This window comes from Glycomyces sp. TRM65418 (genome assembly GCF_019710475.1).
Classification (GTDB): Bacteria; Actinomycetota; Actinomycetes; order Mycobacteriales; family Micromonosporaceae; genus Glycomyces.
Window position 1 is genome coordinate 56179 of sequence record NZ_JAJFAX010000002.1, and the last position, 57671, is coordinate 113849.

General features: G+C 70.5%; 47 protein-coding genes and 1 pseudogene (2 of these 48 only partly in view). 25 read left to right on the forward strand and 23 right to left on the reverse strand.

Annotated elements, in window-relative coordinates; genetic code table 11:
- The 6 genes in view from K3N28_RS05335 to K3N28_RS05360 are tightly spaced (at most 4 nt apart) and all read right to left on the reverse strand, a layout consistent with a single transcriptional unit that may run on beyond the window.
- Window positions 1-536: the 5' portion of an ABC transporter substrate-binding protein gene (locus K3N28_RS05335; RefSeq protein ID WP_228091449.1), read on the reverse strand. It extends 1252 nt beyond the left edge of the window; the window shows 536 of its 1788 coding nt (coding positions 1-536); it begins with the start codon at window positions 534-536; its stop codon lies beyond the left edge, outside the window.
- The gene (locus K3N28_RS05340) at window positions 533-721 is read right to left on the reverse strand and encodes a hypothetical protein (protein ID WP_228091450.1); all 189 of its coding nucleotides are present in this window, start codon (window positions 719-721) and stop codon (window positions 533-535) included. Before K3N28_RS05340 ends, K3N28_RS05335 begins: the two co-directional genes overlap by 4 nt.
- Window positions 709-1866 (reverse strand): ABC transporter ATP-binding protein, encoded by a 1158-nt coding sequence (locus K3N28_RS05345; RefSeq protein WP_228091451.1) that lies wholly within the window; start codon window positions 1864-1866, stop codon window positions 709-711. The genes K3N28_RS05340 and K3N28_RS05345 overlap by 13 nt, the downstream gene beginning before the upstream one ends.
- Window positions 1859-2899, reverse strand: a complete 1041-nt coding sequence (locus K3N28_RS05350; RefSeq protein WP_228091452.1) for an ABC transporter ATP-binding protein — start codon at window positions 2897-2899, stop codon at window positions 1859-1861. Before K3N28_RS05350 ends, K3N28_RS05345 begins: the two co-directional genes overlap by 8 nt.
- 4 nt (window positions 2900-2903) lie before the next feature.
- Entirely contained in the window at window positions 2904-3803 is a 900-nt protein-coding gene (locus tag K3N28_RS05355) for an ABC transporter permease (protein WP_228091453.1), read from the reverse strand.
- Window positions 3803-4945: an ABC transporter permease gene (locus tag K3N28_RS05360; RefSeq protein ID WP_228091454.1), complete on the reverse strand. Its 1143-nt coding sequence runs from the start codon at window positions 4943-4945 to the stop codon at window positions 3803-3805. The genes K3N28_RS05355 and K3N28_RS05360 overlap by 1 nt, the downstream gene beginning before the upstream one ends.
- 543 nt (window positions 4946-5488) lie before the next feature.
- Between K3N28_RS05360 and K3N28_RS05365 the strand changes: the two genes are divergently transcribed.
- The 5 genes from K3N28_RS05365 (at window position 5489) to K3N28_RS05385 (ending at window position 12933) form a co-directional block, all read left to right on the forward strand.
- Window positions 5489-6712: an NADP-dependent isocitrate dehydrogenase gene (locus K3N28_RS05365; RefSeq protein WP_228091455.1), complete on the forward strand. Its 1224-nt coding sequence runs from the start codon at window positions 5489-5491 to the stop codon at window positions 6710-6712.
- A 237-nt stretch (window positions 6713-6949) separates the two neighbouring features.
- Window positions 6950-7678, forward strand: a complete 729-nt coding sequence (locus K3N28_RS05370) for a sugar phosphate nucleotidyltransferase (protein WP_228091456.1) — start codon at window positions 6950-6952, stop codon at window positions 7676-7678.
- Window positions 7678-8733 (forward strand): iron-containing alcohol dehydrogenase family protein, encoded by a 1056-nt coding sequence (locus K3N28_RS05375; RefSeq protein ID WP_228091457.1) that lies wholly within the window; start codon window positions 7678-7680, stop codon window positions 8731-8733. The genes K3N28_RS05370 and K3N28_RS05375 overlap by 1 nt, the downstream gene beginning before the upstream one ends.
- Window positions 8720-10369, forward strand: coding sequence for an ABC transporter permease (locus tag K3N28_RS05380; RefSeq protein WP_228091458.1), 1650 nt, complete (start codon window positions 8720-8722; stop codon window positions 10367-10369). The genes K3N28_RS05375 and K3N28_RS05380 overlap by 14 nt, the downstream gene beginning before the upstream one ends.
- A 293-nt stretch (window positions 10370-10662) precedes the next feature.
- Window positions 10663-12933: an acyltransferase family protein gene (locus tag K3N28_RS05385; RefSeq protein WP_228091459.1), complete on the forward strand. Its 2271-nt coding sequence runs from the start codon at window positions 10663-10665 to the stop codon at window positions 12931-12933.
- 10 nt (window positions 12934-12943) lie between these two features.
- On the opposite strand, the gene K3N28_RS05390 is transcribed toward K3N28_RS05385, so the two are convergent.
- Complete coding sequence (locus K3N28_RS05390; RefSeq protein ID WP_228091460.1) at window positions 12944-13561, reverse strand: hypothetical protein; 618 nt, start codon at window positions 13559-13561, stop codon at window positions 12944-12946.
- 223 nt (window positions 13562-13784) lie between these two features.
- On the opposite strand from K3N28_RS05390, the gene K3N28_RS05395 reads away from it, so the two are divergent.
- The 4 genes from K3N28_RS05395 (at window position 13785) to K3N28_RS05410 (ending at window position 19449) form a co-directional block, all read left to right on the forward strand.
- A complete protein-coding gene (locus K3N28_RS05395; protein WP_228091461.1) occupies window positions 13785-16253 on the forward strand; it encodes a glycosyltransferase in 2469 nt (822 codons plus the stop codon).
- Window positions 16254-16303: 50 nt separating this feature from the next.
- Window positions 16304-17836 carry a hypothetical protein gene (locus K3N28_RS05400; protein ID WP_228091462.1) on the forward strand — a complete coding sequence of 511 codons (1533 nt, stop codon included), beginning with the start codon at window positions 16304-16306 and terminating at the stop codon, window positions 17834-17836.
- A 39-nt stretch (window positions 17837-17875) separates the two neighbouring features.
- Window positions 17876-18325: a hypothetical protein gene (locus K3N28_RS05405; protein ID WP_228091463.1), complete on the forward strand. Its 450-nt coding sequence runs from the start codon at window positions 17876-17878 to the stop codon at window positions 18323-18325.
- Between the two features lie 89 nt (window positions 18326-18414).
- Complete coding sequence (locus K3N28_RS05410) at window positions 18415-19449, forward strand: glycosyltransferase (protein ID WP_228091464.1); 1035 nt, start codon at window positions 18415-18417, stop codon at window positions 19447-19449.
- Between the two features lie 11 nt (window positions 19450-19460).
- On the opposite strand, the gene K3N28_RS05415 is transcribed toward K3N28_RS05410, so the two are convergent.
- Entirely contained in the window at window positions 19461-21014 is a 1554-nt protein-coding gene (locus tag K3N28_RS05415) for a glycosyltransferase family 2 protein (RefSeq protein WP_228091465.1), read from the reverse strand.
- Between the two features lie 222 nt (window positions 21015-21236).
- Between K3N28_RS05415 and K3N28_RS05420 the strand changes: the two genes are divergently transcribed.
- Window positions 21237-24392, forward strand: a complete 3156-nt coding sequence (locus K3N28_RS05420) for a glycosyltransferase (RefSeq protein ID WP_228091466.1) — start codon at window positions 21237-21239, stop codon at window positions 24390-24392.
- A complete protein-coding gene (locus K3N28_RS05425; RefSeq protein WP_228091467.1) occupies window positions 24389-25699 on the forward strand; it encodes a glycosyltransferase in 1311 nt (436 codons plus the stop codon). The genes K3N28_RS05420 and K3N28_RS05425 overlap by 4 nt, the downstream gene beginning before the upstream one ends.
- Before the next feature lie 55 nt (window positions 25700-25754).
- On the opposite strand, the gene glnII is transcribed toward K3N28_RS05425, so the two are convergent.
- On the reverse strand, window positions 25755-26768 hold the full coding sequence (gene glnII, locus K3N28_RS05430; RefSeq protein WP_228091468.1) for a glutamine synthetase: 1014 nt from the start codon (window positions 26766-26768) through the stop codon (window positions 25755-25757).
- Between the two features lie 352 nt (window positions 26769-27120).
- Here glnII and K3N28_RS05435 point away from each other — a divergent pair, with 352 nt between their 5' ends.
- From K3N28_RS05435 to K3N28_RS05455, 5 genes are all read left to right on the forward strand, one after another.
- Window positions 27121-28131 carry a hypothetical protein gene (locus K3N28_RS05435; RefSeq protein ID WP_228091469.1) on the forward strand — a complete coding sequence of 337 codons (1011 nt, stop codon included), beginning with the start codon at window positions 27121-27123 and terminating at the stop codon, window positions 28129-28131.
- A gap of 202 nt (window positions 28132-28333) precedes the next feature.
- The gene (locus K3N28_RS05440; protein WP_228091470.1) at window positions 28334-28711 is read left to right on the forward strand and encodes a hypothetical protein; all 378 of its coding nucleotides are present in this window, start codon (window positions 28334-28336) and stop codon (window positions 28709-28711) included.
- A 78-nt stretch (window positions 28712-28789) separates the two neighbouring features.
- On the forward strand, window positions 28790-29167 hold the full coding sequence (locus tag K3N28_RS05445) for a hypothetical protein (RefSeq protein WP_228091471.1): 378 nt from the start codon (window positions 28790-28792) through the stop codon (window positions 29165-29167).
- 56 nt (window positions 29168-29223) lie between these two features.
- Entirely contained in the window at window positions 29224-29640 is a 417-nt protein-coding gene (locus K3N28_RS05450; protein WP_228091472.1) for a hypothetical protein, read from the forward strand.
- 42 nt (window positions 29641-29682) lie between these two features.
- Window positions 29683-30189 (forward strand): hypothetical protein, encoded by a 507-nt coding sequence (locus tag K3N28_RS05455; protein WP_228091473.1) that lies wholly within the window; start codon window positions 29683-29685, stop codon window positions 30187-30189.
- A 73-nt stretch (window positions 30190-30262) separates the two neighbouring features.
- Here the strand turns inward: K3N28_RS05455 and K3N28_RS05460 are convergent, their stop codons facing one another.
- Window positions 30263-32518, reverse strand: a complete 2256-nt coding sequence (locus K3N28_RS05460; RefSeq protein WP_228091474.1) for a glycoside hydrolase N-terminal domain-containing protein — start codon at window positions 32516-32518, stop codon at window positions 30263-30265.
- A gap of 165 nt (window positions 32519-32683) precedes the next feature.
- On the opposite strand from K3N28_RS05460, the gene K3N28_RS05465 reads away from it, so the two are divergent.
- The 3 genes from K3N28_RS05465 (at window position 32684) to K3N28_RS05475 (ending at window position 36840) form a co-directional block, all read left to right on the forward strand.
- The gene (locus K3N28_RS05465; RefSeq protein ID WP_228091475.1) at window positions 32684-33496 is read left to right on the forward strand and encodes a hypothetical protein; all 813 of its coding nucleotides are present in this window, start codon (window positions 32684-32686) and stop codon (window positions 33494-33496) included.
- Between the two features lie 312 nt (window positions 33497-33808).
- Window positions 33809-34969, forward strand: coding sequence for an LPXTG cell wall anchor domain-containing protein (locus tag K3N28_RS05470; protein WP_228091476.1), 1161 nt, complete (start codon window positions 33809-33811; stop codon window positions 34967-34969).
- A 470-nt stretch (window positions 34970-35439) separates the two neighbouring features.
- Window positions 35440-36840, forward strand: coding sequence for an NCS2 family permease (locus K3N28_RS05475; protein ID WP_228091477.1), 1401 nt, complete (start codon window positions 35440-35442; stop codon window positions 36838-36840).
- Between the two features lie 51 nt (window positions 36841-36891).
- Here the strand turns inward: K3N28_RS05475 and K3N28_RS05480 are convergent, their stop codons facing one another.
- Together K3N28_RS05480 and K3N28_RS05485 are read right to left on the reverse strand one after the other, a co-directional pair.
- Window positions 36892-38079 carry an ABC transporter permease gene (locus tag K3N28_RS05480; RefSeq protein WP_228091478.1) on the reverse strand — a complete coding sequence of 396 codons (1188 nt, stop codon included), beginning with the start codon at window positions 38077-38079 and terminating at the stop codon, window positions 36892-36894.
- A complete protein-coding gene (locus K3N28_RS05485) occupies window positions 38076-38945 on the reverse strand; it encodes an ABC transporter ATP-binding protein (protein WP_228091479.1) in 870 nt (289 codons plus the stop codon). The genes K3N28_RS05480 and K3N28_RS05485 overlap by 4 nt, the downstream gene beginning before the upstream one ends.
- 259 nt (window positions 38946-39204) lie before the next feature.
- On the opposite strand from K3N28_RS05485, the gene K3N28_RS23480 reads away from it, so the two are divergent.
- Window positions 39205-40425 (forward strand): NAD(P)/FAD-dependent oxidoreductase, encoded by a 1221-nt coding sequence (locus tag K3N28_RS23480; RefSeq protein ID WP_374209709.1) that lies wholly within the window; start codon window positions 39205-39207, stop codon window positions 40423-40425.
- A gap of 1047 nt (window positions 40426-41472) precedes the next feature.
- On the opposite strand, the pseudogene K3N28_RS23485 reads toward K3N28_RS23480, so the two are convergent.
- The 8 genes and pseudogenes from K3N28_RS23485 to mshA all read right to left on the reverse strand — a co-directional run.
- A pseudogene (locus tag K3N28_RS23485) lies at window positions 41473-41940 on the reverse strand (PH domain-containing protein); the annotation flags it as partial.
- Window positions 41937-42434 carry a PH domain-containing protein gene (locus tag K3N28_RS05495; RefSeq protein WP_228091481.1) on the reverse strand — a complete coding sequence of 166 codons (498 nt, stop codon included), beginning with the start codon at window positions 42432-42434 and terminating at the stop codon, window positions 41937-41939. The gene K3N28_RS05495 and the pseudogene K3N28_RS23485, both read right to left, overlap by 4 nt.
- A gap of 120 nt (window positions 42435-42554) precedes the next feature.
- Window positions 42555-43547, reverse strand: a complete 993-nt coding sequence (gene mgrA / locus K3N28_RS05500) for an L-glyceraldehyde 3-phosphate reductase (RefSeq protein WP_228091482.1) — start codon at window positions 43545-43547, stop codon at window positions 42555-42557.
- A 58-nt stretch (window positions 43548-43605) separates the two neighbouring features.
- A complete protein-coding gene (locus tag K3N28_RS05505; protein ID WP_228091483.1) occupies window positions 43606-44292 on the reverse strand; it encodes a response regulator transcription factor in 687 nt (228 codons plus the stop codon).
- A gap of 11 nt (window positions 44293-44303) precedes the next feature.
- Window positions 44304-45440, reverse strand: coding sequence for a cell wall metabolism sensor histidine kinase WalK (locus K3N28_RS05510; RefSeq protein ID WP_228091484.1), 1137 nt, complete (start codon window positions 45438-45440; stop codon window positions 44304-44306).
- A 199-nt stretch (window positions 45441-45639) separates the two neighbouring features.
- On the reverse strand, window positions 45640-46443 hold the full coding sequence (locus K3N28_RS05515) for a phosphoglyceromutase (RefSeq protein ID WP_228091485.1): 804 nt from the start codon (window positions 46441-46443) through the stop codon (window positions 45640-45642).
- A gap of 114 nt (window positions 46444-46557) precedes the next feature.
- The gene (locus tag K3N28_RS05520) at window positions 46558-47040 is read right to left on the reverse strand and encodes a YbjN domain-containing protein (protein WP_228091486.1); all 483 of its coding nucleotides are present in this window, start codon (window positions 47038-47040) and stop codon (window positions 46558-46560) included.
- The gene (gene mshA / locus K3N28_RS05525; RefSeq protein WP_228091948.1) at window positions 47037-48272 is read right to left on the reverse strand and encodes a D-inositol-3-phosphate glycosyltransferase; all 1236 of its coding nucleotides are present in this window, start codon (window positions 48270-48272) and stop codon (window positions 47037-47039) included. Before mshA ends, K3N28_RS05520 begins: the two co-directional genes overlap by 4 nt.
- Window positions 48273-48711: 439 nt before the next feature.
- Here mshA and K3N28_RS05530 point away from each other — a divergent pair, with 439 nt between their 5' ends.
- The 3 genes from K3N28_RS05530 (at window position 48712) to K3N28_RS05540 (ending at window position 52783) form a co-directional block, all read left to right on the forward strand.
- Complete coding sequence (locus tag K3N28_RS05530; protein ID WP_228091487.1) at window positions 48712-49383, forward strand: TetR/AcrR family transcriptional regulator; 672 nt, start codon at window positions 48712-48714, stop codon at window positions 49381-49383.
- Between the two features lie 116 nt (window positions 49384-49499).
- A complete protein-coding gene (gene tmk / locus K3N28_RS05535; protein ID WP_228091488.1) occupies window positions 49500-51629 on the forward strand; it encodes a dTMP kinase in 2130 nt (709 codons plus the stop codon).
- Complete coding sequence (locus K3N28_RS05540) at window positions 51626-52783, forward strand: DNA polymerase III subunit delta' (RefSeq protein ID WP_228091489.1); 1158 nt, start codon at window positions 51626-51628, stop codon at window positions 52781-52783. The genes tmk and K3N28_RS05540 overlap by 4 nt, the downstream gene beginning before the upstream one ends.
- A gap of 73 nt (window positions 52784-52856) precedes the next feature.
- Here the strand turns inward: K3N28_RS05540 and K3N28_RS05545 are convergent, their stop codons facing one another.
- The gene (locus K3N28_RS05545; protein WP_228091490.1) at window positions 52857-53429 is read right to left on the reverse strand and encodes a hypothetical protein; all 573 of its coding nucleotides are present in this window, start codon (window positions 53427-53429) and stop codon (window positions 52857-52859) included.
- 159 nt (window positions 53430-53588) lie between these two features.
- On the opposite strand from K3N28_RS05545, the gene K3N28_RS05550 reads away from it, so the two are divergent.
- Entirely contained in the window at window positions 53589-54203 is a 615-nt protein-coding gene (locus tag K3N28_RS05550; RefSeq protein WP_228091491.1) for a hypothetical protein, read from the forward strand.
- Window positions 54204-54315: 112 nt separating this feature from the next.
- On the opposite strand, the gene folE is transcribed toward K3N28_RS05550, so the two are convergent.
- Entirely contained in the window at window positions 54316-54957 is a 642-nt protein-coding gene (gene folE / locus K3N28_RS05555) for a GTP cyclohydrolase I FolE (RefSeq protein WP_228091492.1), read from the reverse strand.
- A 108-nt stretch (window positions 54958-55065) separates the two neighbouring features.
- Window positions 55066-56976, reverse strand: coding sequence for an ATP-dependent zinc metalloprotease FtsH (gene ftsH / locus K3N28_RS05560; RefSeq protein ID WP_374209710.1), 1911 nt, complete (start codon window positions 56974-56976; stop codon window positions 55066-55068).
- A gap of 364 nt (window positions 56977-57340) precedes the next feature.
- Here ftsH and hpt point away from each other — a divergent pair, with 364 nt between their 5' ends.
- Window positions 57341-57671 carry the 5' portion of a hypoxanthine phosphoribosyltransferase gene (hpt, locus tag K3N28_RS05565; protein ID WP_228091494.1) on the forward strand. The gene runs 305 nt beyond the window's last position, so the window shows 331 of its 636 coding nt (coding positions 1-331); it begins with the start codon at window positions 57341-57343; its stop codon lies beyond the right edge, outside the window.

Below are 57671 nucleotides of genomic sequence, written 5' to 3' on the forward strand. Positions count from 1 at the left end.
GTCTTGACCACGCCGTGCTCGACGCCCGGGAACGCCTCCGAGTAGGTCACCGTCACGGTGGCGTCGTCGTCGGCGGTCGCCGACACGAACTGGTCCCAGCCCACGGTGCCCTGCGCGGCGTTGAGCCGCTGCAGGTACAGCGAGGACACGACGTCCTTCGCGGTGAAGTCGGTCCCGTCGGTCCACTTGACGCCCGTGCGGAGCTTCAGCGTCAGCACGGTGCCGTCCAGGGTGATCGACTCGGCCAGCTGCGGGATCCACTCCAGGCTGTCCCAGTCCAGGATGCCCAGGCGGGGGATGAACAGCTCCGCGTTGGGCGCCGCCGTCAGCAGCGCCGCGTTGTTGATCGCGGCGTTGTAGTGCTGCGTGGTCGTGTCGAACGGGTAGGCGAACACGAACGTGCCGTTCGCGTCGTCGCCTTCCGCGCCTTCGGCCTGGCAGGCCCCGAGCACGCTCGTGGTCGCAACGGCGCCGGCGCCGAGGCCGACCGCCTGCATGAGGTTGCGTCGGCTGAGCTCGAATCGCTGAGAGGTCATCGCCGTTTCCTTTCAATGTAGAGGGCTGAAATCGAGATGAGGATGAGGAGCAGCCCGAGGCCGACGGTCAGCGCGCTGACCGCGGACTCCGCGGTTCCCGAAGGGGTGAAGAGCAGGAGGAGCGCCGCGCTCAGGGCCAGGAAGACCCCGAACCCGAGTCCCAGTCGGGCGATCAGGCCGACCATGCCGCGCCTCGCAAGGTCTGTGGATCTTCGGCGGTCTCACCGGAGGCGGGGCGCCGCGAGCCGGGGACGGCCTCGAACGTGACGGTCCGGTCCTCGGCCCGCTCGCGGTCGCGGTCGACCACGTGGCAGGACACCCGCCGCCGCGAAGCGACCTGCAGCGACGGCTCGGCGCCGTCGCACAGGCCCGGTTCGAAGGCCGGGCACCGCGGGTGGAACGCGCACCCGGCGGGCAGGTCGTGGAGGCTCGGGATCTCGGCGGAGCGGAGCTGCTCCGCCGAGCGGTTCGCCCGCGCCAGGTCCGGGTCCGGCTCGCACACCGCGCCGATGAGGGCCTTGGTGTACGGGTGCTGGGGATTCCCGATGACCTCCGGGGTGGGGCCGTGCTCGACGACCTTCCCCAGGTACATGACCGCGATCTCGCCGTCCCACGCGAAGTACTTCGCGACGGCGAGGTCGTGGGTGATGAACAGGAAGCCGACGTCGAGCTCGTCGCGCAGCCGCCCGAGGGTGTTGAGCAGACTCACCCGGATCGACACGTCCAGCATGGAGGTCGACTCGTCGCAGATGAGCAGCTCGGGGTCCATCGCCAGCGACCGCGCGACGTTGACGCGCTGGCGCTGGCCGCCGGAGAGCTGGTGCGGGTAGGCGTCCAGGTAGGACTCGGGCGGGGTGAGGTCGACGAGCCGCAGCAGCTCGGCGGCCTTGGCCCGCGCCTCGGCCTTGCCCTTGACGAGGCCGTGCCGCTTGAGCCCGGCGGTGAGCGTCGAGTAGACCGTCCGCGTCGGGTTGAGGGCCGCGTACGGGTCCTGGTGTATGTACTGCACCGCGCGCCGGAAGCGGGCGCGCTCGGCCGCGTTCATCGCGTCGAGGGCCCGCCCGCGGAACTCGACGGACCCGCCGGTGGGCCGGGTGATCCCGGCGGCCGCGCGGGCGGTCGTGGTCTTGCCGCAGCCGGACTCGCCGACGAGGCACAGGACCTTGCCCGGCTTGACCTCGAGGTCGACGCCGCCGACGGCGGCGACGGGGCCCTTCTTGGTGTCGAATACCTGTTCCAGGCCCGACAGCTTCAGCAGCGGGGCCGGCGGGCGCGAAGCGCCCTCCGGTTCGGGGCCGTGGGCGGGGCGACGGGTGGGAACCTCAGACATTCGCAGCCTCCTTCCGCGCGAAGCGGACCTGGTCGTGGTGCAGGCACGCGGCCGCGTGCGTCATGCCGAGCGGGCGCTCGGTGAGCAGGTCGAGTTCGATCCTGTCCCTGCGGCACTCGTCGGTGGCGAAGGCGCACCGCGGGTTGAACGCGCACCCGTCCGGCATCGCCTTGAGGCTCGGCGGATAGCCCGGGATGGACTCCAGCGCGGGCCGGTCGCCCTTGACGGGCATGACCGCGTTGATCAGGCCCGCCGTGTAGGGGTGCTTGGGCCCGTGGAAGATGTCGCGGGCCGAGCCGGTCTCGATGATGCGCCCGGCGTACATGGTGGCGACCCGGTCGGCGAGTTCGGCGGCGAGGCCGAGGTCGTGGGTGATGAACACCATCGTGAACCCGAAGCGCTTCCGCAGCTCATGGAGCTGCTGCACGATCGAGCGCTGCGTCAGGAGGTCCAGGGCCGTGGTCGGCTCGTCGAGGACGAGCACCTGCGGATCGAGGGCGATCGCGAGGGCGATGAGCGCGCGCTGCTTCATGCCGCCCGACAGCTCGTGCGGATAGGACTGGAGCACCCGGTCCGGGTCGAGCCGGACGGTCTCCAGCAGCTCCCCGGCGCGGGCCTCGACGGCGGCCTTCGTCCACTTCTTGCCGTCCGCGTGGTCGCGGAGGGTGTCGGCGAAGTGCTCCCAGATCTTGATGACGGGGTTGAAGGCGTTCATCGCGCCCTGGAAGACCATGGCGGCCTCGTTCCAGCGGAAGCGGCGCAGCTGCTCCTTCCTCATCTGCAGCAGGTCGGCGGTGGAGCCGTCCTTGAGCCGGTACGCGAGCGAGCCGGAGGTGATCTCGCCCAGGCCCGGCAGCAGGCGCAGCAGTCCCAGCCCGAGGGTGGTCTTGCCGCAGCCGGACTCGCCGACGAGCGCCAGGGACTGTCCTTCGTAGAGGTCGAGGTCGACGCCGCTGACGGCGGTCACCGACTCCTTCCGGCCGGTGCGGTACGCGATCGAGAGGTCGCGGACGCGGAGAATCGGGTCGGTCATGGTCTCACCTTTCCCTCAGGCGCGGGTTGAGGGCCTGGTCGAGGCCGCGGCCCATGGTCACCAGCCCGATCGTGAAGAGCACGATCATGATCAGCGGGGCGAGGACGTACGGCAGCGTGTTCGGGTTGAGATGGAAGTTGTTGCTCCAGGACATGTGGATCATCAGGCCCCAGTTCGGCGTGCCGGAGGGCATGAGGCCGAGGACGTAGAGGCCGACGATCGCGTAGATCGCCTGGTTCACCGAGATGACGAAGTTGACGAAGATGAACCCGGCCATGTTCGGCAGGATCTCCCGGAAGACGATCCGGGCGGGTCCGAGGTTCTGGAGCCGGGCGGCTTCGACGAACTCGCGCTCCTTGAGGGACATGACCTGCGCGCGGATGGACCGGAACAGGAACGCCCACATGGTGGAGCCGACGACGACCGCGATGCCCCACGGCGGGATGTCGTCGAAGAACGCGACGACCGCGAGCATGAGCAGGAACTGCGGGATCGTGACGGTGACGTCGGTGAGCTGGAGCAGGACCGCGTCGATCTTCCCGCGGAAGTACCCGGCGACGGACCCGAAGGCGACGGCCACGCACACGGCCATGAGCGCCGCGAGCGTGCCGACCCAGATCGGCTCGGCCCCGGAGTTGACCAGGATCGTGAAGGTGTCCTTGCCTTCGTACTGCGTGCCCAGCCAGTGCTCGGCCGACGGCGCGGTCCAGATCTTCGACGTGTCCGTCGGGTTGTGCTGGTCGACCAGGAGCGGCCCGACGAAGGAGAACAGGACGATCCCGAGCACGAGGACCGTGCCGGCGAACCCGGCGGGGGAGCGGGTGACCCCGGTCCACACCTGCCCGAAGAAGGTCTCTCGGAACTGCTTCCGGGGCTTGGCGATGACGTCGTCCACAGTGCTCATCACGCCTCCTGGTCCTGGTTCTTGATGCGGGGGTCGATCTTGACCAGGACGAGGTCCACGATCAGGCTGGCGATGACCACGGAGGTCGCCAGGACGATCACGGCGGCCTGCACGACCGGGTAGTCCCGGTTGCCGATGGCCTGCATGAGCATCTGGCCCGCGCCGGGGTAGTCGAGGATCTGCTCGATGACGATCGAGCCGCCGACGAGCGTGCCCATCTGGAGCGCGACCTGCGGGATGATCGGCAGCATCGCGTTGCGGCCCACGTAGCCGCGGCTGATGCGGCCGGGCTTGAGGCCGCGGGCCTGCGCCACCGTCACGTAGTCCTCGGTGAGGACCTCGGTGGTCGCGGCCTTCATGTTGAGCATGAACGAGCCGGTCGCGGTGAACGCGAACGCGATGATCGGCAGGAAGGCGTGGAAGAGCGCGTCGCCGAAGAACACGAGGTTGAAGCCCGGTTCGACGCCGGCGCTGACCCGGCCGCGCATGTCGAGGAACGGCAGGACCCCGAGCACCGTGAAGCCGATGACGACGACCGCGGCGATGAGGATGTAGTTCGGCACGCCCGTGAGGAACGACCCGATGGAGGTCATGACGTGGTCGAAGGCCGAGCCGCGCCGATAGGCCATGGCCATGCCGATCGACAGGCCCACCACCGTGGCCAGGACGACGCCCGCGCCGACCGCGAACAGCGTCCACGGCAGGTACTCCATGACGTGGTCGAGGACGGACTTGCTCGGGTTGGTGAGCGAGTTGCCCAGGTCGAGCGTGACCAGTCCCTTGAGGAAGCCCAGGTACTGCGTCCAGACGCCGGCGTCGGGGTCGTAGTTGACGATGTTCGACGCCGTGGCCATGGCCTGCTCGTGCGACATGCCGGCGCTGTTGAGGCGTCCGGCCATGATCTCGATCGGGTCGCCCGGCATGAAGTGCATGAGCAGGAAGGTGATCGTCGAGACCAGCCAGACCACGAACACGGACTGGAGGATGCGGCGGAAGGCGTAGGAGGCCCAGACGCGTCGCAGGACGCGGGCGGCGATGCGGGGCGGACCGTCCGCAACGCTCGGTTGCGGCTCGACCGACTTGCGGCTCGCGGGCTTCGCCGAGCCCGCCTCCGGCGGTGGTGCAGCGGCAGGTGCGGTCACCTCGTGGCACTCCTTCGTGCGCTAGTCGGAACTGCGGCTCGCGAGCGTCGACCGGCTTCGCCGTCCATGGCTCGCGGGCGTCGACTCGCATCAGTGGTGCAGGGAGTCCGAAACAAATTGGAAAGATTGTTTCTAGTTAACGAACTTACCTGCCGTGACCCGGCGCACGCCAGCCTTGAGACGGAATCGTTACGTTGAACTTCAGGGGGCGTTTTCCCTGCTCTCATCGCGCGGGCGCCGACCGACGGTAGCCGGTTCGCCCCGCCCCCATCCAGGCGTCCGGGCCGCCTCGCGCCATACCGGGCCGCCACGGGGACCGATCCGCCCGTTCGGCCGAGCCGCCGTCCTCCGCGCGGCGGCCGCGAGGCCGATGTGACGATCGCCTCCCGGGCCCGGAGTCCGGACCCCGGAACGAAGCCAGTACGCTCGTACTGTTACGAGCAGTCCGCTCCGCGTCGGTGAAGGCGCTGCCGCTGAAGGCGCAGTGCCTGCAACAGGCGCAGTCGAACCAGGCGCGGCGAGCGCAAGGAGAGGTCCAAACCCATGGCGAAGATCAAGGTCGCGAACCCGGTCGTCGAACTCGACGGCGACGAGATGACCCGCATCATCTGGAGCAAGATCAAGGACGAGCTGATCCACCCCTACCTGGACGTGGACCTGAAGTACTACGACCTCTCCATCGAGCACCGCGACGCCACCGACGACCAGGTCACCGTGGACGCCGCCAACGCCATCAACGAGCACAACGTCGGCGTCAAGTGCGCGACCATCACCCCCGACGAGGCCCGCGTCGAGGAGTTCGGCCTCAAGAAGATGTGGCGCTCCCCGAACGGCACCATCCGCAACATCCTCGGCGGCGTGGTCTTCCGCGAGCCGATCATCATGAGCAACGTCCCCCGCCTCGTCCCGGGCTGGACCAAGCCGATCATCATCGGCCGCCACGCGCACGGCGACCAGTACAAGGCCACCGACTTCAAGGTCGACCGCCCCGGCACGCTCACCGTCACCTTCACCCCCGACGACGGCTCCGCGCCGATGGAGTTCGAGGTCGCCCGCTACCCGGAGGGCGGCGGCGTGGCCATGAGCATGTACAACTACAAGAAGTCCATCGAGGACTTCGCCCGCGCCTCGTTCCGCTACGGCCTGGCCCGGAACTACCCGGTGTACATGTCCACCAAGAACACCATCCTCAAGGCCTACGACGGCATGTTCAAGGACGTGTTCCAGGAGGTCTTCGACAACGAGTTCAAGGCCGAGTTCGACGCCAAGGGACTCACCTACGAGCACCGCCTCATCGACGACATGGTCGCCGCGGCCATGAAGTGGGAGGGCGGCTACGTCTGGGCCTGCAAGAACTACGACGGCGACGTCCAGTCCGACACCGTCGCCCAGGGCTTCGGCTCGCTCGGCCTCATGACCTCCGTGCTCATGACCCCCGACGGCAAGACCGTCGAGGCCGAGGCCGCCCACGGCACCGTGACCCGCCACTACCGCGCCCACCAGCGCGGCGAGAAGACCTCGACCAACCCGATCGCCTCGATCTTCGCGTGGTCGCGCGGCCTCGCCCACCGCGGCAAGCTCGACGGCACCCCCGAGGTCACCGGCTTCGCGAACGATTTGGAGAAGGTCGTCGTCGACACCGTCGAGAGCGGCAAGATGACCAAGGACCTGGCGCTGCTCATCGGCCGCGACCAGGAGTGGCAGACCACCGACGAGTTCCTCGACACCCTGTCGGAGAACCTCGCCAAGGCCGTCTCCGCCAAGTGAGGACCCGCGGGCCCCGCCGAGGGGTCCGCGATCCGGCGGCGAACTCGTGCGAGCCGGCGCGTAACCGAGCCGCCGGAGGTTCGTTGTAGAAGGTGCGGTGACTCGCTGTAGCCACCGTCCCTTCCCAGTTGGAGGCCCCGGCCGACGTGTGCAGGCGCACACTCGGCAGGGGCCTCCCCCCTTTCGGGACTTGTAAACTAGGCGGGTTGCAAGCCGTCGACCGAAAGGCAGCCATTCGTGAGAGGCGTCATCCTCGCCGCCGGCCAAGGGCAGCGCCTGCGCCCCGACACCGACGAGCTGCCCAAGACGCTCCTGCCGGTCACCGGGACGGAGACGATCCTCGACACCATCGTGCGGGGCCTGGCCGAGGTCGACATCCGCGACATCGCGATCACCGTGGGGCACGCGGCCGACCGGATCCGCGACCACGCGTCCGAGCTGGAGACCCGCTACGGCGTCCAGATCACGATCGTCGACAACGACAAGCCGCACTGGAACAACGCCTACTCGCTGTGGACCGCCCGCGAGCACTACTCGACCGGCGCGCTCCTGGTCAACGGCGACACCGTCCACCCCACGAGCATCGAGCGGAGCCTCCTGGCCGCCGCAGAGACCGATCCGCGGCTGCTCCTGGCCCTGGACGACCACAAGACCCTCACCGACGAGGCCATGAAGGTCCGCGTCGGCCCCGGCGGCGTGGAGCTCATCCACAAGCGGCAGCCGGTCGCGACCGCCGCGGGCGAGTACATCGGCGTCAGCCTCATCCCCGCCGGCGTCGCCGAGGACCTCACCAAGGCCCTCGAAGCCACCTTCACCCGCGACTCGACCCTCTACTACGAGGACGCCTACCAGCTCCTCGCCGAGGCCGGGCAGATCGGCACCGTCTCCACGGGGCCCGTCGCCTGGACCGAGGTCGACGACCACGCCGACTGGGCGCTCGCGAAGACGATCGCCGAGGGCCTGTAGTGCCGACCTTCGCCCGCACGGTCCTCGCGCCGATCACGGTCGAGATCGCGGCCGGGGCGCTCGCGCGGCTTCCCGAACTGCTCGTCGACTCCCGGATCTCCTCGGGCGGCCGCGTCGCCGTCGCGCTCGGGCCGGGCCTCGGCGAGACCATCGCCGCCGAGCTCGACCACCTGCCGGACGCGACCGTGCACACCGTCAAGCCCGGCACCCTCGCCAGCGCGCGCGACCTCGCCGGGCGGCTGCGCGACGACCACCGCGTCGACGCGCTCGTCGGCATCGGCGGCGGCAAGCTCCTGGACACCGCGAAGTTCGCGGCCACCGAGCTCGGCCTGCCCATGGTGGCGGTCGCCACGAGCCTCGCCCACGACGGTCTCGCGTCCCCCACCGCGTCCCTCGAACGCGACGGCGTCTCGGTCTCCTACGGCGTGCACCCGCCGCTCGCGGTCCTCGCCGACCTCGACTTCATCCGCCGCGCCCCCGCCTCGCAGCTGCGCTCGGGCGTGGGCGACGCGCTCACGAACCTCTCGGCCGTCGCCGACTGGCAGCTCTCGCACGAGGTGAACGGCGAGGCCATCGACGGGCTCGCCGTCGCGATCGCGCGCAGCGGCGCCGAGGCGGTGCTGCGCCACCCGGGCACCATCGCCGACGACGGGTTCCTCGTGTCCCTCGCGAACGGCCTCGTCCAAGGCGGCCTCGCCATGGGCATGGCCGGCTCCTCGCGGCCGTGCTCGGGCGGCTGCCATGAGATCTCGCACGCACTCGACGTGCTCCATCCCGGCATCGCCTCCCACGGGGAGCAGGGCGCGCTCGGCGCGCTCGTGTGCACGTGGCTGCGCGGGGACGAACCGCTGTTCAGGGAGCTGTCGGCCGCGATGCGGCGGCACGGCCTGCCGCGCACCGCGAGTGAACTCGGACTGAGCACGGCGGAGCTGGCCACAGCCGTCGACTACGCTCCGAGGACCCGGCCAGGCCGTTATACGATTCTCGAACATCGTGAACTGGACTCGGTGGCGCTTGAGCGACACCTGACGGAGATGATGCATGAGCTCGATTAGCCCGCACCCCGACGGAGTCTCCGGCCCGGCCGGCGGCGGCGACGGGAGCCCGGACCGCGCCGATGCGGAGGCGCCCCAAGGCGTCCCCGGTCCCGGGCCTTCGGCCTCCCCCGCGGGATACCCCCGAGGGGCCATGAGCTCCGGTTCGGCGGCGTTCGCGAGCCCGCCGCCGTCGGCCGCTCCGGGCCTCACCCCGGGCCAGGCGGGCCCCGGCGGTCCGCCTCCCGCCGCGACGCCGCCGGGCGGCCCGCAGGGCTACGGCCCGGCCTCCTACAGCGCCCCTTCGGCGCCGCAGCCGGCCGCGTACGGCGCTCCGTCCCACCACCCGAGCCCGGCCGGTCAGCCCGCCTACGGCGCCCCGCAGGGCCAGCCGTACGGCGCGCCCCCTCCGCCGCACGGCCCCGGTGGCCAGCAGCCGTACGGCGCGCCGCAGCCGCAGCAGGGCGGGCAGCCGAACCCGTACGGCCAGCCCGCGCCGGGCCAGTACGGCCGGCCGCCGCAGCCTCCGCCTCCCGCCTCCTCCCCGCCGCCGGGCGGCCAGGGGGGCCAAGGGAACCAGCCGCAGTACGGCCAGAACCCGCCGCCGCCCGCGACCGCGCCCCAGCCTCCGGGACAGGTCCCGCAGGCCCCGTACGCGATCCGGCCCGAACCGGGCCGCGACATGCCGATGGCCGGGGCCTCTCCGATCCGCCGGAACCTCGACGACACCGCCGAACTCCCGGCCTTCCTCGACTCGGCCCGCGGCGACGAGCCCCCCACCGGCGCGCGCGCCGCCGAAGCCAAGCCGCTCAAGCGGAAGTTCCCGCTGACCACCGGCTTCACCGCGCTCCTGCGCCACCGGCACGCCATGTCGGTCCTGGTCCGCCGCGACCTCGCCGTCAAGTACCAGTCGACCGCGATGGGCTACGTCTGGTCGCTCATCGAGCCGCTCGGCCTGACGCTCATCTACTGGTTCGTCTTCGACATCGTCTTCGGCGGCGGCCGGGCCATCCCGAACGACCCGGGCACGCCCCAGGCGGGCTACCTGCTCTTCATCGTCTCCGGCATCTTCGCGTACCAGTGGTTCTCGCAGGCGGTCAACCAGGGCGCCAGCTCCCTCAACGGGCAGTCGGCCCTCATCACCGTGATGAAGGTCCCCAGAGAGGTCTTCCCGGTCTCGAAGGTCTTCGCGCGCTTCGCCGAATACGTCGTCGGCTTCCCGATCCTCATCCTCGTGGCGATCCTCGGCGGCGGCACCTGGGGGTTCAACCTGCTGTGGCTGATCCCGGCCATCCTGGTCCAGACGATGCTCCTGGCCGGCATGACCTTCATCCTCGCCGCGGCGAACGTCCTCTACAAGGACGTGCAGCGCTTCCTCGGCCTGTTCATGCGAGTGCTCTTCTACGCCTCGTGCATCATCTTCCCGATCACCAAGGTCAAGGATGCGGAAATGATGGAGAACAACCCGTGGCTGTTCGACCTCTTCTCCGTCAACCCGCTCATCGGCATCTTCTCGATGCACCGGGCGGCCTTCATCCCCGAGCTGGGCCCCAACACGTTCCAGCTCTCCGTCGCCATCGGCTTCTCGGCCTTCCTGATGTTCTTCGGCCGCTGGGTCTTCTACCGGATGGAACCGCAGGTCCTCAAGGCGCTCTAAGCGATCGACCATGACGGCCCCCGCCGGTCCCGGCGGGGGCCGTCGCCGTCGCCCCCGATCCCGCCGTTCGATCGCGAAGCGCCCGAAGCCGTCCCAGGCGACACCCCGCACCACGCGGTACGGTGCCGCGGGCGTTTCGTCGGTACCATGGGGGAGCGAGCGGACTCGCGGCCCCGCCCCGATGTGCCCGATCGGTCGGGTCGGTCACCACCGGCCCGTCGGCCGGGAATCGGACGCCTAGTATGGGGCGACTCGAAGCGCCCCGGCACCCCCTAGACGGAGAACCCTGCATCATGACCTCGCCCCAGCCTCCCGGGCCCCGACCAAGCGCCGCAGCCGGGACCGGAGTCGACGAGCAGACCCTCCACCTGCCCACGGCCGCGGCGGCTCCCGTCGCCGCGGGGGCGCGCACCGCTCCGAGTCCCTACCCCGCGCGCCCGGCGTTCCGCGCCCCCGAGCCGCCGAACGCCGGCGCCCGCCCGCAGCCCGCGCCGATCTCGCGGCCCCGGCCGACCGAGCGCTGGGAAGGCGTCGGGTTCCGCCCGGACATCCAAGGCCTGCGGGCGGTGGCCGTCACCCTGGTCCTGCTGTCGCACGCGGGCTTCACGTTCTTCGCCGGCGGTTACGTCGGGGTCGACGTCTTCTTCGTCCTCTCCGGCTTCCTCATCACCTCGCTCCTGGTGAAGGAGGTCTTCGACACCGGGAAGATCTCCATCGCCGGGTTCTACGCCCGCCGCGCCCGCCGCATCCTGCCCGCCGCGAGCGTCGTCACCATCGCCACCGTCCTCGGCGCGTGGCTGTGGTTCCCGGTCACCCGCCTCGAAGCGGTCATGCAGGACGCGTTCACGGTCATCGTCTACGTCGTGAACTACCGGTTCGTGGCCGAGCAGACCGAGTACCTCAACGCCGACCAGATGCCCTCCCCGTTCCAGCAGTTCTGGTCCCTCGCCGTCGAAGAGCAGTTCTACCTCGTCTGGCCGCTGCTCCTGCTCGGCCTGCTCCTCCTGGTCAAGCGCAGCCCCGGCAGGCTCGTGAACACCGGGATCGCCCTCGCCGTCGGCGTCTTCGCCCTCAGCCTGATCCTCTCGGTCCTCGTCACCGAGCAGTCGCAGCCGACCGCCTACTACGCGGCCCACACCCGCGCGTGGGAACTCGCGGCCGGGGCGTTCCTCGCCCTGGTCCTCCCGGCGCTGAAGAAGACGCCCCGGATCCTGGGCTGGATCCTCGGGATCGCCGGCCTCGCCGCGATCGTCGCCGCGGCGGTCCTCTACGACGACGCGACCGCGTTCCCCGGCTACACCGCGCTGCTGCCGGTGGCCGGCACGATGCTCGTCATCGTCGCGGGATCGGGCCCGGCCGCCAATCCGGCCTCGTCGCTGCTCGGGACGGCCCCGTTCCAGTTCGTCGGGCGGATCTCCTACAGCCTCTACCTGTGGCACTGGCCGATCCTCATCCTCATCCCGCTCGCGGTCGGCGCCGAGCCGGGCATCGTGCTCAACACGCTTCTGATCGTCGCCACCTTCGCCATCGCGCAGCTCTCCTACTCCCTCGTGGAGACGCCGTTCCGCAACGCGAAGGTGTTCAAGCGCGATTCGGTCTACGGAATCGGCGTGGGGATCCTGTGCTCGTTCCTCGGCCTGGCCCTGGTCATCGGCCTCACCGTCAACTTCCAGAACGCGAAGACCACGGAGGGCGATCCGGTCGAGATCGCCGAGAACACCGAGAGCGTCGAGGCCCGGCTGGAGGCGGCGGCGGCGCTCACGTCGATCCCCGACGACCTCGTGCCTTCGCTCGCCGACGCCTCGGACGACCGGCCGAAGATCTACGAGAACGGCTGCCACGTCGAGCAGGAGTCGGCGCAGCTCCCGGACGGCTGTGTCTTCGGTGACACCGAGGCCGACACCACCGTCGTGGTGATGGGCGACTCCCACGCGGCCCAGTGGTTCCCCGCGCTCGAACTGATCGCGGAGGAGCAGGGCTGGCGGCTGTTGACCCGGACGAAGAGCGCCTGTACCGCGGTCGACGTGCGAGTGGAGAACTCCTCGCTGGAACGCGAGTACACCGAGTGCTCGGCATGGCGCGCGGCGGTGTTCGAGGAGCTCGCGGACGTGAAGCCGGACATGGTGGTGCTGAGCAGCACCGACCCTGCGGTGATCGCGGAAGACGGGCAGACGGTCGAGGAGACCTGGCTGACCGGCTGGGAGCAGACGGTGACCAAGTTGAGCGAGACGGGCGCCACAGTGGTCACCATCGCGGACACGCCCTGGGCCGAAGAGTCGGTCCCCGAGTGTTTGTCGCTGCCCGCGAACGGCAATGACCCGCGCAACTGCGCCATCGACCGGGACGAGTCGGTGTCGAAGCCCGGACTGCGGGCCGACGCCATGGAGCTTCAGGAGGAACTGGGCGCCACCGTCATCGATCCCATGGGTTGGTTGTGCCTTGAGGACGTCTGCCCGGTCATCGTGGAGAACACGCTCGTCTACCGGGACCGGCACCACATGACCACGCACTACGCGGCCTCGCTGGCGAAGCTCCTCGAAGCCGAGCTCCCCGACCCCTCGTGAGCGAGCGGGATCAGGCGGCCGGAACCGCCGCGGGCCAGCCCGCGGGGAACGGGAACTCCTGGGAGAGCGTCTCGCAGCCCTTGACGACTTCGGCGTAGTTCCGGCGCCACTGGCAGGTCAGCTGGATGACGTGCTGATCGGCGAACACGAAGAAGTTCCGCATGAACAGGGCGCCGTTGTCGCCGCCGGCGTCCTTGAAATAGCGGTGGATTCCGGTCTGGCGGTGGACCAGCGCCGGATAGATGTTGGTCGTGTCGATGGTGTTGCCCATCGAGGCCTCGTAGTCCAGGATCATCGCGACCTGGGCCTCATAATCGGCGGGGCTCGTGCCTTCGGGCAGATAATACGCAGTGACGTTGAGCTGGCTGTCCGGATCGCCGCCGTCAAGGGCGAACGTCCAGGTCTTCTGGTCCTCGGACAACAGCGGCTCGCGGGCCGCGTCCACCTCCACGAAGCCCTCCGGCGGCGTGATCTGGAGGTCGTATGGCTCGGTGAGCTCGTCGTGGGGGATCGAGGAATTGCCCTGCGACTGCTCGCCGCTGGGCGTCTCTCCGGAATCATCGGAGGCACCGCTGCAACCGGCGACCGCCAGAACCAGCGCGGAGGAGAACAGGGCGATTCGTCTCATTGGTCAGGGTCCTCAACGGAGTCGGGGGAAACAAGCGTCATCATAGCAATACGGGGCCGCCCTCCGAGGGACCCGAATCCTGGTGAGACGAGCGTCCTCGCACATGACGGGCAGTACAAGCGCCCTCTCGGGGAATCCGGTGCGGAGCCCGATGGGATAGGATGTCGGACGCCCCGAACCCCCCTTTTTTCGCACGATGGCCCCACAGATTTGGACCGACCGAATGAGCGGAGACCGCTTCCCTAGCGCTCTTATCGACGACTACACGTCGGTGATACGCAAAAAGGACCCGGAATCGCTGGTTTCCACCGTTATCCGCACCCGGGCCGTCGAGGGGCGGCGACTGCTCGCCCACCGTATTGCCGAACCGCCGGTCGATCTGGACGCGCTCACCATGGCGGCGGGCGACCCGCAGGCCGAGACGGCACTGTTCGAACGGCATCAGATCGACATCGGGCACTTGGCGAGGCTCGCCCGCGCGCTCGTGTGCGCGCCGGAGGACTCGTCCGACCTCGACCACGGCTGGAACCTGTACGGGATGGCCTCGCGCCATGGCCGACCGGAGGAGCTCTCCTCCCGGGACCAAGGCGCGCACGCCGAGTTCGCCCTGCTTCGCGGCGACTTCGACGAGACACGGCGGCTGCTCGAGCGCTATGACCTGATCGACGAGCCCGTGCGGCGCGCCATCGAGATGGACCTGTGCAACCCTTGGTCCGGCGCCGTGGAGGGCGACGAGGCCCGCTGGAAGGTGCTTCTCGCCGAGGTCGTCCCGGACCCGCTCCCGGATCTCGCGCCGGACGCCGCCGAGACGCTGTTCGACAGCCTGCACGTCAAGAACCCGCCTGCCCCGGTCCCCGCACCGGAACTCGTGTCGGTCATCGTCACGAACTTCCAGCGGGGACTGCCGCTGATCGCTTCGGTCCAGTCGGTCCTCGAGCAGACCTGGCAGTACCTCGAAGTCATCGTCGTCGACGACGCCTCGGGGCCGGCCTACGACGAGGTCCTCGACAAGGCGGCGGCCCTGGACGAGCGTGTCCGCGTGATCCGGCTCGCCGAGAACGGCGGCACCTACCGAGCCCGCAACGCCGGGCTCGCCGAGGCCCGCGGCGATTTCGTCGCCGTCCAGGACTCCGACGACTGGTGGCACCCGCGCCATCTCGAACTGCACTTGCGCCCGTTCGCGAACGACCCGGAACTCGTCGGCACCATCTCGCGCAGCCTGATGCTCACCGAAGACCTGGGGGCCACCCGCCTCCGCCGCGCGCCGATGCTGCCCTGCGCCAGCTCGCTGCTGTTCCGCCGCGAAGCGGTCATCGAGCGGATCGGCTACTGGGACGATGTTCGCAAGGCGGCCGACAACGAATTCCTCGGCCGAATCAAAGCGGCGTTCGGCAAGCGGTCGGTTCACCACATGCCAGAGGTGCTCACGCTGGTGCGCACCGGCACGGAGTCCCTGTCCTCCAGCGACTTCGGCTCCGGCTGGCGCCACCCGGCGCGGCTCGCGTACCGGTCGGGATACCAGCTGTGGCATCGACGCATCGGCAAAGGCGAGGCCGACCCGCGCGTCGGGTTCGGGCAGCGCGCGCCGGTGTTCCAGCCCTACCGGTTCCGCATCGCGAGCTCCCGTCAGCGCTACGACGTCGTCTACGCCGGTGACTGGTCCTCGTACGGGGGCCCGCAGAAGTCGATGATCAACGAGATCCACGCGGCGCGCCGGGCCGGACTGCGGGTCGGGATCATGAACTTCACGCCGTTCCGCTTCGTCCGGTCCGTCGACCGGGACTTGAACCCGCATATCCAGCAGCTCGCCAACGACGGCGTCGTCGACCACGTCACCGCGACCGATGACGCCGAGGTGCGCCTGCTGGTCCTGCGGTACCCGCCGATCCTCCAGTTCCCGCCCGGGGGACCGTGCGCGCTGCAGGTGGACCGACTGGTGATACTCGCCAACCAGGCCCCTTCCGAACGGGACGGCAGCGACCGCCGATACCTGCCCGAGGCCTGCGAACAGCACGCCCGCCAGTTGTTCGGGGTATGGCCCGAATGGGTGCCGCAGGGACCGCAGGTCCGGCATGCGATCGAGCCGCTGCTTACCGAACGCTCGGTGCTGCACCCGTTCGACATCCCCGGGATCATCGACACCGACCGGTGGTGCATGCCGCGCACCCACTTCCGCGCTCCCGTCGCGGTGATCGGTCGTCACTCTCGCGACAACGTCATGAAATGGCCGCAGGACCCGGTCGAGCTCCTGCAGGCCTATCCGGCCTCGCCGGATATCGATGTCCGGATCATGGGCGGCGCGGAAACCCCGACGGAGGTGCTCCAGCGGCGGCGCCTGCCCCGTAACTGGGTCGTCTACGACTACGACGAGGTCGGCATTCGGGAGTTCCTGCATCAGATCGACTTCTACGTCTACTTCGCGCACCCGCAGCTCGTCGAGGCCTTCGGCCGGAGCATCCTGGAGGCCATGGCCGCCGGATGCGTGACCGTGCTCCCCCCGCACTTCGAAGAGGTCTTCGGCGACGGCGCGGTGTACTGCGAGCCGCGCGAAGTGGCGGACCTGGTCACCGGCCTCCGCTCGCACCCCGACGAGTACTTCGCGATGAGCGCCAGGGCCCAGGACCATGTGCGCCGACACTTCAGCTACGCGTCCTATCTGGATCGACTGGAGCTGCTCGGCATCAGGCCCTAGGGCCGAGCGCGCACTCCCGTCCCAGCCCCCGAACCCTGAAAGGACCTCAGATGAGCGTCGCCTGGATCCGCCCCCGACCCGTGCGCGACCGTTTCCTGCCCTCGGCGTCCCACTGGTCCTCCGAGGAGATCTCGGATGCCGACATCCCGGCCACAGAGGAGCTCGGAGAACTGCTCTACGCCCGGGGATTCCTGCTCGCACCGCACCGCCACGACGTGCCGGTCGCGCATTGGCGGCAGGTCCGGATCGGAGAGCTGTGGCTCTCGTACGACCCGCGCTCCGCCTGCGCCGTGGTCCGCTCCGGGCATTCCTGGGTAGCGGTGCTCGGCCGGGTGATCTGTCTCGAGACCTGGGATGACGACGTCCGCTCGATCGCCACTGCGCTGCTGCGCGCCAAGGCTTCCGGGCGCGATGCGTTCCTCGATCGGATCGACGGCCTCAGCGGCAGGTTCGCGGTGATCTACAACGAGGGCGCGGAGACCTACCTCCAGTCCGACGCCGCCTCCCTCCGGTCGGTCTACTTCGGTCGCCGCGACGGGAGGACCTACGCCGCCTCGCACGCGCACCTCGTAGCCGACCGGGTCGGCACCGTTCCGTCCGCGTTCCCCGACCCGCAGACGATCCGCAAGGAGTGCAACGCCTACGCCTTCCCCGGCCGGGTCACCCAGTTCGCACGGGTCTTCGCGCTGACGCCCAACACCGAGCTGGCCTTCGGCATCGCCGAACCCCGCCGCTTCTTCCCGCGCGAGGCCCTCGCTCCGCGCGTCACCGAGGACGCCGTCGACGAGGTGCTGCCGCTGCTCCAGCGGCAACTGGAACTCCTGGCATCGCGCACGCCGCTCGTCATCTCGCTCACCGCCGGACTCGACAGCCGCACCACGTTGGCGCTGAGCAGATCCATCAAAGACCAGGTCGACTACTTCACGTACGACTCCAAGACCGGAGCGGGTGAGTCGGGAGCGGCGATGCGCGCCGACGTGGCGGCCGCCCGAGAGATGTCCGAAGACCTCGGATTCCGCCATCATCGGATCCAGTCGCGGTTCCGCATCCCGCCCGAGCCCCTGGCCGGGATCATGGACCGCAACTCGAAGCGGATCAGCGCTCCCGGGCTGTACGGTACGCACCGCCTTTACGAAGGGGGCTGCCGCGGGCTTCACATCCGCTCGAACCTCTACGAGATCGCCAGGTCCTTCTACCGGGCGAAGCGCACGCAGCCCGATCGACTCACCCCCGAGCACATGGCCTATCTGCTCACCAGTCGCAAGACCACGCCGGAATCGTTCGCCGCGACCTTCGCCGAGTTCGCCGACGCCGTGGAGTTCGACCGAGCCCAGGACCTCTACGATCCGCTCGACCTCTATTACTGGGAACACCGGTGCGGCACCTGGCTGGCCGCCCACCACATCGAGTCCGATGTGGTATTCGACACTTTCACGATCTTCAACTCCCGCCGGATCTACAAGGCGCTGCTCGCCCTGCCCCTCGAAGACCGCATCTCGGGTGCCGCCTTCGTCGAGATGATCCGCCGCACGTGGCCGGAGAGTTTGAAATTCCCGGTCAACGGCGCGATCATCGAAGCCTAACCCGCCCTGAGCCCGAACAACGCAAAGAAGGAAACACCGATGCTCGACCTCGCCCTCCGCTTCCGCCGGTCCACGAAGCGGACCCGGGCCGCCGCGACTGCCGCGGCCGTGCTCGTCGCCGCCGCCGTGGCCGCCGCACTGCTCGGAGCGTACGGTCCGGCGCTCGCCGCGGTGGTCCTCCTACTGGCCGGGCTGGGGTTGGCACTGGTCCAGGAGAACGCGCGCCTGCGCCAGAAGCTCGATGATCAGCACCGCGACGCGATGCGATACGCCGCGAAGGCCGACAAGCGGCTGCGCGCCCTCGACGCCAGCGTCGGGATGCTCAACCGGAAGCTGGAGGTCCAGAGCAGGGGCCTCTCGGGGGACTTCGACGCGGCCTCACGCCGCATCCTGGGCGCGATCGAGAGCGAGCGCTTCGCGGCGGCCGAGCGCCATCATGAGATCGCCGCGTTCCTCGGAGCGCGCGATGGGCAGGCGCAGCAGCGCTGACCCGACGCGTCGGAGTACTCGGACGGACGCACCGAACCGCTATCATGTGGACCTACCCCGATTCCACTCTCCTTTGAAACGAGCGCACCATGGGCATTCGCACCCTCTTTTCGCGGTCACGGGGCACTGCGCGCCTGAGCATCGCTCCTTCTCGCGAATCGAATGACTTCCTGCACGTTGTGGCCAGCCGATTCGAGATCGGCGTATTCAACGAGCAATGGCTCGAATACCGCTGGCAGCTGTTCGAGACGCTCGCACTGCCATCGATCGACGCGCAGTCCGCGCGCGATTTCATCTGGGTGCTCGGCATCGACCGGGATATGCCGCGGCGGTTCCGAGAGCGACTCGACGGATTGGTCGCCGAACGACCTTATCTGCGATTGCTCGAACTCGAGTTGTTCGACGACTTCGAGCCGCGGTTCCAGCGCTGGTGCGCGGAAGCGTCGAAGGGCTTCGCGCACGTGCTCACCACTCGGATCGACAACGACGACGCGATCCACCGGGAACTGCTCGCCGAGGTCCAGCGCACCGGCCGCGGCCTCCTCGCCGGCGGGAGTGCCCTGCCGGCGGCCATCACCGCGGCCACCGGGTACCAGTGGGTGCCCGCGACGGGGCAGGGGTTCCGCGCCTACCATTACAGCCACTCGATCGGCACCTCAGTGCTGGAATCCTCCGACGCGTTGACCACGGTCTACGGGAAGAATCACCGGAAGGTCCCCGACTGGGCCGTGGAGCGGAACGGATCGGTCGAGCAGATCGGCGGCGACACCCGCTGGTGGCTGTACGCGACCACGGCCACCTCGCTGGTGCTGCTGCGCACCGGCAAAGGCTTGCGGGAAGGCACCGTCGCCAACCCCGGCGCACACGAGATCGACGAGAAGGCGCTGCGTTCGTTCGGTGTCACCGACGCGCGGCGTCTGCGCGGTCTCGAGGAGCCGGAACTGGCGGGGAACCACCTCGAACTGGTGCAAGAAGGCAAACAGACCGACCGCGCCATCAAGGGCGTGCGCGCGACGATGCGTCAGGCGCGCGCTTCGGGCGAGCCCGCGGATCCCGCGCTCGTCGCCGAACACCGGGAGCTCCACGCCCGGCGCAAGGAACTCGCGCGGGCCTGGGTCTCGTAAGCGGGGCCCGGTCAGCGGATCACGCGCCGCAACCGGCCCAGTGCCCGGCGCGGCAGTGACCGCCTGGCAGGTCCCGGGTCTTCGAGTCGCGCCAGGGCCGCCTTGAGCTCGGCGATTTCCCGGCGGCGCGACTCCGACTTCGACGCGGCGGTCAGGAACCATGCGTCGGGCCCGGTGCGCTCGACGCCCCACAGCGCATCGAGGAGCGCGTCCGGGTCCTCGCCAGGGCTGCGGAGGCGCTCGGCCCGCGCCAGGGCGGCCGTGCGGTCCAGGCGGACCCGCAGCGGGCCCGCCTTGGCGGGGACGGCGGTGTCGACGCGGCCGAGACGGTGCTCATCCGCATGAGCGACCAGGCGCTCCAGGCCGTCGCGGCGCAGTTCCGCGCCCGGGTCGAGGAACAGCTGGAACGGCACCGGCGCAACCGTCTCGGGCGCCTTCTCCAGGAAGCGGACGCGGCCGTCGCCGCGGAAGGCCTCGCGGATCAGCCGCAGGTTCAGCAGGGGGTCCTCGAGCGGTGCGACCCGGCCCGTGGTGAGCGAGTCCCAGGGGCCGGTCAGGACCACCTCGATGTCGGCGATCGTGCCGGCCAGCAACGCGTTCACCGTGGCCCGGACGGGCTCCAGACGGGCGCCGTCCGCGTCGACCACGGCCCTCACGTACGGCACCTCCCAGCTCCGGCCCGGATCGGTGCGCAGATGCCGCAGGGACGGGATCCGGTTGGCCGCGAACGGCCGCCGGTAGCGTTTGCCCTCCTCGCGCCTCGATTTCATCTGCGAGTAGCCGAGGTGCCACACCTCGGCCTCGCCGTCGGCGATGAACAGCGCCCCGTGCTGCGCGAGCCGATAGCCCAGCTCGGTGTCGCTGCCCAGGCGCATGCCGGTGTCCATGCCGCCGCAGGCCTCGTACATGGCCCGTGTGAACGAGATCGTCGCCCCGTTCGCCACGGTGAACGCCCGCACCGGGTCCTCGACGGTGCCGCCGGATTCGCGCACCAACGCGATCTCCCAGTCGTCGCTGACCTCACAGCCCGCGAACAGCGACGCCGCGTCACCGCCCGCGACTGCCGAGCGGACCCGTTCGGGGGAGAGCGCGGCCGTCGCGATGTCGGCGAACGCGAGCTTGCCGACCACCGTGAAATAGTCGGCCAGGTGATGCCAGCGGGCGTGGGCCTCAATGTGCGCTGCCGCGGGGACGACGTCGGAGTCGAGCCGCACCACGACCTCGCCCGTCGATGCCCCGATCCCGGTGGCCACCGCCGCGGCGATGCCCCACGTCCCGGCGGTGTTCGGGATCAGCCGCGTGTCGGCGGGTCGCAGGTCGGGGAGGCGCAGGGGCGGTTCGCTGCCGTCGTCGACCACGACCACCTCCAGCAGCGAGGCCGGGTACGTCTGCGCCGCGAGGGCCGCCAGAGTCAAGTCGAGCTTGTCCTGGCCGCCGAAGGCCGGGACGACCACGGACACCCGAGCGCGGGGGGTCCACGCGCCGAGCCGGGCCAGGACGATCGAGCCGCTGTCATTGCGTGCGGCGCGCAGGCCCTCAGCGGGGCCGGGGATCGAGGGTTCCATCGGGTCCCGAGCTTACTGGGGTGCCGGAGCGGACCGGCGCCGACTGAGGTCGTGCACTGTGGCGGAACGTGCACCCGTCTGCTGCTCGATGGCAGGACGTGCGGGCGTTTGCAACAATGAATCGGCACCGGAAGCCGGTTCCGGCCGCCCACTCGCTCGCCGTTCCCGACCGGCCGCGACCCGTCGACCGCAGCGCCCGCTGCCCCATCTGACTTTGGACCCATGACCGCTCACTTCCGCTCCCCTCGCGAACTCGAGGAGTTCGTCGCCCGACGGTGGCCCGACCTCGCGACCGCGCCGCTGGGCGCGATCGCCGCAGCGACGATCCGCGGTCGGTCGGCGCTGGGCCGGGGGATCCTCGCCGAGCGCGCCCGCCGTGGTGACGGCGCCGACGCCCTCTGCGAGCTGGCCCGGGCGATCGCGCTCCGTCCCGTCGCCTCCGGCGACCTCGACCTTGCACTGGAGCTGTACGACGAGGCACGCGCCTCGCTCGGGGCGGACATGGCCGAATCCCACCGCGGCCTGCATCTCGGCCTGGCCGTGGCGCAGGGCGATCGCGCGCGCGTCGCGCGCCTCAGGGCCGAAGCCGACCGGCTGCCAGACGGCCTCGCCGCGGCGGTCGACGCCGAGCTCGCCCATCCCGATCGCGCCGCCGACCAGCCCGCCGCGGCGAGTCGCGGCGGCGAGGCGGCGTTCCTGGCCGCGTTCACCCGCTACGCAGGCTGGGGCGAGGTGGTGCTCGATTCCGAGCCCGGTGTCCCGCTGCTCGACCGGCTCCGCTCCACCGCACCCCGCGGGAGCGCGAGCGGCCCGCTCATCTCGGTCGTCATGACCTGTCACCGGCCCGGGCCCGAACTCCTGACCGCAGTCGGCTCGGTCGTCGACCAGACCTGGCGGGACTGGGAGCTCATCATCGTCGACGACGCCTCCGGCGCGGAGCACGAGAAGGTCCTGAGAGAAGCCGAGGAGCTCGACGAGCGCGTCCGCGTCCTCGTCCAGTCCGTCAACGGTGGCACCTACCGGGCCCGCAACCGCGCCGTCGACGAAGCCCGGGGGGTGTTCGTGACTGGACTCGACTCCGACGACTGGGCCCATCCCCGCTGGCTCGAGGCGCAGTCGGCGCCCCTCCGCGAGTCCGAGCAGCTGATCATGGCCGTCAGCCGCGGCGTCCGCGCCACCGCGGACCTGCGCCTGTTCAGCGCGCCCGGCCGCAGCATCGCCGCCGTCAGCTCGACCTCCATCATGTACCGCGCGCGCCAGGTGCGCGAGAAGATCGGCTACTACGACGTCGCCCGCAAGGGCGCCGACACCGAGTTCCGGCTCCGCATCCAGAAGACCTTCGGCGCGCGCCGCTGGATCCGCATGGACGACAAGCACACCGTCATCAGGCTCCACCCCGCCTCGTTGTCCGCCAGCGAGGTCGGCGAAGGGTGGATGCACCCCGCCCGCGCTGCCTACGAAGCCGGTTTCCACCATTGGCACAAAGCGATCCAGCAGCGTCGTGCCAAGCCCTATCTCGCCCCCTCGGTCCCAACGCGGCCCTTCCCGGCGCCCCGTTCGATCCTCGGCGACTCGCCCCGTACCAGTGCCGCCGAACGCGTCTACGTGGCCGACTGGCGCTATGACACGCCCGTGCAGCGCGCCGCCCTGGAGGCCCTCGCCGGCGACGCCGCGAACGGCGTCACGGTGGCACTCGCCCACTATCAGGGCTGGAACGCGATCGAGAACAAGTACCTCCCGATGGCGCCGGCGCCAGTGGCGCTCGCCGCGGATCTCTCCGTCGAATGGGTTGATCTCGCCGAAGTGAAGGCCGGAACGGTGGTCGCCGCCGACCCCGAAGTCGCCGCGGCCGTCGCGATCGACTTCGCCATTGAAGCGGACGCCCTCGCCGTCCTGCCTCCGCCGCCGGAGGAGCCCGAGGCGTCCCCGTCCCCGCCGAACCCGGCCGACCGCCTGCGGTCACTGGCCGGACGCGGTGCGCGGCTGCCGCTGCGCGCCGCCCGCCGCCTGCTGCGCGGCAAACGCGCCGCGTTGCGCCGCCTGCTCGGACGGGGACGCCGCCTCGCGAAGCGGGCCCTGCGGGCGCCCGACGCTCAGCGGCTCACCGACGCCCAGACCGCGCAGCTGGAGCTGTGGAGCACTCGCCTCTACGAAGGCTGGTCGGCCGAGGCGATCGCCCACCTGAGCGGTCTTGCCGCGGACGAGCGCGAGTCGCCGGAGCACCGCCTCGCCGCGACCGCGATCCTCGCCGACTGGTACGAGGTCGACGACCGCGTCCCGCGCCGCGACCTCGAGTTCGACGTCGTCGTCGTCTCGAACTTCATGCTCCCCGGCGGCAGCTCTTCCTCCAGCGCCGAGGAGGTCCGGGCCTTCCGTCGCGCCGGTCTCAAGGTCGGCCTGCTCCACCACCCCGTCTACGACTGGCCGCTCGACCGACCGGTGAACGGCAAAATCCGAGAGCTCCTCGACGACGACGGCGTCGTCTGGATCACCGCCCACGACCGCGTCGAGTGCGACCTGGCGATCGTGCGGTTCCCCCGGATCATGATGCGTCCCATGGAGGATCTGCCGCGGCTGACCGCCGGGCGCACCATCCTCGTGGTCAACCAGCCCCCCTACGAGTACTACGGTCCAGGCGAGGGCCGCCGCCTCACCTGGGACGTGCGCACCGTCCACCGCAACCTCGAGGGCTGGCTCGGGGCGCACACCTGGTACCCGCAGGGCCCGGTCGTGCGCCGCCTTCTGGAGACCGAGCACGCGGCTGAGACCGACGGCATCGCGATCGCCGACGACTACTGGTACGGCATCCTCGACGTCGAGGAATGGCGCCGGGACGGCCGCCGAGCCGAGGCGGGCCCCATCCGCATCGGCCGCCACGCCCGCGACCACGTCCGCAAATGGCCCGAGGACCCCGACGACCTCCTCGCCTGCTACCCGTCCTCCGAGGACTTCGAGATTCACGTCCTCGGCGGGGCGAGGACCGCCAAGCGCCTCCTGCGCCGCCTGCCCGACAACTGGACCGTCCACCCGTTCGGCTCCATGCCGCCCAAGGCCTTCCTGCACGGGCTCGACGCGGTCGTCTTCTTCATCGCCGAATCCGGCGACGAGGCCTTCGGCCGCACTCCCCTGGAGGCCATGGCGGTCGGCCTGCCGTGTCTGCTGCCGCGCAGCTTCGAGCCCCTGTACGGCGACGGCGCGGTCTACTGCGAGCCCTCGGAGGTCGAGGCGCGGGTCCGCGAGTTCATGGACGAGCCCGATCTGTACGCCGAGCAGTCGGCCCGGGCCATCGCCAAGGTCGAGCGGGACTTCTCCCACCAGGCCCTGCTGCGCCGGGCGGCCGCGCTCGGCGTCGCGGTGCCGGTGGAGGTGCGGCGATGAGCGCCAAGAAGGCGGAGTTCGCGCTCGGCCAGGTCACCACCAGCCGCCGCAAGCTCCTGCACAAGCTCACCGCCCGGCTCGAGCACGGCTTCTCGTCAGAGGCGGTCCCGGAGCTGCGCCGCCTCATCGGCGACGGCACGGAGGCCCCGGCGACCCGCCTCGCGGCCGGAGCGGTGCTCCTCGACTGGCAGCGGCGCCGCCGCACGGCGCGCGCCGAAGCCGTCAAGGTCGAATGCGACATCGTCATCGTCTCCCATTTCGCACTGCCCGGCGGCAACGCGACCGCGGTCGCCGAGGAGGTCGGCGCCTTCCGGGACGCCGGGCTCCGAGTCGGCCTGCTGCACCACCCGGTCTTCCACTGGGACGTGTCGCGCCCGCTCAACCCCAAGATCGCCTCGCTCGTCGACGGCGACCGGGTTCGCATGATCGGCGCGTGGGACGCGGTCTCCTGCGCGCTGCGCATCGTCCGCCTGCCCACGGTGCTGCTGCGCCGCCGCGACGACATGCCCGACATCGACGCGGCGCGCACGGTGCTCGTCGTCAACCAGACCCCGTTCAAGTTCTACGGACCCGACGGCGGCGTCGAAGAGGCCTGGGACGTCGCCCGGGTGCACGCGAGCCTCACCGAATGGGTCGGCCCCTGTACCTGGCATCCGGTGGGGCCCATGGTCCGTGAGGCGCTCCTGGAGCATCACGGGGCCGAGCTCGAAGGCGTGCGGCTGTCCGACGAGGACTGGCACGAGTGCCTCGACCCGGCGCGGTGGCGCGGCGCGGACCGCCCGGCCCCCGACGGCCGGATCCGCATCGGCCGCCACGCCCGCGACCACCCGCTCAAATGGCCCGAGACGGCGGAAGGGCTGCTCGCGAGCTATCCATCTGACGAGGACTTCGAGGTGCGGGTGCTCGGCGGCGCCGACACGGTCGCGGAGCGGCTCGGGAACCTCCCCTCGAACTGGACCGTCCTGCCCTTCGGCGCCACGGACGCACCGGAGTTCCTGCGGAGCCTCGACGTGTTCGTGTACTTCATCGCCGACGAGGGCCGCGAGGCGTTCGGCATCGCCCCGCTCGAGGCGATGGCGTCAGGTGTGCCGGTCGTCATGGACCGCCGTTTCGAGCCGCTGTTCGGGGAGGCCGCGGTCTACTGCGAGCCCCAGGAGGTCGCCGCGACCGTGCGCGCGCTCGCACGCGATCCGCGAGTCTATGCGGCGCAGCGTGAACGCGCCTACGCCGTGGTCGAGGACCGGTTCTCCCACGAAGCGCTGCTGCGCAGGGTCGCCGCCCTCGGCGTGGCGCTTCCCGACCGCTGAACACGACAGGGGCGCCGCGCGAAAGCGCGGCGCCCCTCTCGTTCGTGCTTCGTGCCTAGACGAGGCCCTTCTTCTCCAGGGCGGAGCAGACGGTGCCGACGATCAGGCCGGTGACGATGTAGGGGTCCATGTTGGCGTTCGGGCGCCGGTCCTCCAGGTAGCCCTTCTTGTCCTTCTCGACCTGCCACGGGATGCGGATCGAGGCGCCGCGGTTGGAGACGCCGTAGGAGAACTGGGTGTAGTGGGCGGTCTCGTGCGCGCCGGTGAGGCGGTCGGCGATGCCGTCGCCGTAGTTCTTGACGTGCTCGTCCGCCTTCTCGCCGAGGGCCTCGCACGCGGCGATGATGGGCTCGTAGTCCTCGCGCATCGCCTTGGTGGAGAAGTTGGTGTGGCAGCCCGCGCCGTTCCAGTCGCCCTTGGCGGGCTTGGGGTCGATCGTCGCGGAGACGCCGAAGTCCTCGGCGGTGCGGTACAGCAGCCAGCGGGCCAGCCACAGCGAGTCCGAGACGTCGAGCGCCGACGCCGGGCCGACCTGGAACTCCCACTGGCCGGGCATGACCTCGGCGTTGATGCCTGAGATCGGCAGACCCGCGGCGAGGCAGTTGTCGAGGTGCTTCTCGACGATCTGGCGGCCGAAGATCTCGTCGGCGCCGACGCCGCAGTAGTAGCCGCCCTGCGGGGCCGGATAGCCGCCCTCGGGGAACCCGAGGGGGCGGGCGCCGACCATGAAGGTGTACTCCTGCTCGATGCCGAACCAGGACTCCTGCGCCGCGTACTGCTCGGCCAGCTCGGCCGTCTTGGCGCGGGTGTTGGTCGGGTGCGGGGTGAAGTCGGTGTCGAGCACCTCGCACAGCACCAGGATCGAGTCGCCGCCGCGGATCGGGTCCGGGACCACCTTGACGGGGCGGAGCACGCAGTCCGAGGAGTGGCCCTCGGCCTGGTTGGTGCTGGAGCCGTCGAAGCCCCAGATCGGGGGCTCCTGGCCCTGCTCGAGGATCTTGGTCTTGGAACGCAGCTTGGCCGTCGGCTCGGTGCCGTCGATCCAGATGTACTCGGCTTTGATGGCCATCAGGTAGGAGCCCTTCATACGGTGACGCGGTTCAGCCGGGCCCGAACCGCGCCGTGACGCCGTGCCGGCCGAGCCGTGAAGCTGTGCTGCCACGCTCCCAAACAGCAATTTCTCATTCGTTGATGACGTGTAAACAGCCTGTTAACCGCTGCTTTGCGTGAGCGACGAGGAACGACGAGTCCCACTCCGCGTTCTTTCGGGCGTGCGAACCCGAATATGTGTCGGAGTTACATTCATCCAATTTCAGTTGAAAAATCTGATTCACCCCGTATCCCCGATCAGCCCGGTTTCGTTTTAACAGGTGCGAGCGGCGAGACCGTTCGCGCTCAGGCTCAGGACGACGGGGGAGACGATGGGACGCATCGCAGGGGGTGGCGAGGAGACTCGCCGCTTCAGCATGCTCCGATTCCTCCTCGGCGCCGCGCTCACCGCATTCGGCTCCCTGCTCTTGGGAGCCTTCGCGATGGCCGCGTCCGCTTGGGCATCAGAGGATTCCGCAGCAACGCAGGGCTTTGCCGCGATGACCGACCCGCTCACCGCAGAGGTGTCCGACATGTCGCGCCTGGCCGCGCGACTGGTCCCGCACAACCAGCAGGGACATCGGGCTCCGGCGGTGCAGGGGGAGGTCTCGGGGCTGGTGTCAGGCCTGGTCGAGCCGGTGGAATCCCTGGTGGACGAGACGGACGGGACCGTGCGGTCGGTGGTGCAGGGCGACGCCGGACCTGGGTTGCTCGACTTGGACGACGAGTCCATTGGAGACGGCACAGCCGAAGTGGTGGCACCGCTGGTGGGAAACCTGGTGAAGGGAACGGCCTCCATTGCGGACGGCCCGGCCCCCGCGGTGTCCGATGTCTACGAGACTGTCGCGCCCTCGACCGATCAGGTCGACGCACTGGCGCGACTGGTGACCGATGGCCTGCGCCTCGGCGACGGGACGACGCCCGGGAGCGTCCCCGCCGCTGGCACAGGACAGCCGAGCCTCACCACGCTTGCGGCACAGCCGGTCTCCCACAAGATGGCGGCGGCACTCCACGGAGTGCACAACGGCCGGCCGGCCGCCGTCATCGAGTGCTCCGCCGAATCAGGGCGGGGGACGGACCGATCCGAGGCAGAGGACGTGCGCGGCGTGCCGCGCACCGGAGCCCGACCGTTGCGGTACGACGGTCCCGGGCTGCCTGACCTGAAGATCATCCCCGGTGGAGCCGTCGGCTCGATCGCCGGTATCAGCGTCGACAGCGCTCACACCGCTGTCTGCGTCTCCCCGTCCGCCACGGGGGAAGAGGTGTCACTCTCCCGCACGGTGATCGGGGAATTGGGGCGGCCGTTGGACCGCGCCGCCGAGCAGTCCGTCGCCCCGGACTAGCGCCTCCGCGCGTCGGTGCGCGGGAACTTGAAGTCCGCCTTCGAAAATCCCACCGGTTGCCGTGCTTGAGACCTCGTGTCTGGGGCCCTCCGGCGTGCCGACGCGCGGAAGCCAGTCGCCATCCAGCCCGATTCGGGCTGGGAAACCGAGAAAGCAGTCGCCCGGAGACCCGGGCGCGAAATCCAGAAGGAAAACGCAACTCATGCGCAAGGTTCTCACTGTTGCCGCCGTCGCCGCCGGCGCCGCCGCTCTCTCCGCCGCTCCCGCCATGGCCGGCGGCAACAACTCCGGGGTCACCGCCGGGGACAGCTCCCTGGTGAACCTCGACGCCTCGAGCCTGGCCCACTGGCAGATCTGCGGCCAGAACGTGCTGGCGCAGTCGTTCGGGCAGGTCTGCGACAACCGCGACCACATCGGCGAGGGCCCGCAGTCCGGCGTCACCGCCGGCGACACCTCTGCCATCAACGGCGACATCTCGAGCGCGCTGCACTGGCAGATCTGCGGCCAGAACGTCGGCGTCTCGCCGTCGCTCGACCAGCAGTGCCTCAACTTCGACCACATGCCCGCCGCCGCCCAGTAGCGGCAGGGCCGAACAAGCCCCGTCGGGGCGGTTCCCGCCGCCGACGGTTCCGATCAGTCAATCGAAACGGGGAAGTCCATGCGCAAGACCACCTACGTCCTCGCCGCCGCCGCGGGTGTCGCCGCGATCGGCGCCGCCGCCTCGCCGGCCATGGCCGAGAACTCCGGTGTGACCGCCGGCGACTACAGCCTGGTGAACCTCGACGCCTCGAGCCTGGCCCACTGGCAGATCTGCGGCCAGAACGTGCTGGCGCAGTCGTTCGGGCAGGTCTGCGACAACCGCGACCACATCGGCGAGGGCCCGCAGTCCCACGTCCACGCCGGCGACGTCTCGGCCATCAACGGCGACATCTCGAGCGCGCTGCACTGGCAGATCTGCGGCCAGAACGTCGGTGTTTCGCCGTCGCTCGACCAGCAGTGCCTGAACTACGACCACATGCCCAACACGGCGCAGTAGGTCGCATCGGGGCGGGCCCGACGGGCCCGCCCTCTCCGAAATCGAAAGGAAAACAGATGCGCAAGATCACCGCAACCGCCGCGTTCGCCGCCGCCGGCGTCGCCGTCCTCGGTGCCGCCGCTTCGCCTGCGATGGCCCAGAACTCGGGCGTCACCGCCGGCGACATGAGCCTGGTCAACCTGGACGCCTCGGACGCGCTGCACTGGCAGATCTGCGGCCAGAACGTGCTGACCCAGTCGTTCGGGCAGAACTGCGACAACCGCGACCACATCGGCGAGGGCCCGCAGTCCCACGTCCACGCCGGCGACACCTCGGCGATCAACGCCGACGCCTCGAGCCTGGCCCACTGGCAGATCTGCGGCCAGAACGTGCTCGTCCAGTCGTTCGGCCAGGTCTGCGACAACTCCGACCACATCAGCGACGACGGCAACGGCGGGTTCCCCGACAAGGGTGCCGACCAGGGCGACTACTAACCCGCGTCGATCTCGGGCTTGGTCGAGAAAAGGTAGGGAACAATGCGCAACAGCACCATGGTCGCCGTCTCGGCCGCAGCCGCCGCTGCCGCGGCGGCGCTCTCGGGCGGAGCCGCCTCGGCGTCGACGCCCGACTGGCTGACGCTCGCTTCCGTCGACACCGAGCACGACTCGATGCTGCCCGCGCTGTGCGAGACCGACAAGACCGGCCCGCTCGCGGACACCGTCTGCGGGAGCCTGCTGAGCGCTGACGCCGAGGGCGAGGCGGCGACGTACGGCCGTCCGCTGCCGGAGGCCCCCGGGGACTTCGGCAGCATGCCGACTCTCGCCAACGCGGACCTGCAGCACTTCGCCAAGTGGCAGGTCTGCGGCATCGCAGTGGCGTCCTCGGCCGAGGACGCCCATTGCGACAACTCAATCCCGGCACCGAGTGAGTCGGCACGGCCTGAAAGCGGGGTCGCGCTGGTGAACGCGGACATCACCGGAGCATTCCATTGGTCGGTCTGCGGCGTCGCCGTCGGATCGGTCACTGAGGCGACCGACTGCTGAACGGCAGTCCGCCTTCATACCAAGCGGCCGGAGTCCTTCGGGACTCCGGCCGCTCCCCTGTCTCCCTGAGGGATCAGCGTTCGCGGCGCCACACGGTCCCGGCGGCCAGCTGCACCGTCTCGCCCATCACCCGCACCTTGACATCCATTTCGGACAGCAATTCCAGTGCTGTGAGCGCGCCCCCGCTCCATGCCAGCCGCTCCACGGCGACCCCGCCGCGGGCTCGCAGGCCGCGGACCTCGCCTTCGGCCCAGGCGCTCGGCAGCGCGGGCAGCGGCTCGATCACGGGCATCCCGTCCTCCACGCGGTGCGACTGCACGAGCATCTCGGCGATCGCGGCGGTCGTGCCGAAGTTCCCGTCGATCTGGAACGGCGGGTGCGCGCACAGCAGGGAGTCGTAGACCCCGCCGTCCGCGTACGCCGCGTCCTCGCCGCGGAAGCCCACCGGTGTGAGGAACTCCCCGAGCAGGCGGTGCGCGCGGTCGCCGTCGCCGAGCCGGGCCCACAGGGCGGTCTTCCAAGCGAGCGACCAGCCGGTTCCGGCGTCGCCGCGGGCTTCGAGGCTCCGCTTCGCCGCGTCGAGCAGCTCCGGCGAGTCCGCGAACGCGTTCCCGGGGTAGACCCCGTACAGGTGCGAGACGTGCCGGTGGTGCGGCTCGGCCTCCTCGTGCTCGTCGGCCCATTCGAGGAGCCGCCCGTCGGCGCCGACCTTCGGCGCCGCCAGGCGCGGCATGGCCTCCTTGATGCCCTTGACGAGCCGGAGGTCCTCGCCGTGGAGCGTCTCGGCCACGACGTCGGCGGCTTCGAGGACGAACGCGAAGAGCTCGCGCACGAGGGTCGCGTCCATCCCGGTGGACTCGTCGACCGCCGAGGGCCCCTCGGGCGTGAGGAACTCGTTCTCGGGGCTGGTGGCCGGGCTGGTCACGAGTATCCCGTCCCGGCCCTCCGAGAGGCGGTCGAACGCGAACCGCGCCGCCCCCAAGGCGATCGGGAACCGATCGGCGAGGAACTCCTCGTCGCGGCTGAAGCGCCAGTGCTCGGCGAGGTGCATCGCGAGCCAGAGGCCGGCCATGGGCCAGGCCGCCCAGCACGCCTTCCCGCCCACGGGCGTGGTCAGCCGCCAGTAGTCGGTGTTGTGGTGGCAGCACCACCCGCCCGCGCCGTAGAGGCCTTGCGCGGTCGCGACGCCGGTGCGCGAGAGGTCCTCCACGAGGTCGAACAGGGGCTCGTGGAACTCCGGCATCGCGCAGGTCTCGGCGGGCCAGTAGTTCATCTGCACGTTGATGTTCGTGGTGTAGTCGCAGTTCCACGGCGGGGTGACGTGGTCGTTCCAGATGCCCTGGAGGTTGGCGGCCTGCGTGCCGGGCCGCGACGAGGCGGCCAGGAGATAGCGGCCGAACTGGAAGGCCAGCACGGCGAGGTCCTCGTCGGGTTCGCCGGCGGCGCGTCGGCGCAGTCGCGCCGCAGTGCTCAGCGTGTCGTCCACAGGGGCCTGTGGACGGAGGTCGAGGGCGACCCGGTCCATGACGAGGCGGTGCGCGGCGGCGTGCTCGTCGCGGAGCGCCTCCCAGCCGAGCTCGGCGGCGCGGCCGGCTTCGCCCCGGGCCTGCTCCAGCGCCGCGTGCTCGTCCTCGCCGGAGCGGAGCGCGAGGCAGACCACCACGGTGCGGCAACCGGTGAACCGGTGGCCCTCGCCGGTGACGGCGGACTCGCCGTCGCCGCGCAGCCGCGCGCTCAGACCGAGCCGGCGCACGCCCTCGGCGGGGGAGTAGTCGGGGACGCCGTTCGCGACGCTCGCGGGCGCGCGGCCCGTGACGCGCAGCTCGTCGTCCTCGGCGACGACCGTGCCGCCCTCGTGCGGCCAGTCGAACCTGAGATCGAGGTCGAAGGGCGTTTCGGCACTCCAGCGCAGGGCGATGACGTCGTGGTCGACGGATGCGAAGGCCTCCTGGCGGACGCCGCCACGCACGACCGCGGCGACACCGTCGCGCAGGTCCAGTTCGCGCCGTTCTTCACCAGCGTCGCCGGAGTGGGTCGCGACGAGCGCCCCGGCGGGCTGGTAGGCCTCGGTGTCCTTGCCCTGCATGCGGGTCACGAGCCGGTCGGCCTCGGCGTAGTCGCCGCGCCGGACCGCGGCGGCGGCTTCGGCGGCGACGTGCCCGGCGCCTTCGGGGACGCTCCAGGAGCCGTCGCCCGACCAGAAGCCGTCTTCGTTGAGGCCGATCCTGGCCCCCCACAGCATGGCCCCGATGCGGCCGTTGCCGACCGGCAGTCCCTCGTGCCAGGCCTGGGGGGCGGTGTCATAGGTGAGCTTCAATGCTGCTGCCATGCCAATATCCTATAGGATTCCTGTCTCTTATCATCGCAACGGGCGCAGCAGTCCCAGTGTTATCCGATCGTGCTGCAACCCCGCGTTCCTCAAGCGCGTGACATCATTGCCCATCTCGAATCCGGCACGTTCGCTCCCAATGGCAGAAACACGGAGAGCTCACCAGTGGAATTCAAGCAACCCATCAAGACGATGGGGTCCCTCGGCGTCGCCGCCGCGGCCGGCCTCATCGCCGCCCTCGCCCTCGGTTCGCCGGCGCAGGCCGAAGTCGTGACCATCCCGATCAACCCGGGCAACGTGCCGACGACGGCCGCGGGATTCGAGGACGTCTCCTGCGAGAACCTGCCCGATGGCCTCCCCGCCGACGTCGACGGCTGGGTCTTCGTGCTGCCGGCCTCCGCCGGTGCCGACGGCAACTTCGTCTCGGTCACCGCGACGTTCGAGGACGAGGACGGCGACGAGCGCGTCCGCAACACCGCCGACCACGGCGCCATCGTCTCGGGTTCCGGCGACAACAAGGCCTACATCATCGCCCCCGCGGGCTGGACCCTCGTGGAGGCCGAAGCCGAGGTCAACGACCCCGACGACGGCGCCAAGTTCAACCTCACCCACGCCTGCCCCGGCGAGCCCGGCGACGGCGAGACCACCACCCCCGGCGGCGGCGAGACCACCACTCCTGGCGGCGGCGAGACCACCGCCCCCGGCGAGGAGACCACCGCCCCCGGCACGGAGCCGTCGAGCCCCGCGGTGTGCGAGGAGCCCAGCACTCCCAGCGAGACCGCGACCAGCGCCCCGAGTGCGGCTCCCAGCGAGTCCGGCACCCCCTGCGAGGAGGCGACCACTCCCGCCGGCAGCGGCAACCTGCCGACCACCGGCACCCCGCTGACGATCGCCCTGGTCTCGGCCGCGGCCCTCGCCGCGGGCGGCGCCGCGCTGTTCATGATCCAGCGCCGCCGCCGCGAAGCCCAGGACTGGTAACGCGCGAGTAAGCCCGCCGGGCCGCCGACGGTCCGGGTCTGTCGACCCGGCCGTACGCGCCCGGCCACGACGCCCCCGAGATCCCGTCTCGGGGGCGTCGTCGCGTCCGCACGACTTCGCCCCGTTTTGGCAGGTCAGCCGTTCGGTTCATTTCCGAATCATCCGAACGGGACGCAACTTCCGCGACCCCGGCGGCGTGAATGGATCGCCCACCGCCTGCATCGGAGCATCCGGGAGGCGGCCCGTTCAACCCAGGCGCAGTCGAATCCGGCACGTTCGATGCCCCCGACCACCCGTCACGGAGTGCATTCCTTGAAACTCACACGTCGCCACAAGGCCCTCGGCGGCGCCGCCGCCGTCGGCCTTGCCGGAGCCGTCGCGCTCGCCTTCGCCGTCCCCGCGCTCGCGGGCGACACCACGACCATCCACATCAACGACGGCAACGTGCCGACCACCGCAGCGGGCTTCGAGTCCCGGAACTGCGACCAGGTCCCCGACGACACCGCCGACTGGCTCGACGGATGGGTGTTCGTCCTCCCCGAGTCCGTCAAGGCGGAAGGCAACTTCGAGTACATCGAGGCCGTCTTCGAAGACTCGGACGGCAACGTCGTCCCCTACAACACCGACGACCACGGCGGCATCGTCTCCGGGTCGGGCGACAACAAGGCGTACATCGTCACCCCGGCCGGGCTGACCCTCATCGACGCCCAGGCGGAAGTGGAACTCGGCGAGCGCAAGCAGAACGCCAAGGAACCCCGGTTCAACCTGACTCACACTTGCCCCGCGACGGCCCGGCCGCCGGGAGAGCCCACGCCGACCGACGAGCCGTCCTCGCCCACCGAGGAGCCCTCGAGCCCGACCGAGGAACCGTCGAGTCCCACGGAGGAGCCCTCGTCGCCGACGGAAGAGCCTTCCAGCCCGACCGAGGAGCCGTCCTCGCCGACTGAGGAGCCCTCGAGCCCGACCGAGGAGCTTTCGTCGCCGACTGAGGAACCTTCCTCGCCGACGGAGGAGCCGTCCTCGCCGACTGAGGAGCCCTCGAGCCCGACCGAGGAGCTTTCGTCGCCGACTGAGGAACCTTCCTCGCCGACGGAGGAGCCGTCCTCGCCCACTGAGGAGCCCTCCAGCCCGACCGAGGAACCCTCCTCGCCCACCGAGGAGCCGTCTTCCCCCACGGAAGCGCCCTCGTCGCCGACCGAGGAGCCCTCCTCGCCCAGCGAGGAGCCGTCCAGCTCGTCGGAGGAGCCGTCGAACCCGACCGAGACCAGCCCCGCCGAGACCAGCTCGGAAGCGGCCGCCTCCAGCTCGGCTCCGGGCCAGGTCGCGACCACCCCGGCCGGGAACAACGCCCTGCCCGCCACCGGTTCGTCCCTGACCTACGTGCTCCTCGGCGCCGGTGTGCTGCTCCTGGCGGGTATCGCCCTGCTCGTGGTCCATCGCTTCCGCACCGAGCGCACCGCGGCGGGCGAGTGACCTGGGGTCGGCGCGGCGCTCTCCCGGGCGCCGCGCCGACCGTCGGCCCGTTACCGAAACGTTATGCAACCGCTAGAAGCGCTCCCGCGTTTAGCAGATGTCTCAAGGTAGGCAGCCCGGAACCGAACGCGCCCGGGCCGAGACGATCGACTACCGCCCGCTGCTTGACGGTGCGGTCCTTGTCGAGCCCCCGGAATCCTGCCACCGGGGGCTCGACCCTAGTCGACGCCCCGGAGCCGTCCCCCCTTGGCTCCGGGGCGTCGCCGTATCCACCGCCGTGTCGACGTGCGGAGCTCACATTCCCCAGGGCCGAACGCTTTCCCTCCGGTAGCGGACCCGGTACATTACCCGCAGGTTCAGCGCCTGGTCGCCGCCTTGTCCGAGGCGGACTCCCAGGCATCACCGCCCGTCCTGCTACTTGAGGTGCCAGCTGCCCGGCATCCCAGCACCTGCACAGGAGTGCCCGCCACATGGCCACTGAAGCTACCGAAGAGCACACCGAGCCGCGCCCGTCCGCGCTCGACCGGTTCTTCCGGCTGACCGAGAACAAGACGACCTGGAAGCGCGAGCTCCTCGCCGGAACGACCACGTTCCTCGCGATGGCCTACATCCTCGCCGTCAACCCCGGCGTCCTCAGCTGGGACGTCGCCACGATCTTCAACCCCGAGGACCCGACCGCCGCCTTCGCCGCCGGCCTCGCCCCCGACCCCGGCGCCATCTTCCTCGCGACCGCTCTCGCCGCCGCCCTCGGCTGCCTGGTCATGGGCCTGTGGGCCCGCTACCCGATCGCCCTCGCCCCCGGCATGGGCCTGAACGCGTTCTTCGCCTTCAGCGTCGTCGTCGGCATGGGCATCCCCTGGGAGACCGCCCTCACCGGCACGCTCGTCTCCGGCGTCCTCTTCTTCCTCCTCGCCGTCACCGGCGTCCGCGAGACGATCATCAACGCGATCCCCTCGCAGATGAAGCTCGCCACCGGCGCCGGCATCGGCCTGTTCATCGCCTTCATCGGCCTCCGCGGCGGCGGCATCGTCGTCCCCTCGGACGCCACCCTCGTGACCCTCGGCGACTTCCGCGACGGCCCGGTCCTGCTCACGCTCTTCGGCCTCGCCGCCACCGCCGTGTTCCTGGTCCTCGGCTGGCGCGGCGGCGTCTTCTACGGGATGCTGCTGACCCTGGGGCTCGGCCTGGCCACCGGCGTCATCGACTGGAACCTCGCCGACGTCTCCTCGCCGAACTTCGACGCGTTCGGCGCGGCCTTCACCGGCTTCGAGGACGCCTTCACCGCCCAGATGATCATCGTCATCCTGACGATGCTCTTCGTCGACTTCTTCGACACCGCCGGCACCCTCTTCGGCGTCGCCGGACAGGCCGGGCTCCTCAAGGACGGCAAGCTGCCCCGCGCCGGGCGCGCGCTGGCGGCCGACTCGGTCGCGACCATGGGCGGCGCGGTCCTCGGCACCTCCACGACCACGTCGTACATCGAGTCCACCGCGGGCGTCTCGGTCGGCGGCCGCACCGGCCTCACCGCCGTGACCGCGGGCTTCTGGTTCCTGGTCTCGCTGGTGGCCTTCCCGATCTTCGGCCTGGTCGCCAACAACGCCGAGGTGACCGCCCCGGCGCTCATCATCGTCGGCGTGCTCATGGCCGGCCAGCTCGGCGGCATCGAGTGGAGCAGGCTGGAGTACGCGATCCCGGCGTTCATCACCGTCATCGCCATGCCGCTGACCTACTCGATCGCCAACGGCATCGCGCTGGGCCTGATCTTCTACCCGCTCGTCATGATCGCGAAGGGCCGTTGGAAGGAAGTCCACTGGATCACCTACGTGCTCCTGGCCGTCTTCCTCGGTTACTTCCTGTTCCTGGTGGAGTAGCAGCGCATACGAAAGGGCCCGGGAGGCACCCCGGGCCCTTTCGTATGCGGCTCAAGCGGTTCGGCGCAGGGCCTCGCTCAGCTTCAGGCGCGAGCCGGTGTAGAGCACGCTGCGCTTGTACAGCTGCGAGCCGAGCGCCAGCGCCCCGGCCGCGGCGAGCGCGAGCAGTCCGATCGCGACGGCGATCTCCCAGGCCGGGACCTCGGCGATCGCCATCCGGGTCGGCATGGCGATGGCGGAGAACGGCGGCACGATCGACAGGACCTGCGCGAACGTGCTGGTCGGCGCGTTGAGCAGGAAGATGGCGCCGACGTAGCTCAGCGAGAGCGCCATGATGAGCGGGGTCAGGACCGACCCGGCCTCCTCCTGGCGGGAGACGAGCGAGCCCACGCCGCCCGCGAGGGTCCCGAAGAGCACGAGGGCGATGAGCCACCAACCGATGCTCGAGACGGCCGCGGAGGCGGTGCCGGGCGGGAGGTCGGCGAGCATCCCGGTGCCGGCCGCGACGCCGAGGCCGACCCCGACCATGGCGACGAGGTTCACCAGGGAGATGACGCCGAGGCCGATGACCTTGCCCCCCAAGAGCTGCCAGGGCTTGAGGCTGGTCAGGAGGATCTCGACGATGCGGCTCGACTTCTCCTCGACGACGCCCATGGCGATGTACTGGGTCGGGGTCATGAGCATCATGAACATGATGATGGAGAGGATCAGCCCGGTGAAGTAGTCGAGCGGCGTCACCTCGCCGCTGCCCGCGTCGAGGGTCACCCACTCCAGCGGCTGCACCGCGAGCGCCTCGGTGATCTGCCGGTCGGAGAGCCCGGCGTCGGCGAGGTTCGTCTGGACCGCGGCCGCGTGCCAGGCGGTGTCGAGCTGCGCCTCGAGCTCGTTGCCGACGCCGTCGCGGCTGTAGAGGGATCCGTCGGCGACGGCCGCTTCGACGGTCTCGTCCTCGACGGCCCGCTCGGCCTCGTCCACGGAGTCGTAGACGGTGACGTCGAAGCCGCCCATGGCTTCCAGCTGGGTCTGCATAGCCCCGGCCTCGTCCCCGGCGAGGCCGATCGCCGTGTCGCCGTCGTCGCCGCCCAGGAACGTGGGCAGGGCGGCGAGGACGCCGACGATGGCGACGGTGACGAGGGAGCTGATGATGTTGGCCTTGGAGAGGCCGCGGACGCGGATCTCGCGTCCGGCCACGAGCATGAGGCCGCGCAGCCGCGAGGTCTCGGTGTGCGGGGAGGTCATCGGGTCACTGCCTCTCGGAAGATCTCGGCGATGGTGGGCTGGTCGTAGGCGAAGCGGGTGACGCGTCCGGCGGCGGCCGCGATGCGCAGGACCTCCTGGTCGTCGGCGTCCTCGACGAGGTAGTCGTCGCCGTCGCGGGTGACGGTGCCGGGCAGGGCCGCGGTGAGGTCCTCGGGGGTCTGGACGCTGACGCGGAGCTGCTTGACCTCCTTGGCCTTCAGCTCGTCGACCCTGCCTGCGGCGATGATCCTCCCGTTGCCGATGATGGCCACGGAGTCGCAGAGCCGCTCGATCAGGTCGAGCTGGTGGCTGGAGAAGATGACCGGCGCCCCGGCGGCGGCGCGGTCCCTCAGGGCGGTGCCCATGACGTCCACGGCGATCGGGTCGAGGCCCGAGAAGGGCTCGTCCAGGATGAGCGCCTCCGGGTCGTGCACGAGCGAGACCGCGAGCTGGACGCGCTGCTGGTTGCCGAGCGACAGGTCCTGCACGAAGTCGCCGGCCCGGTCGGTCAGGTTGAGCTGTTCGAGCAGTTCGGCGGCGGACCGCTTGGCCTCGGCCCGGCTCATGCCGTGGAGTTCGCCGAAGTACGCGATCTGCTCGCCGGTCTTCATCTTGGGGTAGAGCCCTCGCTCCGAAGGCATGTAGCCGAAGCGGCGGCGCTGCTTCACGCCGAGCGGCGCTCCGTTGTAGACGATCTCGCCGGAGTCGGCGGCGAGGACGCCCATGGCGATGCGCATGGTGGTGGTCTTTCCCGCGCCGTTCGCGCCGACGAACCCGACCACTTCTCCGGGGGCGGCCGAGAGCGACACCCCGTCGAGGGCGACGGTGTCGCCGAACCGCTTGTGCAGGTCCTTGATTTCGAGCATGCGTTCACCCTAGAACCGCAGGCGAGTCGAATCGTCAGTCTTGCGGAGGATCCGGGCCGGGCCCGCTTCGTTCCCGAGGAGTAGTCACGTCCGCCTCAGGGGCTTCACGATGACCTGCGGCCGCATCGGCCCAGTGCGCTTCCGGAACGCCCGCAACGCGTGCGTCGTTCACCGCAAAGGGAGACAATGGGGTCGAACTGCCGCCCATGGGCGCCGGAGGCGCTCATGAAGAGCCACGTCGATCCTTGGGGAGACGTCAATGAGTGGAGCACCGTTCGTCATCGTCGGGGGCGGACTCGCCGCCGCCAAGGCCGCGCAGACGCTTCGCGACGAAGGATATGACGGCGACCTGGTCGTCGTCGCCGGTGAAGCCCATCGCCCGTACGAGCGGCCGCCGCTGTCGAAGGACTACCTCCGCGGCGACGCCGACCGGTCGGCCCTGTTCACCGTCGACGAGGACTGGTACGCCCAGCACGCCGACCTGCGCACCGGCGAGCCCGCCACGGGCCTCGATCCCTTCGCCCGGCGGCTCTCGCTCGCCGACGGCTCCACGGTCGAGTACCGGAAACTGCTGCTCGCCACCGGTTCCAATCCGCGCCCGCTCGCCGTCCCCGGCGCCGATCTCCAAGGCGTGCATCTGCTGCGCACCGTCGAGCAGTCCGATCTGCTCGCTTCGGCGCTGCACGGCTCGGGGAAGGTCGCGATCATCGGGGACGGCTGGATCGGCATGGAGGTCGCCGCCTCGGCCCGCCTGCTCGGCCGCGAGGTCACCCTCTTCGGTCACGGCGCGCAGCCGCTCGAACGGGTCCTCGGCCCCGAGATGGGCCTCGTCTTCGCCGAGCTCCACACCGAGCACGGCGTGGACCTGCGCCGCCGCAGCCGGGTCGTGCGGATCGTCGGCGATGACGGCAGGGTCACGGGCGTGGAGACCGGGGACGGCCGGCACGTCGCCGCCGACACCGTGCTCGTCGCCGTCGGCGCGACCCCGAACGTCGGCCTCGCGGTCGAGGCCGGTCTCGACCTCCGCGCCGACGACCTCGGCGGCGGCGTCGCCGTGGACGGGACGCTGCGCACGAGCGGCCAGGACATCTGGGCCGCGGGGGACATCGCGAGCATTCCGTCCGTCCACTACGGACGCCCTATCCGGGTGGAGCACTGGCAGACCGCGCTCGACACGGGCCCGCACGCGGCGAAGGCGATGCTCGGGTCCGAGGAGCCGTACGACAAGCTGCCGTACTTCTTCACCGACCAGTACGACCTGGGCATGGAGTACCTGGGCTTCGTCGCCGGCCCGGACGCCTACGACGAAGTCGTGGTCTCCGGCTCGCTCGAGTCGCTGGAGTTCGTCGCCTTCTGGACCAAGGACGGCCGCGTCCTCGCGGGCATGGCCGTGAACACCTGGGACCGCATGGGCGAGGTCGAGGACCTGATCCGCGCGAAGGAACCACCGAGCACCGAGGCGCTGCAGTCGTTCCGGTAACTCACCGCGGACCAGGAACGGCCGCAGCAGATCCGGCACGGACTCGTCGGCGAAGTCGAGGATCTCGTGCTCGTCGGCGTCGATCACCGCGTAGTGGCCCTTGCTCGCGGCGGTGGTGGCGTCGAGCGTCATGAGGCCCATGCGCCGCTGGAACACCGACTGCTTGATGCGCCAACCGATGATGCCGGACCGGTCGAGGTGCACGGTGGCGCGCCGGACGCTGCCGCGCCGCGAGACGAGGTAGCCGCGGATGTGGCCGTGGCCGAGCGACCGGTACGAGTCGACGGCCGTCCACAGGGCGAACGCGGAGCCGAGGCCGGTCGTCAGCACGACGCCCGCGCTCAGCAGCGCCGGGAGCGGCCACAGCAGGTGGGCGGTGACGGCCGCACCGAGGAGGACGGCCACGGTGACGAGGGCCCAGCGCACGCGGCGTCGCAAGGCCGCCTTCGGATGCGGCGTCAGGTCGGCCGCGACCGGCCCGATCACCGCTTCCGCCGCGGCCACGGCGCGGTCGAGCGGCGCGGCGGGCACGAGGGTGCTCAGGTCGCTGCCCTCCTGATCGGTCTTCAATCCGATGGCGACGACGTCGAGCCGGCCCGCGCCGGCGGCGCGCACGCCGAGCGGTTCGACGATCTCGACGCCGCGGATGCGCTCCTCTTCGAGGCTGAGCGATCGGGCGACCAGGAGGCCGCGCCGCACGCGCAGCGTCCCGCCCGGTTCGCGGTCGAGGCGGTGGCCCCACCAGGCCTCGCCTTGGAGGATGAGGCTGCCGATCGCGCCGAAGACGAGGAGCGCGGCGAGCCCGAGCGTGAGCACCGTCCAGGCCCCGTGCTCCTCGACGAGGTCGCCGACGACCTGCACGGGCAGGCCGCCCCTGCCGAACAAGTCGGCGACCTGGAAGACCGCGCCGACCGCCGCGCCCGCGAGCGCCGGCGTGAGGAACGACAGGGGCGCGTACTTGAGCCAGCCGAGCTCCCAGGTGGCGAGGCGCTCCTCGCCGTCCGGTCCGCTCACGACGGCGCTGCGGCGCAGCAGTTCGGCGCGGAGCCGGTCGGCCTCGGCCCGGCCCACCGAGTCGAGCGTGAGGGTCTGCTCGCCGGTTCCGGATCCGGTGCCGGCCTCGCCGGTGCCGACCTTGACGCTGGCGAGGCCGAACAGCCGCTGCAGCGGGTTCGCGGCGAGGTCGACCGAGCGGATGCGTTCGACGGTGAACGAGCGGCGGCGTTTGAAGAGGATGCCGGAGATCAGCTCGACGCGGGTGTCGGTGACGCGATAGCGGGTGACGCGCAGGCGGATCGCCTCGGCGGCGGCCGCGACGCCGACGATGAGGACCGCACAGGGCACGATCCAGGCGAGGGCGACGGGCCAGGACATGCCGGAGGCGAGGCCGGTCGCCACGGGCGCCCCGACGGCGGCGGCGCCGCCGGCCACGTACAGCGAGTTGACCTTGAGAACGTCGGGGTGGAGCCGCAGCCAGGGCGTTTCGGTGTCGAGGGGCGGTTCGCCGTCGGTCATGTCGCGTCCCCGGGGGTGGCGTCGGTCAGCTCGGTGAGGCGTTCGGCCAGGGCCGCGGCCTGTTCCTGGTCGAGCCCTTCGAGCGTCACCGCGCCCGCGGACGACGCGGTCGTGACGACCACGGTGGACAGCCCGAAGGAGCGTTGGAGCGGGCCCTGCGTGGTGTCGACGGTCTGGATGCGCGACATGGGGGCGATCCGCCAGGTCCGCCAGAAGTACCCGGTGAGCGAGTAGACGGCGGTGTCGGTGACCTCCCAGCGGTGGACCCGGTGCCACCACACCGGCATGACGATCGTCGTGGCCAGGCCGATCACGAGGAGGACGGCGGCGGGGACGAGGAGCCACGAGCGGGCGGGGGCGATGAGCAGGCCGAGGACGGCCAGCGGAACGACGGGCACGGCGGTGGCGATCGCCCATTGCGCGCGCCACCACGGCAGGACCCGAGGATCGAACTGATGCCGGGGAGGACGCAGCGTCGTCCGGGATGCGTTCATGCCCGAATCGTAGTGACCTGCGCTGCTTCGGGCTTCCGTCTCGAGGCGGATCTTTCGCGAACCGGCGTCATGCTCAGGTATCGATCGGCCGCCCCGCGATGCGCGGGGCGGCCGAGGGCGCTAGCCGATCGAGAGCTCGTCGATCGCGGCGAGTTCCTCGTCGTCGAAGCCGAGGCGGCCGATCGCGCCGACGTTGTCCTCCAGCTGCTTGACGCTGCTGGCGCCGATGATGACGCTGGTCATACGGGCGTCGCGCAGGGCCCAGGCGAGCGCGGTCTGCGCGAGCGACTGGCCGCGTTCGGCGGCGATCGCGTTCAGGCCGCGGATGCGCTCGAGCGTGGCCTCGTCGAGGCGCTCCTCGTCGAGGAAGTGGCTGGTGGCCATCCGGGAGTCCTCGGGGATGCCGCCGAGGTACCGGTCGGTGAGCAGGCCCTGCTCCAGCGGGCTGAAGACGATGCAGCCCGCGCCGACCTCTTCGAGCGTGTCGAGCAGGCCGTCGTCCTCGATGCGGCGGTCGAACATGGAGTAGCGCGGCTGGTCGATCAGGAGCGGCGTGCCGAGGTCCCGCAGGATCCGCGCGGCGGCCTTGACCTGCTCGGAGGTGTAGTTCGAGACGCCGACGTAGAGGGCCTTGCCGGAGCGGACGATGGCGTCGAGCGCGCCCATGGTCTCTTCGAGCGGCGTGTCGGGGTCGGGCCGGTGGTGGTAGAAGATGTCCACATAGTCCAGGCCCAGGCGCTTCAGGGACTGGTCCGCCGAGGCGATGAGGTTCTTGCGCGAGCCCCATTCGCCGTACGGGCCGGGCCACATGTAGTACCCGGCCTTGGAGGAGACGATCACTTCGTCGCGGTGGGCCCGGAAGTCCTGGGCGAAGATGCGGCCGAAGTTCTCCTCGGCGCTGCCGGCGGGCGGGCCGTAGTTGTTGGCGAGGTCGAAGTGAGTGACGCCGAGGTCGAAGGCCCGGCGCAGGATCGCCCGCTGGGTCTCGATCGGCCGGGTGTGGCCGAAGTTGTGCCAGAGCCCGAGGGAGATCGCGGGCAGCTGCAGGCCGCTGCGTCCGGAGCGGCGGTAGGGCATGGTGTCGTAGCGGTCGTCCGCGGCTAGGTAAGTCACGCATGCAGCCTATCCGGTCTGGCAAACGTTGCCACGAAGACGAACGCCAGGTGACCGGCTAGGCGTGCGGGTCGAACTTGTAGCCGAGTCCTCGAACGGTGACGAGGTGGCGCGGCTTGCCCGGCTCGGGCTCGATCTTGGAGCGCAGGCGCTTGACGTGCACGTCCAGGGTCTTGGTGTCGCCCACGTAGTTCGCGCCCCAGACGCGGTCGATGAGCTGGCCGCGCGTGAGGACCCGCCCGGCGTTGCGCAGCAGCATCTCCAGCAGCTCGAACTCCTTGAGCGGCAGCTGCACGTCCTGGCCGTTCACCGTGACGGTGTGGCGGTCGACGTCCATGCGCACCGGCCCGGCCTCGAGCACGGTGACGATCGGGTCGTCCGGCTCGGCCGAGCGGCGCAGGACCGCCCGTATGCGGGCCACCAGCTCGCGGGAGGAGTAGGGCTTGGTGATGTAGTCGTCGGCCCCCAGCTCCAGGCCCACCACCTTGTCCACTTCCGAGTCGCGGGCGGTGACCATGATGATCGGCACGTTCGAGTTCGCCCGCAGCTCGCGGCACACCTCGGTGCCGGACTTCTCCGGCAGCATCAGGTCGAGCAGGACCACGTCGGCGCCCGCGCGCTCGTACTCCTTGATGGCGGCGTCGCCGTCGGCCGCGACGGCCACCTCGAAGCCCTCCTTGCGGAGCATGTAGGAGAGGGCATCGGAGAACGATTCCTCGTCTTCAACTACGAGCACGCGGGTCACGGTGAGCCTTCCTAACGGGTGGCTTGCTGGGATGAACCGATTTCAGCCGAGCCCGGTGCCGTGTCGTCGGACGGAAGGGAACGAGCAGGCAACATCAAGGTAAACACTGATCCGGCTTCGGGCATACTGGACACTTCCACCCTACCTCCGTGGTTCACCGCCACGTGCTTGACGATCGCCAGGCCGAGGCCCGTCCCGCCTGTCGCGCGCGAGCGCGCCGCATCCACACGATAGAACCGCTCGAAGATCCGGTCAAGCTCCTCGGCCGGAATGCCGATGCCCTGGTCGCGTACGGCGATGCACACCATCTGCACCCCCGCCAGATGCCCCGTCGGGGAGGCCAGGGAGGTCGAGACCTCGACGGAGGTGTGCTCAGGTGAATAGGAGATGGCGTTGCCCACGAGGTTCTTCACGGCGGTCACCAGTTGCGATTCCGAGCCGAGCACCTCCGCGCCCCGCACGCCCGAGTACTCGAGCTCGATGCCCTTCTCCTCGGCGGCGATCCGCGTCTGGTCGAAGGCCTCGGCGACGATCCGGTCGACCTCCACCGGCTCCGGGTCGGGGAGCTTCTCCGCGCCTTGGAGCCGCGAGAGCTCCAGCAGGTCGGTGACCAGGTGGTTCATGCGGACCGACTCGGACTGGATGCGGGCGGCGAACCGCGCGGACGCGTCGGGGTCCTCGGCGGCGTCCTTGAGCGCCTCGGCGAGGATCTGCATCGCGCCGACCGGGGTCTTCAGCTCGTGGCTGATGTTCGCGACGAAGTCGCGCCGCACCCGCTCGACGCGGTGCAGCTCGGAGATGTCCTGGAACTCGGCCACGGACACCCCGTCGGGCAGCGGGGTGATCCGGACGCTCACGGCGCTGGGCTCGCCCATGACCTGCTTGGGGACCTCGATCTCGGCGTCCCGGTAGCGGCCGGAGCGCCGCGCCTGCGCGAGCAGGGCCCGCAGCGTCAGCGAGACGATCTCGTGGTCGTCCACCAGACCGAGGTCGCGGGCGGCGCGGTTGGTGTAGAGCACGCGGTTGTGGTCGTCGACCAGGCACACGCCGGTGCGCAGCAGGCCGGTGGCGGCCTCCCACGGGCGGGAGTCGGCGACGGGGGCGGTACGGGCTTCGGGACGGGGGACGCCGCGGTTCCGGGTGCGCATGAAGGCGGTTGCAGCGGCGCCGAAAGCGGCTCCCGCGGCCAGACCGGTGAGGACACGACCAGCGCTTCTGCGCAGATTCGCGAACGGCGGCGACGATTGATGGTGGGCCACGTCCCCAGACTAAGGCCGAAACGGCCCGACGTCGAACGCCGGGCCGTTACCAACGTCACCTTTTGTTCACGCAATGTGCACGAAAGGGTTATTCCTTGCCCTCCGCGGCGACGACGGCGGCGGCCGCCGCATCGGGCTCGGGCTGCTGCCCCTGGGAGGCGACCGCTGCGGCGGCGGCCGCGGCGGCCTCGGGGTCGAGGTACTTGCCGCCGGGGACCGTGGGCTTCAGCGTCCGCTCGTCCAGCTCGTACACCAGCGGCATGCCGGTCGGGATGTTCAGCTTGACGATCGCCTCGTCGCTGACCCCGTCGAGGTGCTTGACGAGGGCGCGCAGCGAGTTGCCGTGCGCGGCGACGAGCACCGTCTTGCCGGCCCTGAGGTCGGGCACGATGCCGTCGTACCAGTAGGGGAGCATCCGCTCGAGCACGTCCTTGAGGCACTCGGTCGCGGGAATGATCTCGGGGGCGAGGTCGGCGTAGCGCGCGTCGCCGTCCTGGGAGAACTCGGAGCCGGGCTCGATCGCGGGCGGCGGGGTGTCGTAGGAGCGGCGCCAGGTCATGAACTGCTCCTCGCCGAACTCGGCGAGCGTCGCGGCCTTGTCCTTGCCTTGGAGCGCGCCGTAGTGGCGCTCGTTGAGGCGCCAGTGGCGCTTGACGGGGACCCAGGCCCGGTCCGCTTCGTTGAGCGCGAGTTCGGCCGAGGTGATGGCCCGCCGGAGCAGCGAGGTGTGCACGACGTCCGGCAGCAGGTCGACCTCGGCGAGCAGGCGGCCCCCGCGGCGCGCCTCGTCCTCGCCCGCGGTGGTCAGCTTGACGTCGACCCATCCGGTGAACAGGTTCTTGGCATTCCATTCGCTTTCGCCGTGGCGAAGCAGCACGAGAGTGTAGGTCATGCCCCCATCCTGCCGCCCCGCCGACCGCTCTGCCGCCCGGTCAACGCACAGGTGTGGCGGAGGTCGCCCTCTCGCGGTGCGACGCCCGGCCGCCGCAGCGGCGCGGCGCGAAGGTCATTCGGCGTCGCGGGGCTTGAGGCGCTCGAAGGCTTCGAGGTTCCTGGTGGACTCGCCGCGGGCGAGCCGCCACCGCCATTCCTCCTCGATGGAGGACTTGAAGCCGAGTTCGAGGATCACGTTGAAGCTCGCGTCGGCCGCTTCGAGGACCTGTCCGAGGACGCGGTCGAGTTCGGCGGGGTCGATCGCGGCGTGTGGAAGGCGGCCGACCAGGTGGATGTCCTCGGCTTCGTCGGTCGCGAACGCGACGGCGTAGAGCCTGCCGTTGCGGCGCAGCAGTTCCGCCCAGACCGCCTCCGCGCGCTCTTCGGGTCGGCGGGCCACGAACGCCTCGACGCGCAGCGCGTGGTCTTCGACGACGAGGCCGCACGCGATGTTCAGCTTGCGCCGCCCGGGGAGCGCGACGACCACTGAGCGGGGGCCGTCCTCGCGGTAGTCGACGCCGATCTCGTCCAACGCGGCCTTGAGTTGCTCGATCACCGGTTCAGCGTAATCGCCTGGGACCGCATCTGGACCGCGCGGCGGTAGGCGCCGCCGAGGCCTTCGGCGGTGGCCTGCCACGAGAAGCGCGCGGCGTGCTGCCGCGCTCCGGCGGCGAGGCGTTCGCGCAGGGCCCCGTCCCCGAGGAGCCGGCCGAGGGCCGCGGCCCACGCGTCCGGGCAGTGGGAGTCGACGAGGAGCCCGGAGGCGCCTTCGGCGACGGCGGTGGTGAGCCCTCCGACCTTCGCGGCGATCACGGGCGTGCCCGTGGCCTGCGCTTCGAGGGCCACGAGCCCGAACGACTCGTTGTAGCTGGGCACCGCGACGGCGTCGGCCGCGCGGTACACCTGGGCGAGCGCCTCGCCCGAGCGCGGGGTCCGCCACTGGACCTTGTCGCCGAGCCCGAGTTCGCCGGCGAGCTTCGGCAGCCAGTACAGGTCGGTGTTCGAGGGCCCGCCGACGAAGACCGGCACGATCCGCCGCGCCAGTGCAGGGTCGTGGACGCGGAGCCGCGCGAGGCCGCGCAGGAGCACGTCCGGGGCCTTCGCCGGCTGGATCCGGCCCACGAACGCGACGACGAGCGCGTCGTGCGGCAGGCCGAGCGCCTGGCGGGCGACGTAGCGGTCGCCGGGCCGGAAGACCCCGAGGTCCACGCCGGGGTGGACGACCTCGACCCGGCGCGTGTCCGCCCCGTAGTAGCGGTGGAGCTCCGCGGCTTCGGCGGCGGTGTTGGCGATGAGCAGGTCCGCCTCGGTGGTGATCTGCTCCTCGCCGACGACGCGGCCGATCGGCTCGGGCTTGTCGCCGTCGGCGAGCTGGGCGTTCTTCACCTTCGCGAGGGTGTGGAAGGTCTGGACGAGCGGCACGCCCCAGCGGTCGGCGGCGACCCCCGCGGCCTGGCCCGAGAGCCAGTAGTGGGCGTGGATGAGGTCGTAGTGGCCGGGCCGGTTGTGGGCCTCGGCGCGCAGGAGCCCGCCGGTGAAGGCGCACAGCTGCGTCGGCAGGTCGTTCTTGGAGAGGCCCTCGAAGGGGCCGGCGGGGAGGTGGTGGACGAGGACGCCGGGCGCGGCCTCCACCGTGGGCGGCTCCTCGGAGCTGGTGGCGCGCGTGAAGACCTCGACTTCGACGCCGGCGCGGGCGAGCTCGCGGGCGGTGTTGAGGACGTAGACGTTCATGCCGCCGGCGTCGCCGGTGCCGGGCTGCGCGAGCGGTGACGTGTGCACGGAGACCATCGCGACGCGGCGGACGGCCTGTTTGCGACATCGGGCCCGGAAGGCCGGGGTGCGCCGTTGATTCACGTGTCAGTCCTCTCCCGCGCGGCGTCTCGGCCACGCTTGCGAGCCATCGATTCGCCCTCTGGACGAGGCTTGCGAGCCGTACATGCGTGACGCGTGCGAGCCGTACATGCGCATGGCGTCCCCTCAAGCAACACGCAAAACCCTCGCAATCTTTCCGTGCGGGGGTGTTCGCGCACAACCGCCGCAACCGCGAGAGTGACGAACTCCGCAATCCGTCAAGCCATGAACCGACACGGACCTCGCGTTGCGTGCCGAACACCCTCCGTGGAGTGAAGCCGGAATTTCTCTCGCGACACGGCCGGGAATGAGGCTCAAATCCGGGCAAGTCGTCCATGATGGGGATACTTGTCATCACCAGGGGGGAGACAACACCATGAGCACTGCCACCATTCCGGCCGCCAGGCAGCCCACGATGTCACCGGTGTCGAAGATCGGGACGGCGCACTCGCTGCGCCGCCTGCCCGTCCAGGAACGCTCGGCCGCGCGCGTGCGCCGCATGCTCGACGCCGCCGCCGACCTGATCGAGGAGGTCGGCTACGACCGGCTCTCGACCACCGCCATCGCCCAGCGCGCCGACGTCGCCATCGGCTCGGTCTACCAGTTCTTCGGCGACAAGCGCTCGCTCGCCGAAGCCCTGAGCCAGCGCTACATCGACCTGTACTTCGAGCGCCTGTCCGCTCGCTTCGACGCCGAGCCGCCCGCGGACTGGCGGGACGGCGTCCAGGCCGCCATCGCCGAATACGTCCACATGTACCGCACCGCGCCCGGCTTCCGGGTGCTTCACCTGGCCGACGCCATCGACCCGGGCCGGGCCGACGCCGTCACCACCGGCGGCGACGTCATCGCCGACCAGATCCTCGCCGGCCTCGCCCACCGCTTCGGCATCGGCGGGGACGACGAACTCACCAAGACCGTCACCGTCGCCGTGGAGACCGGGCAGGCCCTGGTCAGGCTCGCGTTCCGTCGCGACCCCGACGGCTGCGCCGCTTCGATCGCCGAGGCCAACGGCGTCGTCTGCGACTACCTCGCGCGCCGCCTGCCGTAGGCGTCGCCACCGGCCTGTCGCAGGCCACTCAACCGACCGCGCCGGGACGTAGGGCCGTGCCGGGCCGACTAGTCTCGTAGTCGACCCGGTGCGGTCTTCTACTTTCGAGGAGCAGCATGGCGAACACCCTAGGCGACATCCAGACGGTGCTGCGGATCCGCCCCTTCAGGCGCCTGTGGACCGTCCTCGGTCTGGCGTCGTTCGGCGACTGGCTGGCGATCTTCGCCACCGCGGGGTTCGCGCAGTCCCTGTTCGACGACCCCGCGGCCAAAGGCGCGGCGTTCTCGGCCACGATCGTGCTCCGCCTGCTGCCGTCCCTGCTGCTCGGCCCCGTCGCCGGCGTCTTCGCCGACCGGTTCGACCGGCGCAAGACCATGGCCGCCTGCGACATCGCGCGGTTCCTGCTCATCGGCTCGGTCCCCACCGTCTACCTCATCACCGACTCCACCGCGTTCACCGTCGCCTGGCTCGCGGTCGCGCAGCTGTGCATCGAGGGCGCCGTGCTCATCTGGTCGCCCGCGAAGGAGGCGGCCGTCCCGAACCTGCTCCCGCCGGAGAAGTACGAGGCCGCGAACCAGCTGAGCCTCGCCACCACCTACGGGCTCGCCCCGCCGCTCGCGTTCGCCGTCCTCGCCGTCCTCGAACGGGGCTCGAACGTCTGGTCGAACCTCGGCAGCTGGGCCGAGCCGATGGTCATCGCCCTCTACCTGACCGCGGCCATGTTCGCGATCCTCGCCGTCACCGTCTACTTCTTCATCCCGCAGATCTCCGGCCGCTACGGCCAGTTCGCCGCGAAGACCACCAGCGTCTGGCACGACTTCGTCGAAGGCTGGAGCTACATGCGCTCGGCCGAACGCGTGCGCGGCCTCATCGTCGGCATGCTCGGCGCGTTCAGCGGCGCGGGCGTCCTCATCGGCGTCGGCACCGTCTACGCCAGCACCCTCGGCGCGGGCGACGCCGCCTTCTACACCCTCGCGGTGTTCCTGTTCCTCGGCCTCGGCGCGGGGATCGCCTTCGGCCCCAAGCTCATCGGTGAACTCTCCCGCCTGCGCTGGTTCGGCATGAGCATCGTCCTCGCCGGCGCGGGCCTCGCCCTGGACGCGGTCGCCCCGCACATGGTCTTCGCCGCGTTCGGCTCGGTCGTCATCGGCCTCGGCGCCGGGATGGCCTTCCTCGCCGGGATCACGCTGCTCCAGCGCGAGACCGAAGACGAGATCCGCGGCCGCATGTTCGCGTTCATCGCCGTCGCCGCCCGCGTCATCCTCATGCTCGCCATGACGATCTCCGCGCCGCTCGCCGGCTGGCACGCCGCCCGGCAGCTCGACCTGGGCTTCACCAAGGTCGAGGTCTCGATGAGCCGCATCCTCCTGTTCGTCGCGGCCGCGCTCGTCGTCTGGCTCGGCGTCACCGCGTTCAAGTCCATGGACGACAAACCGGGCGTGCCCGTCCTCGCCGACCTGTGGTCCTCCCTGCGCGGCCGCCCCCTCACGGCCCCCGACCCGGTCGCCGGCTCCGGGTTCTTCGTCGTCTTCGAAGGCGGCGAAGGCGCCGGCAAGTCCACCCAGGCCGTCAAGCTCGCCGCGTGGCTCAAACTCCGCAACTACGAAGCCGTCCTCACCCGGGAGCCCGGCGCGACCGACATCGGCATGCGCATCCGCAGCCTCGTCCTGGACTCCGGCGGCGACTCCGCCCCCGGCCCGCGCGCCGAGGCCCTGCTGTACGCCGCCGACCGCGCCCAGCACGTCGAGAAGGTCGTCCGGCCCGCCCTCGAGCGCGGCGCGGTCGTCGTCTCCGACCGCTACATCGACTCCTCCATCGCCTACCAGGGCTCCGGCCGCTCCCTCGGCAAGGACGACATCGCCTGGGTCTCCACCTGGGCCACCGGCGGCCTCAAGCCCGACCTCACGGTGCTCCTCGACGTCGACCCCGAGGCCGGCCTCCGCCGCGCCAAGGCCGGCGGCGACGGCGACCGGCTCGAACAGGAGGAGCTCGAGTTCCACGAGAAGGTCCGCGAGACGTTCCTCCACCTCGCCGCGGCCGAACCGAACCGCTACCTCGTCGTCCCCGCCGGAGGCACCCCCGACGAGATCGCCGCGCAGGTCCGCGACGCCGTCGCCGAACGCCTCGACATCCGCACCCAGACCGCCCGGGCCGACTCCGGCTGGCCCGGACTCGACAGCCCCAGGGCCGAGAAGGCCGACGACTACGGCTGGGACGCCGTCGCCGAGGAGGCCGGACGACCGTGACCGCCCCCGGGGTCTTCGACGAACTCGTCGGCCAGGACGAGGCGCGGCGGATCCTCGCCGAAGCCGCCCGCGGCACCGGCATGACGCACGCGTGGCTCTTCACCGGGCCGCCCGGCTCCGGCCGCTCCACCGCCGCCGTCGCGTTCGCCGCGGCCCTCCAGTGCCCCGAAGGCGGCTGCGGCGCATGCCACACCTGCCGGACCGTCCTCGGCGGCACCCACCCCGACGTCACTCGCGTCATCCCCGAAGGCCTCTCGCTCGGCGTCGACCAGGTGCGCGGCCTCATCCTCGAGGCCGGACGCGTCCCGAACGCCGGGCGCTGGCAGGTCCTCATCATGGAGGACGCCGACCGCCTCACCGAGGCCGCCGCCAACGCCCTGCTCAAAGCCGTCGAGGAACCGCCCGCTCGGACCGTGTTCCTGCTGTGCGCGCCGTCCACGAACCCCGCCGAGATCTCGGTGACCATCCGGTCCCGCTGCCGCGTGATGGGCCTGCGCCAGCCGCCCGCCGGGGCCATCGCCGACCTCCTGGTCACACGCGACGGCCTCGATCGGCGCGAGGCCGAACTCTACGCGGCCGCCGCCCAAGGGCACGTCGGCCGGGCGCGGCGGCTCGCGACCGACCCGCAGGCGCGGGCCAAACGCCACGACGTGCTCCAGATCCCGCGCCGCCTCACCGGCCTCGGCGCGTGCTTCACCGCCGCCGTCGAACTCATCGAGGCCGCCGAAGCCGAGGCCGCCGGGACGTACACCGACCAGTCCGCCGCCGAGAAGGAGGCCCTGGAGACCGCGCTCGGCAAGGGCGGCACCGGAAAGGGCGCGTCGAAGGCGGCGCGCGGCTCGGCGTCGGCGCTCAAGGAGCTCGAGAAGCGCCAGAAGACCCGCGACACGCGGGCGCAGCGCGACTCCCTCGACCGGGCGCTGGTCGACCTGGCCGCGTTCTACCGGGACGCGCTCGCGGCCGGGTTCGGCGCGCGCGTGAACCCGATCCACCCGGACATGGCCGAGACGACCAGGGCCGCCGCCGCGAGGCTCAGCGCCGAGTCCCTGCTGCGGCGGATCGACGCGATCCTGGAGTGCCGCAAGGCGATCGAAGCGAACGTGCGCCCCCGCATCGCGGTGGAGGCGATGATGACGAGGCTCTGGCAGAGCTAGGGCCCGCACACCTCGGCGCCACTGCGGAACCGGGGCCCCGAGGCGTCCGATTCGCGGGCTCGTGCCCGGCCGGTCACTGCGTCCACAGGTGCTGGATGTACGCGTCCTCGGCCTTCGGGATCGTGCCCGTGCGCTGCCAGCGGTACCAGGCCCGCTCCTCGACCACGCGCACGCAGAAGTCCCCGTCGATCTCGAACGGCTCGGAGACGCAACGGAAATCGTCCCTGAAGGCCCCGTCCGTCCAGTACCAGACCCGCCGCCCGATCAGGCCCGGCACGTCCGAGGCCGGGTAGGGCCGGCGCACCGGCGGCGAGTCCGGGTCCGACAGCCGCTCGATCAGGTACCCCGGCCGCGGCGACCCCGTGCCGGGTTCGGGCCGCTGCACGTACACGTCCTCGGCCGGGACGAGGCTCGCGTAGGCGTCCCCGTCGCCGTCCACGGCCCGGTAGTAGTCGGCCTCGGATATCAAGGGCACCACCAGCATCCCGTCGCGCGTGACCGGGTCGTCCGCGCGCAGGTCGAACTGCCACCCGCCGCCCGCCGCGCCGAGGACCACCCGGGACGAATGCAGGTCGAACGCCCTGGCCGCAGGGACCGGGATCAGCGCAGGAGGCGGCTCGGGGACGTCGAAGGCATTGTCTGACAAGCCCAACGAGAACTCCTGACCGAATGGGGCGAGCAGGTACCAGGGGGACTGGAGAAAAGCATAGGGGGTTGGCACGGTCTGGGGATTCACGGCCCTCGCGGTGGTCGTAAAGTTCTCCTCACAAGCACGGAACACTTCTCAACTAAGGATGGAAGAGCGATGAGCGAGTACGACGAGGCCGCGGTCGAAGAGGACGTCACCGCCGAGGACTACACCGCCGAGGAGGAGACCTACGACGACACCGCCGTGAGCACGGTCGAGGAGTCCTTCGACATCGACGGCGACGGCTACGAGGACGAGGCCATCTCCGCCGACGGCATGACCATGATCGACACCGACGGCGACGGCGACGCCGAGGGCATCGCGCTGGACACCGACGGCGACGGCATCTCCGACGAGCTGATGGTCGACGCCGACGGCGACGGCTCCGTCGAGTCCTACGCCTCGGACACCGACGGCGACGGCCTCCTCGACACCTTCGAGTCGGACACCGACGGCGACGGCTACACCGACCAGGTCTCGGTCGACTCCAACGCCGACGGCTACGTGGACCAGGTCGCCACCGACACCAACAACGACGGCTACACCGACACCGTGGCCACCGACTACAACGCCGACGGCCTCGTGGACGAGATCTCCGTCGACGCCAACGCGGACGGCACCGCCGACACCGTGCTGAGCGACTCGGACGAGGACGGCTTCCTCGACACCGTCCACACCGAGGCCACGCCGGAGGGCGACTCCTTCCAGTCGCAGACCGGTCAGGTCATCTAACGACGGGCGTTCCGAGACCTGGACACCCCTGGACTCGCTCACCCTCATGGCGAAGGCCGGATGCGCGGCGCATCCGGCCTTTTCGCTCGCCTCGATGCCGGCGCCGGGCGGTTCAGCCGGTGGTGCCGCGCAGCAGCGCCATCGCCTCGGCGCGGGTGCGCGCGTCCGACTGGAGGATGCCGCGCACCGCCGAGGTCACCGTGGTCGAGCCGTGCTTCCTGATGCCGCGCATCGACATGCACGTGTGCTCGCATTCGACCACCACGATCACGCCGCTCGCCTCCAGCGAGGTGAAGAGCTGGTCGGCGATCTGGCTCGTCAGGCGCTCCTGCACCTGCGGGCGCCGCGAGTAGACCTCCACGAGCCGGGCGAGCTTGGAGAGCCCGGCGATCTGCCCGGCCTGGCCGGGGATGTAGCCGACGTGGGCGACGCCGGTGAACGGGAGCAGGTGGTGCTCGCAGAAGGACTGCACGTCGATGTCGCGCACCAGCACGAGCTCGTTGTGGTTCTCGTCGAAGGAGGTCTTGAGGACCTCCGCGGGGTCGACCCGGAGGCCGGCGAAGAGTTCGGCGTAGGCGCGGGCGACGCGGCGGGGGGTCTCCTTGAGCCCGGGCCGGTCGGGGTCTTCGCCGATCGCCTCCAGGATCTCCCTGACGGCGGCTTCGATCCGCGCCAGGTCGACCGCGTCCTCAACGGGGCTGCCGTTGATGCGGCCGTCGATGAGGCGCGCGGCCAGGTTGTCGAGTTCAGCCATCGCCCCAGCTTACGGTCCGCCCCCGACAACCCCGGGCGGGTTCGTGACCAGAGGAACACGAAAAGGGCCCGCCTACCGTGGAGACGGGCCCTCGTATCGCTTCGCCGGCTAGGCCTGCGGGCCGGAGCCCTCGGTGGCCGGTCCGATCTCGATGCCCTCTTCAGGGCCCTCGGCGGCGGGCTTGGAGCCGTTCGGGGTCGAGACGGGCGGGCTCCCCAGCTTGCGGGAGGCCGTGCCGTTGAACGGGGCCATCGGCGGGCGCTTCTCCACGCGGGCCGCGATCCGGGCCAGGTCCTCGGTGTCCAGCGTCTCCTTCTCCAGGAGCTCCACGACCATCTGGTCGAGGACGTCCCGGTACTCGGTGACGATCGCGTACGCCTCGTCGTGGGCGAGCTCGATGAGCGCCCGGATCTCGGCGTCGACCATGGCGGCGACGTCGTCGGAGTAGTCCCGCTGGTGGCCGTAGTCTTTGCCGAGGAACGGCTCGGAGCCGGAGGTGCCGTACTTGATGGCGCCGAGCTTGGCGGACATGCCGTACTCGGTGACCATCGCGCGGGCGACCTTGGTGGCCTTCTCGATGTCGTTCGACGCGCCCGTGGTCGGGTCGTGGTAGACCAGCTCCTCGGCGGCCCTGCCGCCGAGCGCGTACGCGAGCGTGTCGATCATCTCGGAGCGGGTCTGCGTGTACTTGTCCTCGACCGGCAGCACCAGCGTGTGGCCCAGGCTCCGGCCGCGCGGCAGGATCGTGAGCTTGTGGACGGGCGCGGCGTGCGGCAGCGCGTGGGCGACGAGCGCGTGCCCGGCCTCGTGGTAGGCGGTCATCTTCTTCTCGTCGTCGCCCATGACGCGGCCCTTGCGCTCCGGTCCGGCGATGACGCGGTCGATGGCCTCTTCGAGGGCGTCGAGCGAGATCGCCTTCTCGTTGCGGCGGGCGGTGAGCAGCGCCGCCTCGTTGATGACGTTCTCGAGGTCGGCGCCGGAGAAGCCGGGGGTGCGGCGCGCGATGGTCTCGAACTCGACGTTCGGGACGAACGGCTTGCCCTTGGCGTGCACGGCCAGGATCGCGCGGCGCCCTTCCTTGTCGGGGGCGTCGACGGGGATCTGGCGGTCGAAGCGGCCGGGCCGCAGCAGGGCCGGGTCGAGGATGTCGGGGCGGTTCGTCGCGGCGATGAGGATGACGCCGCCGCGGGTGTCGAAGCCGTCCATCTCGACCAGGAGCTGGTTGAGGGTCTGCTCGCGCTCGTCGTGGCCGCCGCCCATGCCGGCGCCGCGGTGGCGGCCGACGGCGTCGATCTCGTCGACGAACACGATCGCGGGCGCGTTCTCCTTGGCCTGGGTGAACAGGTCGCGGACGCGGCTGGCGCCGACGCCGACGAACATCTCGACGAAGTCGGAGCCGGAGATCGAGTAGAACGGGACGCCCGCCTCGCCGGCGACGGCGCGCGCGAGAAGGGTCTTGCCGGTGCCGGGGGGTCCGAACAGGAGGACGCCCTTGGGGATCTTCGCGCCCAGCTCCTGGTACTTCTTCGGGTCCGCGAGGAAGTCCTTGATCTCCTCGAGCTCCACGACCGCCTCGTCGGCGCCGGCCACGTCCGCGAACGTGGTCTTCGGGGTGTCCTTGGACACCATCTTGGCCTTGGACTTGCCGAAGTTGAGGACGCGGGAGCCGCCGCCCTGCATCTGCGACATGAAGAACAGCAGCAGCAGGACGATGAGGACGATCGGCAGGAGGCTCAGCAGGAACGACACGAACACGGAGGTCTCGTTGACCTCGGTGTCGAACTCGACGCCGGCCTCTTCGAGCTCGGCGGCGACGGTCTCCATCATTCCGGAGGGGACGAACGCCTCGACCTGCTCGCCGTTCGTCCTCGTGATCTGGATCAACTGCTCTTTGTCGAGGAGGTTGGCCTCCTCGACGTTGCCGTTGTTGATGTCGGTGAGGACTTCGGAGGTCTTCGCCTCCTCGTAGTCGGAGCCACCGGACCAGAAGCTCGCGACCAAGACCGCGATGAGGGCCATGAGCACGATCCAGACGAGCGGCCGGCGGAAGAACCGCTTCCGCTCAGGTGTGGGTCTCCCGGCGTCGACCACTCGTTTCCTCCTGCTGCGTTCGTCACGTTTTCGAGAGTGAGGTTGTCCTCATCGCGCGGTTGGCGAGCTTCACCGCGGCCTTACAGGGTTTCCTGGGCTGTAAGGCATTGACAACTCGAACGTACACGGTGCGGCCGTGCGACGTCCCGCTGCGTCAGCGCCGTGAAGACGGCGCTTCGCGCCGGATACCGCCCTTTGCCCGCCCCGTCGATAGACCGTAATTAGTACCACGGCGGGTTGAGTTCGCCCACCCAAGCCTGCGTCGCGAGCGAACGGGTGGCACCCTTGTTACATGACGTCGGAGCTAGCCAGCCCAGCATCCGTCCCGTCCGCTGCAGCGCGGGACGCGGTGTTCGATCCTGATTCGTGGTACGCCGAGGAGATCGAGCGCACCATCATCACCGAGGACGAGATCCGAGCGAAGGTCGCCGAACTCGGCGCGCGCGTCTCGGCCGACTTCGCCGACGGTGCCCTCAAAGACGGCGACGAGCTGCTGCTCGTGGGCGTGTTCAAGGGGGCGGTCATGTTCATGGCCGACTTCGCGAGGGCGTTGAGCGTGCCGGTGAAGATGGAGTTCATGGCGCTCTCCTCGTACGGGAGCTCCACGACCTCCTCGGGGACCG

Excerpts from the sequence above, each read along its gene's own strand:
- K3N28_RS05340 (WP_228091450.1), bottom strand. The coding sequence starts at position 721 with ATGGTCGGCCTGATCGCCCGACTGGGACTCGGGTTCGGGGTCTTCCTG.
- K3N28_RS05345 (WP_228091451.1), bottom strand. The coding sequence starts at position 1,866 with ATGTCTGAGGTTCCCACCCGTCGCCCCGCCCACGGCCCCGAACCGGAG.
- K3N28_RS05350 (WP_228091452.1), bottom strand. The coding sequence starts at position 2,899 with ATGACCGACCCGATTCTCCGCGTCCGCGACCTCTCGATCGCGTACCGC.
- K3N28_RS05355 (WP_228091453.1), bottom strand. The coding sequence starts at position 3,803 with ATGAGCACTGTGGACGACGTCATCGCCAAGCCCCGGAAGCAGTTCCGA.
- K3N28_RS05365 (WP_228091455.1), top strand. The coding sequence starts at position 5,489 with ATGGCGAAGATCAAGGTCGCGAACCCGGTCGTCGAACTCGACGGCGAC.
- K3N28_RS05380 (WP_228091458.1), top strand. The coding sequence starts at position 8,720 with ATGAGCTCGATTAGCCCGCACCCCGACGGAGTCTCCGGCCCGGCCGGC.
- K3N28_RS05385 (WP_228091459.1), top strand. The coding sequence starts at position 10,663 with ATGACCTCGCCCCAGCCTCCCGGGCCCCGACCAAGCGCCGCAGCCGGG.
- K3N28_RS05390 (WP_228091460.1), bottom strand. The coding sequence starts at position 13,561 with ATGAGACGAATCGCCCTGTTCTCCTCCGCGCTGGTTCTGGCGGTCGCC.
- K3N28_RS05395 (WP_228091461.1), top strand. The coding sequence starts at position 13,785 with ATGAGCGGAGACCGCTTCCCTAGCGCTCTTATCGACGACTACACGTCG.
- K3N28_RS05400 (WP_228091462.1), top strand. The coding sequence starts at position 16,304 with ATGAGCGTCGCCTGGATCCGCCCCCGACCCGTGCGCGACCGTTTCCTG.
- K3N28_RS05405 (WP_228091463.1), top strand. The coding sequence starts at position 17,876 with ATGCTCGACCTCGCCCTCCGCTTCCGCCGGTCCACGAAGCGGACCCGG.
- K3N28_RS05410 (WP_228091464.1), top strand. The coding sequence starts at position 18,415 with ATGGGCATTCGCACCCTCTTTTCGCGGTCACGGGGCACTGCGCGCCTG.
- K3N28_RS05415 (WP_228091465.1), bottom strand. The coding sequence starts at position 21,014 with ATGGAACCCTCGATCCCCGGCCCCGCTGAGGGCCTGCGCGCCGCACGC.
- K3N28_RS05420 (WP_228091466.1), top strand. The coding sequence starts at position 21,237 with ATGACCGCTCACTTCCGCTCCCCTCGCGAACTCGAGGAGTTCGTCGCC.
- K3N28_RS05425 (WP_228091467.1), top strand. The coding sequence starts at position 24,389 with ATGAGCGCCAAGAAGGCGGAGTTCGCGCTCGGCCAGGTCACCACCAGC.
- glnII (WP_228091468.1), bottom strand. The coding sequence starts at position 26,768 with ATGGCCATCAAAGCCGAGTACATCTGGATCGACGGCACCGAGCCGACG.
- K3N28_RS05435 (WP_228091469.1), top strand. The coding sequence starts at position 27,121 with ATGGGACGCATCGCAGGGGGTGGCGAGGAGACTCGCCGCTTCAGCATG.
- K3N28_RS05440 (WP_228091470.1), top strand. The coding sequence starts at position 28,334 with ATGCGCAAGGTTCTCACTGTTGCCGCCGTCGCCGCCGGCGCCGCCGCT.
- K3N28_RS05445 (WP_228091471.1), top strand. The coding sequence starts at position 28,790 with ATGCGCAAGACCACCTACGTCCTCGCCGCCGCCGCGGGTGTCGCCGCG.
- K3N28_RS05450 (WP_228091472.1), top strand. The coding sequence starts at position 29,224 with ATGCGCAAGATCACCGCAACCGCCGCGTTCGCCGCCGCCGGCGTCGCC.
- K3N28_RS05455 (WP_228091473.1), top strand. The coding sequence starts at position 29,683 with ATGCGCAACAGCACCATGGTCGCCGTCTCGGCCGCAGCCGCCGCTGCC.
- K3N28_RS05460 (WP_228091474.1), bottom strand. The coding sequence starts at position 32,518 with ATGGCAGCAGCATTGAAGCTCACCTATGACACCGCCCCCCAGGCCTGG.
- K3N28_RS05475 (WP_228091477.1), top strand. The coding sequence starts at position 35,440 with ATGGCCACTGAAGCTACCGAAGAGCACACCGAGCCGCGCCCGTCCGCG.
- K3N28_RS05480 (WP_228091478.1), bottom strand. The coding sequence starts at position 38,079 with ATGACCTCCCCGCACACCGAGACCTCGCGGCTGCGCGGCCTCATGCTC.
- K3N28_RS05485 (WP_228091479.1), bottom strand. The coding sequence starts at position 38,945 with ATGCTCGAAATCAAGGACCTGCACAAGCGGTTCGGCGACACCGTCGCC.
- K3N28_RS23480 (WP_374209709.1), top strand. The coding sequence starts at position 39,205 with ATGAGTGGAGCACCGTTCGTCATCGTCGGGGGCGGACTCGCCGCCGCC.
- K3N28_RS05495 (WP_228091481.1), bottom strand. The coding sequence starts at position 42,434 with ATGAACGCATCCCGGACGACGCTGCGTCCTCCCCGGCATCAGTTCGAT.
- K3N28_RS05510 (WP_228091484.1), bottom strand. The coding sequence starts at position 45,440 with ATGCGCACCCGGAACCGCGGCGTCCCCCGTCCCGAAGCCCGTACCGCC.
- K3N28_RS05515 (WP_228091485.1), bottom strand. The coding sequence starts at position 46,443 with ATGACCTACACTCTCGTGCTGCTTCGCCACGGCGAAAGCGAATGGAAT.
- mshA (WP_228091948.1), bottom strand. The coding sequence starts at position 48,272 with ATGGTCTCCGTGCACACGTCACCGCTCGCGCAGCCCGGCACCGGCGAC.
- K3N28_RS05530 (WP_228091487.1), top strand. The coding sequence starts at position 48,712 with ATGAGCACTGCCACCATTCCGGCCGCCAGGCAGCCCACGATGTCACCG.
- tmk (WP_228091488.1), top strand. The coding sequence starts at position 49,500 with ATGGCGAACACCCTAGGCGACATCCAGACGGTGCTGCGGATCCGCCCC.
- K3N28_RS05550 (WP_228091491.1), top strand. The coding sequence starts at position 53,589 with ATGAGCGAGTACGACGAGGCCGCGGTCGAAGAGGACGTCACCGCCGAG.
- folE (WP_228091492.1), bottom strand. The coding sequence starts at position 54,957 with ATGGCTGAACTCGACAACCTGGCCGCGCGCCTCATCGACGGCCGCATC.
- ftsH (WP_374209710.1), bottom strand. The coding sequence starts at position 56,976 with ATGGCCCTCATCGCGGTCTTGGTCGCGAGCTTCTGGTCCGGTGGCTCC.